The organism is Thiohalorhabdus sp., from assembly GCF_046545655.1.
In the GTDB taxonomy this organism is placed as follows: domain Bacteria; phylum Pseudomonadota; class Gammaproteobacteria; order Thiohalorhabdales; family Thiohalorhabdaceae; genus Thiohalorhabdus.
Genome location: NZ_JBKGZG010000018.1, coordinates 1 through 40,453 on the forward strand (window position 1 = coordinate 1; position 40,453 = coordinate 40,453).

Genomic DNA, 40,453 nt, shown 5'->3' on the forward strand with positions numbered 1-40,453 from the left:
GCCCAGGTAGTCGGCCTCCTCGCCGTCGCTGGCGATATCCGCCGCGTAGCCGGCCTCCCGCAGAGAATCCCGGATCCGCTCGCCCAGGACCGGGTCGTCCTCCGCCACCAGGATCCGCATCTATTCCTCGGTCTCCGAGGAGAGCAGCTTTCCGGTCCGGGCGTCGAAGTACAGCTCGCGAAAGGTGCCGCCGGCGTCGATGAGCTCCACCTCGTAGAGGTGGCGCCCGTCCTTCTGTTCCAGCTCCACCTCCACCAGCTGGGAGTCGGGATGGCGCTACCGGGCGGCGGCCAGGATGCGCTCGAAGGGCAGGATCTCCTTTTCCTCGCGGAGCTCGCGCACGTGGTCCGAATCCTCGCCGCCGGGTCCGGAATCGGCCCCCACGGCGGCGACGAGGGGTGTCAGGGCCAACAGGGCCAGCCCGGCTTTGCCGGGGAAGGCGGCCATGGGCTCAACTCCTATTCGGTGCGCTTGCGGCCGTTGATCATGGCCCGCACCAGGTTCTCGCCGTGGCGCCAGCCCGTGAACAGCACCCCGCCCACGTGCAGCCCCACCAGGGCCAGAGTCAGGTTGGCGGCCAGCTCGTGGACCTCTTCGAGGGCCTCCGCCTCGCCGCCGGAGTGCTCTTCCCCGTCCTCTCCGTGGTCGTCGGCGTAGGCGGCGGGTATCGGGGCGGGTGCCGCGGTCTCCTGGGCGTACCAGCTTCCCAGGGGGCCCCGCTGCTCTTCGGCACCGTACACCATGAGGCCGGTCACCGCCGTGAGGGCCAGGGCGCCCAGGAGCGCGACCACCATGACGCCTCCCAGGGGATTGTGCCCCAAAAAGCGCGGCTCCCGCCCGCGGACCAGTCGCCCCAGGTAGGTTTTCAGGGTGATGGGGGAGGGGACGAAGTCGGAAAACCGGGCATGGCGCGGCCCCAGGAAGCCCCAGGCCACGCGCACCAGCACCAGGGTGCCGATCAGGTAGCCGAGCCAGACGTGGAGGCCTTCGGGCTCCTCCACCAGGTAGGCGACGAAGAAGGCGGCGGCGAGAATCCAGTGGGAAATGCGGACCCAGGGGTCCCAGACCCGGGTTTCCTGCGGCGTTGGACTCCGAACGGTCATTCGGGGAGTCCTCCATGTGATGTCCCGTCACATGGTAGGAGGCCGTTCTGAATCCAGCCTGAATAGGCGGCCCCGGATCGGACGCGGCCGGGGCCCGCCGCCGGGCGAAACGATCACCCGGGCTGGGCCGCCTCCGACTCCGCCTCGCCGGCCTCGCCTTCGCCCTCGTCATGGGCAAGGAAACGCGATTTCTGGCCCTCCCAGAGGCCCTGAATTTGGAGACGGGCTGCGTCGAGCAGGTAGCGGATCCAGCCTCCGGGGGCCACTTCCGCCTTGGCCAGGAGGGGCCGGCGAGCCAGCGATTCGTCGCCCAGCTTCACCTGCAGCATGCCCACCTCATCCTGCTCCTGGACCGGGGCCCGGAGGGGGGAGTCCAGCCGCGCCCGCAGCTCCAGGTCGGAGGCGCTGTCGCGGGGGATGGTGACGTAGAGGGGCTCCGCCAGGGTCAGCTTCAGCTCCTCCGCGGCGCCCTGCCAGACGCGGGTCGTCTCCACGGTCTCGCCACTGGCGTAGAGCTTGCGGGTCTCGTAGAAGCGGAAGCCGTAGTTGAGCAGGCCCTGCATGCTCTCGAAGCGTTGCCCGGCGGAGGGGGAGCCCAGGACTACGCTAATCAGCCGCATGCCGTCGCGCTCCACCGTGCCCACCAGGTTGTAACCGGCGGCCTCGGTGTGCCCGGTCTTCAGGCCATCCGCCCCCTCCATGCGGCCCAGGAGGCGATTCCGGTTGCTCTGGGTGATGCCGTTGTGGTTGAAGGAGCGCTGCCCGAAGATCTCCAGGTACTGCGGGTATTCGTTCACAATGGCCCGGCCCAGCTTCGCCATGTCGCGGGCGGTGACCACCATGTCTTCGCCGGGAAGCCCCGCCGGATCGGTGAAGTGGGAGTTCTCCATGCCCAGGTCCCGGGCGGTGCGGTTCATCATGCGGAGGAAGGTCTCCTTGCCGCCGGCGAGGTGCTCGGCGAGGGCCAGCCCCGCGTCGTTGCCGCTCTGGACCAACAGGCCGCGCAGGAGCTTATCCACCGAGACGCGCTCGCCCACCTTGAGGAACATCTGCGAGCCCTTGAGCTCCCAGACCTCTTTGCTGATGCGGACCTCGTCCTCCAGGGAGATCCGGCCCTCCTCGATGGCCTGGAAGGTGATGTAGGCGGTCATCAGCTTGGCCAGGCTGGCGGGGGGATGTTTCTTGTCGGGATTCTGGCTGGCGAGGATCCGGCCCGATTTGGCGTCCATCAGGATGGCTGCCTCGGCGGGAGTCCCGGGAGGCTCCGGCACATAGCGGGCGTTCGCCCAGGCGGGGAGCAGGATAAAGCAGAGGCAAATCACAGCGATGAATCGGTTCATCGATCTACCGTTCGTGGAAATGATGGCCGGATCATGCATGGTCCCCCCCAAATGGCAGTCCGTTCGCCACAAAAGGTTGCCCCAGTTGGCGGAGAAGGGCAAGACCGTGAAGTGGGGAAAATTCTAACAGAGAATGGGGAGCACCCTCAGATGGGGGTCGGTTTTTCCCGTGCAAAATGCGAATAAGGCATAAGGGACGCTCCTCCCTCCCTTGGGAAATCCGGAAGGGATTCCTTAGACCACCCGGTTGCGCTCCTCTCCCCGCAGGAATGCCCGGAGGTTGGCGGCCAGCTCTTCCACCATGCGCTGGCGGGCGGCCCGGGTGGCCCAGGCTACGTGGGGGGTGACGATCAGGTTGGGGATGTCCGGGGCCAACAAAACGTGGCCGGCGGGGGGCGGCTCCCGGGTCAGCACGTCCACCCCCGCCCCGCCCAGGCGGCCCTTGCGCAGGGCTTCGGCCAGGGCGGGCTCGTCCACGATGCCGCCGCGGGCGGTGTTGATGAGCAGGGCGTCGTCGGGCATCCGCGCGAGCTCGGCGGGGCCGATGAGATTTTCCGTCTCGGGGGTCAGGGGGCAGTGGAGGCTCAGGACGTCCACCTCGGCCAGCAGCTCCTCCAGAGGGCTCCGCCCCGGACGCTCGGGACGGCCCGGGGTCTGGGCGATCCGCACCTGCATGCCGAAGGCCTCCGCCACCCTCGCCACGTTGCTGCCCAGCTCGCCGTGGCCCACCACTCCCAGGGTCCGGCCCGCCAGCTCGCGGATGGGGAAATCCAGCAGACAGAAGTGGGGGCTCTCCGACCAGCGCCCGGCGGCGACGGCGGCGGTGTAGTCCGGCAGCCGGGTGGTGAGGGCCAGGATTAAGCCGAAGACGTGCTGCACGACGGCGGGCGTGGCGTAGCCCACCACGTTGGTGACTGCGACCCCCCGCTCGCGGGCGGCCTCCAGGTCCACATTGTTGGTGCCGGTGGCGGCGATGCAGATGAGCCGGAGGTTGGGCGCGGCCCGGATGGCCTCCGCGTCCAGGGGGACCTTGTTGGTGACCACCACCTCCGCCTCCCGGATACGCTCCGGGACGGTCTCGGCCGGTGTCTCGTCGAAAAAGGACCAGTCCGTCGCGGTGGCCTCCAGGGACTTGCGATCCAGGTCCCCCCGGTCCAGGGAGGTGGTATCCAGAAAGACCGCTTGCATGGATGGGCTCCTTCCTTGGTTGGGCTCGCGATGGCACCGGCTGCGTCCCGGCTAGGCCAGCAGGACGGCCACGATGCCGGTGAGGTAGATGCCGTCGAAGGTCCCGGCGCCGCCGATGGAGGCCAGCGGCGTGCCCATCTTCCGGATGTCGCCGATGCGGAGCAGGTCCGCGCCGATCAGGACCCCGAGGGTGCCCCCGATGTAGGCCAGGGGGGCGCTCTGCGCGCCGCCCAGAAGCAGGGCCGTCAGGGCGGCCGTGATGGGGGCGACGAAGAGGGGCATGGCGATGCCCAGGCCGGGCACCGGGCGGCTGGCCAGGTAGCTGATGGCGGCCACCAGGCCCACCGTGCCGCCCACCTGCGCCGGGGAGAGGGCGTGCAGGTTCCAGAGGTAGACGGAGAAGGCCACCGGAATCAGGCAGCCTCCGAGGTTGACGGCCACCAGGGTGCGGCCCCGGAAGGGCTGCCGCGGCCGCAGCAGTCCCAGGGAAAAGGCGGGATGGACCCGCTGCTCGGGGGGTGCCTCTGCGGGCATGGAGAACAAGGGCAGGTTGACCCCACCGCCGAGCAGGGAGCCAAAGAGCAGCACCAGGAGGGCCTCCATGGGCAGGCCCAGCTTATCCACGGCGATGGTGAGGACCCCCACCTGGATGAAGGCCAGCAGGAAAGCGGCCAGGACCAGGAACAGGAGCAGGTGGAGGGGGGAGAAGGGCATGCTCAGGCCTCCCCGGGGTCGAGGGCGGGGCGCGGCTCCGGCACCCCGGCGCGTTGGAAGGCGGACCGCCGCTTCCGGCACTGGGGACAGCTCCCGCAGGGCTCCCGTCGTCCCAGGAGGCAGCTGTAGGTCCGGCCGAAGTCCACCCCCAGCCGTAGCCCCTCCCGGACCACCTCGTCCTTGCCCATCTCCTGGAAGGGCGCTTCCACCGACACGGGCCCTAGCAGGCCGGCCATGCCCCGGAAGGCGTCCAGGAAAGGGCGGGAGGCGCTCGTCGCCAAGTCCGCGTCGTCCCCCGTGGTGCCGATCAACAGGCGGTCCGCGCCGCGCTTCTCCGCCAGGCTCAGTCCCAGGGAGAGGGCCACCAGGTTCCGGTGGGGGAGGGGGATGTGGTACCGACGCTCCTGTCCCGCCTGGAAGACCGGGGTCACCCCCGCGATGTCCAGCACCTCCAGCTCCAGGCCCAGCTCCCGGCACTGCGACCGGGCGGCCCGGTGCTCCCGCTCGGATGGACGCTGCCCATAGTGGAAGAAGACGGGGGCGATCCGCCCCCCTTTCCGGGCCAGGCGGTGGAGCAGGGTGGTGCTCTCGATCCCGCCACTGGCCAGCACCACGCAGCCCCCGTCTCTCCGGGCCTCCAGTTCAACTGCCATAACGGTTCGCCTCGATTTCCGGATCTTGTCCCCGGCCTCTTGACGCATGCGACAAGAGGCACAATATCGACCATATGGACATGGAGAATCCGGTTCCCCTCCCGCGGGAGTAAACCGGCGGTTTTTTTGTCTCAATAGGGTAAGAATCGGATGACCCGATTGACACCCTCACCCACGAGGAAAAAAGGACTATGCAGGAACGACTCGAGACCATTATCCGGGAGGGACGCCTCCTGGCCCAGGAGACCGGGACCCGGGTCGCCTCCATGGCGCGCTCGGCCTACCGGGATGTCATGTATCGGCTGGGCTGGACTCCGTCGGAGGAGCATGAGGACGAGGGGCTTGGCCTGGAGGCGAAGTCCGCGGAGACCGGTCCGACAAGCCCGGAAGGCTACGCCGCGGGACAGCTGTGGCGGCCCAAGGATCCATCCAAGAAATCCCGGAAGATTTTGGAGGTTACCAAGGAAGGAGGGGACTATTATGTGATCTGGCAGAACCCCGAAGGGGGCCCCCGCAACCGGATCAAGGAGTCCAGCTTCACGAGGTGGGTACGTCGGGAGAGCTCCTACGTCCAGTAGTCGTTTCCCGTCTCTGCCCTTTGTAGGGTTGCCCGAAGGCGCTGCACCGCACTTTTTAAGCCTTCACTGACCGCCACCGGATAGGGCGACTCGGACATGCGCAGGTTGCGGAGGTTTGCCGCAAGACGCTCGCGCTCACGGGCCGCGTGCTTCCGGATCTCATCCAGCCCCCGACGGGGCGCAGTTCGTTCCCCCTCCCGCATCACCGTTTCCAGCAAGGGCTGACCCTCCATGCCCGGCTCCTCCAGGGCCGCGATGGTGTCGCCGCAGTAGAAACCATCCCCTCCGCTATGGCGGTAGACTTGCTTGCGCGCGGGCAGCGTGGTCTTGCTCGTCGCCAGCTTCATGCGTGGCTCGCGGGCGTACTCCACCAGCTTGTAGGCGCTATCCAGGTAGGGGCTGTCCTCGGAGACCCCAAGATGGGTGCCAACGCCGAAGCCGTCTATGGGGGCGCCGTCCTCCAGCAGGTCGGCGATGCCGTATTCGTCCAGGCTACCGCTGGCGAAGATGCTCACCCCATGCAGGCCGCGTGCGTCCAGGATCTCCCGAGCCCCGCGGGCCAGCCCGCCCAGATCGCCGGAATCCAGGCGGATGCCCCGCACCCGGAAGGCGTCCCCCCACCGCTCCGCCATGTCGGCCACCTTCCGTACGCCCTCCAGGGTATCGTAGGTGTCCACCAGCAGGATTGTCTCGGGATAGAGGCGGGCGAAGGCCTCGAAGGCGGCCCGCTCGTCCGGATGGGCTTCGATGTAGCTGTGGGCCATGGTGCCCGATACCGGGATGCCGTAGACCTGCCCGGCGAGCACGTTGGAGGTGGCGTCCACCCCGGCGATGTAGAAGGCGCGCGCCGCCTTCAGGGTGGCGTCGGCGCCGTGCATGCGCCGGGCGCCGAAGTCCACCACCGTGCGGCCCCGGGCCGCCTCCACCACCCGGCTGGCCTTGCTGGCCATCAGGGTCTGGAAGTGGAGCTGGTTGAGCAGGAAGGTCTCCGCCAGCTGGGCCTCGGGGAGGGGGGCGATCACCTCCAGGAGCGGCTCGTCCGGGAACACGGGGGTGCCCTCGGGGACGGCGCGCACCTCCCCGGTGAAGCGGAATCCGGCCAGGTAGTCGAGGAAGGCTTCGGAGAACTGACCCAGGGAGCGCAGGTAGTCCAGGGACTCCTCCGAAAAGTGGAGGTTCTCCAGGTAGTCCAGGGCGGTCTCCAGACCGGCGGCGAGGAGGAAGCCCCGGTTGGGAGGCAGCTTGCGCACGAACAGGTCGAACACCGCCGTGTCCCCCAGGCCCTCCCGGTGGTAGGCCTGCAGCATGGTGAGCTCGTAGAGGTCGGTGAGGAGGGCCGCGTTGTCGGAGGTGACCCAGTCCTCCGAGCTCATTTCCCGGGCTCCGCGCTGCGCTCGATCACCGCCCCCGCCTCCTGCATGTCCTCCACGGCCCGGTCGCCGTCGCCGGGGGTGGCGTCCACGGGACGGGTGGCGGGCAGGAGCAGGTGCACCTCGAAGGCCTCCCGGGCCCCGTCGATGACGCTGGCCCGGACGCAGACGTCCTGGGCCAGTCCCCCCACCCAGAGGCGCGTCACCCCGGCGTCCCGCATCCGCTCGCCCAGCTCGGTGTCGTCGAAGGCCGAGTACTGGTCACGGTCGGGATCCATTCCCTTGCTGATGATGGCGGCGTCCTCGGGGAGCTGCAGGTCAGGGTGGAAGGCCGCCCCCTGGGTCTCCTGGATGCAGTGGGGGGGCCAGGGTCCGCCCCGGTCGTGGAAGCTGATGTGGTTTGCCGGGTGCCAGTCCCGGGAGGCGTAGATGGGCACGCCCGCCTTTCGGGCCAGGGCGATCCAGCCGTTCAGGACGGGCACCACCTCGTCCCCTTCCGGCACGGCCAGGGAGCCGCCGGGGCAGAAGTCGTTCTGCACGTCGACGATGAGCAGGCCGTCTCCGTTGCCGAGCTGTTCCACCATGGCTCTCCCCCGCGTGAATGGCTGCCTGTTTCCCCTTGGACCCCTCGCGGAGGCCGCCTTTCCGGCACCCGGCAGGCTGCGGTGCCCGATCCATACCGCCGGATTTAGGCGGTCTCCGGGGCGATTACCTCGGTGCGGTAGCGGTAGACCCGCAGGCCCTCCGGGCCCCGGTCCGGGGGCAGACCGGCCTTGCGCTTGAGCTGGGTCCAGAATTGCTCCGCCTCCGGCAGGACCTCCCAGACGGTGGGCAGGAAGGTCCCCCGCCGTCCGTCCGCCTCCAGGAGCAGGCCGTCGCGGCCGGGCCGGAGCTGCGCCAGCAAGTCCGCCTCGCCGTCGAAGGAAAGCGGCTCGAAGGGGGTGAGGACTTCGACCTTCAGGGCCAGATCCGGCCGCTCCGCCGGTGTCAGGGCGGGGAAGCGGGGGTCGCGGAAGGCGGCGGCGTGGGCGTTTTCGGCCACGTCCACCGCCAGCGGCCGCCTGGGCTCCACGGAGCCGATGCACCCCCGCAGTCCGCCGTCCACGTGCAAGGAGACGAAGCAGGCCCGCCATTCTTGCAGCTCGGGCGGCTGGGCGGACGGGTCCACCTCCAGGGGCCGTCCCCGGTCCAGGCCGTGATCGATGGAGGCGCCGGCCAGCTCCAGGAGCCGGACCGCGTGGGGCCGCAGGGAGGCAGCGGCCCCGGCGGGCCTGCTTTCGGCCGTGTCCGGCATCAATGGGCCTCCTCCAGGGCGAAGGCGCCGTAACCCACCACCCGGTCCGGCGGGGCGCCCGCGTCGCCCGAGTTCCGCAGGTCCAGGGTGCGGATGCGGGCGCCCGTGTCGGCGGCGTGCCAGAGCAGGCCGCGCAGGGGGCGCACACCGCAGGCGTGCTCGGGGGTGAGCCGCTCCGCCTCCTGTTCCTCGATGGCCCGGGCGGTCTCGGCGTCCCGGTCCCGGGCGCTGGCGTCGTCGAGGAAGTGGGAGAGGTCGGAGCTGACCACCACCAGGGTCTCGGGCCCGCCCCAGAGGTCCTGCAGGATGCGGCCCACCCGCTCGTCGTCCACGTTCCCCACCACCAGGGGCACCAGCGTGAACTCCCCGAGCACTCCCTGGAGGAAGGGCAGGTGGGCCTCCAGGCTGTGCTCGCGGGCGTGGGCCAGGTCCAGGGTCTGGGTGCCGGGATGGGCGAGGGCCGTGCGGACGCCCTCGGCGTCCACCGGGACGGTGCCCAGGGGGGTGCGGAAGGCCGCGGCGCTGCTCACCGCCAGGCCGCGGAAGGGCACGAAATGGGAGGGGCCCACCAGGACCACCCGGCGGATGCGGTCGCGGGCCGAAGCCAGGCGCGCGTACGCCGTGGCCGCCACCGCGCCGGAATAGGGGTAGCCGGCGTGGGGGGCGATGAGGGCCTTGGGGGCCTCGGCGCCCTCGGCGGCGGGGGAGGCGTCGGACAGCAGCCGGGCCACCAGGGCGTCCAGCTCCGCCCCGTCGCCGGGGTAGAAGGTGCCGGCTATGGCCGGCGGTCGCTCGTTCGGCATTTCGGTTCCGCCCTCAGCAAGGTCGCCGAGCTTCATTACCAACATGGGGGTTTCGCCATGGGGGATCAACCCGATCCGGGTTTTTCCGGTATGCGCCTTCGACTCGGGCCCCTCCATGAAATTCCCGGCCGCCGCGCGCATCTAAGGAAGGGAACAGCGTTTCCCAGGAGAGCTATTGCTCCGGAGGTTTTTGGCTTGGCCGATCGCGATCCCGTGGAAGGCATTCCCACCGAATACTGGCACCGACTCGAGGACGGCCGGATCCAGTGCGACCTCTGCCCGCGCTTCTGCCGGCTCCACGAGGGCCAGCGCGGGCTGTGCTTCGTGCGCGGGCGCCGGGACGACCGGATCGTCCTGACCACCTACGGGCGTTCCTCCGGCTTCTGCGTGGACCCCATCGAGAAGAAGCCGCTCAACCACTTCCTGCCCGGCACCCCGGTGCTCTCCTTCGGTACCGCGGGCTGCAACCTGGCATGCAAGTTCTGCCAGAACTGGGACATGAGCAAGTCCCGGGAGATGGACACCCTGGCCGACCAGGCGGATCCCGAGGTGGTGGCCTACATGGCCGAGCGGGTGGGGGCTCGCAGCATCGCCTTCACCTACAACGATCCCATCATCTTCCACGAGTACGCCATCGACATCGCCCGTGCCTGCCGCGAGCGGGGCATCCGGTCGGTGGCGGTCTCCAGCGGCTACGTGACCCCTGAGCCGCGGGCGGAGTTCTACGCCCACATGGACGCTGTCAACATCGACCTGAAGGCCTTCACGGAACGCTTCTACAAGCAGCTCACCGGCTCCGAGCTCGGGCCGGTGCTGGACACCATCCGCTACATCCACCACGAGACCGACACCTGGATGGAGCTGACCACGCTCCTGATCCCCGGGGAGAACGACAGCCCCGAGGAGATCGAGCGCATGGCCGCCTGGGTCCGCGAGGAGCTGGGCCCCGAGGTGCCCATGCACTTCACCGCCTTCCACCCCGACTACAAGATGCGGGACTACTCCGCCACGCCCCCGGAGACCCTGGCCCGGGCCCGAGCCATCGCCCTGGAGAGCGGCATCCGCTACGCCTACACCGGCAACGTCCACGACAAGGCCGGTCAGAGCACCTACTGCCACCACTGCGGGGAGCTGCTGATCGGGCGGGACGGGTACCGGCTGAGCGAATGGAACCTCGACGGCGAGGGGCGCTGCACCGCCTGCGGGACGGCCTGCGCCGGGGTCTTCGAGGAACGGCCCGGCGCCTGGGGCGCGCGGCGGCTGCCCGTCCGCCCGGGGGGCTTCGCCCGGGAGCTGGAGGCGGCGGGGTGAGGGATCTCTCCGCCAACCCCTGACTGGGAGGATTCGCCATGAGCCTGACGCTGTTGAGCGGCGTGTTCCGCCACGACCACCACATCCCGGCCAAGTACACCTGCGACGGCGAGGACACCTCGCCGCCCCTGGAGTGGGCCGGGATCCCCGAGGGCACTCGGAGCCTCGCCCTGGTCTGCGACGATCCCGACGCCCCCGGCGGCACGTTCCACCACTGGGCGGTGTGGGACCTTCCGCCGGAGACCACCTTTCTGGAGGAAGGGTTCTCCAGCCCTGGCGCGCCGGGCAGGTTCCCCGAGGGCACCAACGACTTCGGCCGCCCCGCCTATGGCGGCCCCTGCCCGCCCGGCGGCCACGGGACCCACCACTACCACTTCCGCCTCCTGGCCCTGGACGTGGACCACCTGGACCTCCCCGCCGACGCCACGGTGACCCAGGTGGAGGAGGCCGCCCGCGGCCACGTGCTCGCCGAGACCGAGCTGGTGGGCCACTACGAACGGGAAGGCTGAGCCCTTTCCGGCTCTCGGCCCCGCCTTTCCTTTCCTTGCCCCTTATCGGGGCATTCTGCGTTTTGCTCCTGCCACTGGGGGGAATCCGCCTCTATGCGCTGCCACCCCAAGGGAAGGTGCGGGTCTTCTTTCGGCTGGGGGGTCGAGAAAGGCTTGCGCTAAAACTGCGGTGGGGCCAGGAGTACCTGCCCGTTCGGCCCGCCGGGCCGCCCGGGAGGCGGAGCCCCTGCCGCCCCCGCCCGCGGAGCTGGAAACTCCCCTCCCGGTGCGCTTCCGGATGGCCTTCCGACTGCGGTAGGCCCGTGGGCCGGCGCGGTCGTTTCTGCAATAATCCCAAGGAGGAAACCCGAGACGAGGAACCGAATATGCGCGTCCCAGCCCGCCGTAGGCTCGTCCCCGCCGGGATCGTGTGCGGGACCCTCCTGGTGGCGGGGTTGTCGCTGACCGCCTGTGCACCGGGTTCCGGGGGCTCGGGGGAGCGGGCCCTGCAGGGCGGGCCGGGGAACGGTACAGGGGTGGCGCGCACTCATGTGGTGGAGGCGGCCCGCACGGGCCTCGGTGCCCCCTATCGGCTCGGCGGCAATGGCGATCCGGGCTTCGATTGCAGCGGTCTCATCCAGTACGCCTATTCCCAGGTGGGAATGTCGGTGCCCCGGACGGTGGAGGAGCTGCGGGAGGAAGTCGCCGAGGTGGACCCCGAAAGCATCCAGCCGGGAGACCTGCTGTTCTTCCGGATCTCGGGCAAGCTTTCCCACGTGGGGCTCTACGCGGGGGGCGACCATTTCATCCATGCCCCCTCCGAGGGCAAGCGGGTTACCTACGGGAGTCTGGAGAGCTCCTACTGGCAGCGACACCTGGCAGCCGCGGGCAGCCTCTTCTGATCGGCATGGTGCCCAGGACGGTACCGCCGCCCCGCTCAGAACAGGGTCATTTGCGTTCCCGAAGGGGGCGGGGGCGGGGTAAAGCGGTTCGTATCAAGGGCCAGGTCGTGGCCGGCGAGGCCCAGGCGCTGGCAGGCCAGGTTGAAGCGCCGCCCGATCAGCTCGGCGTAGGCCCCGGTGCCGGTCATGCGGGTGCCGTAGCGGGGGTCGTTGGCGGCGCCGCCCCGAGTCTCCTCCACCCGGCCCATGACGTGCCCGGCCTTGAGGGGGTAGTGGGTGTCCAGCCATTCCCGGAACAGGCCCTCCACTTCGTGGGGAAGGCGGAGCAGGACGTAGCCCGCGCTGCGCGCTCCGGATTCGGCGCAGGCCTCCAGAATCCGCTCGATCTCGCCGTCGGTGAGCACGGGGATCACCGGCGCCACCAGCACACCGACGGGGATCCCCGCCGCCGTCAGGTTCTTGATGATGCGCAGCCGCCGATTGGGGGCGGCGGCTCGGGGCTCCATCCGCCGGGACAGGTCGCGGTCGAAGGTGGTCAGGGAAACGGTGACCGTGGCCAGGTTGCGCTCCGCCATGGCGGCGAGCAGATCCTGGTCCCGCTCCACCAGGGTGGATTTGGTGACGATGGAAACGGGGTGCCCGGTCCGCTCCAGGACCTCCAGGACGCGACGCGTGATGCCGTATTTTTTCTCCACGGGCTGGTAGGGGTCGGTGTTGGTGCCCAGGGCCATGGGCGCGCAGCGGTAGCCGGGATGGGCCAGCTCCTCCTCCAGGAGCCGATCCGCCTCGGGCTTGATCACCAGCCGGCTCTCGAAGTCCAGCCCCGGGGAGAGGTCCCAGTAGGCATGGCTGGGGCGCGCGTAGCAGTAGATGCAGCCGTGCTCGCAGCCGCGGTAGGGGTTCACGGAGCGGTCGAAGGGGAGGTCGGGGGAGTCGTTCCAGGTGATGGCGGTCCGGGCCGCGTCCACGGCCACCTCGGTCCGGAGGGCGGGCGGCAGGGGATCCTTGTCGCCCCAGCCGTCCTCCACGGGCTCGTGGGTGATCGGCTCGAAGCGCCCCTCGGGGTTGCTGGTGGCGCCTCGCCCCTTGGGGGGGTCGGCCCGGTTTCCGCCCGCCATGGCCCTCTTGTCCTGTCTCAGCCCGAGAGCTGCCTTTCCAGGATGTCCGCGCGCTGCCGCAGGTCCGAGAGCTCATCGAGCAGGTCCAGGGCCAGGGCCGCTCCCTGGGGATTCACGCCGAGGTCCCGCTGGAGGCGGAGGGCGGCCTGCAGGCGGAGCACCGAGCGGCCGGTGAAGCACCACCGTCCTTCCTCGCCGCCGGCGGGGTCGAGGATCCCCACCTCCACCATCTCGATGAGGTAGTCGGCCCCCAGGCCGCTGGCGCGGCCCAGCTCCGTGAGGGTGTAGACCACCGTCTCGTCCAGGACGATTCCGGACACCGGCTCCGGATGGTCCGTCATGGGCTATGCCCCGAGGTTCGCGCGCGGGTTGAAAGGCATCTTCCGGGCCATCTCCCGGTACAGGTCCTTCTGCTCCTCCGTCTCGGGCTTGGGGACCTTGATCTGCAGGATTACATATTGGTCCCCGGCGTGGTTGCCTGGCAAGCCCCGTCCCTGAAGCCGCAGCTTCTGGCCGGATTGGGCCCCCGCGGGAACGGTCAGATTCACCGTGCCGCCCAGGGTGGGAACGGCGATCCGGTCGCCCAGGGCTGCCTCCCAGGGGGTGATGGGCAGGTTCAGGTAGACGTCCTTGCCCTCCAGGCGGAAGTGAGGATGGGGCTTGATCCGGATCTCCAGGTAGAGGTCCCCCGGCGGCCCCCCGCCGAGCCCGGGGGCGCCCTGGCCGGAAAGCCGGATTTGCTGGCCGTCGCGGACCCCCGCCGGGATCCGGACATCCAGGGTATGGGGCCGCTGGATCATCCGGCCCTGGGCGTCCATCTCGGGGACGGTGGTCTGGACCTTCCGGTGGCCCCCGTGGAAGGCCTCCTCCAGGGTGATCTCCAGCCGGCCGTGCTGGTCCTCCCCGCGGCCGGTGAAGCCGCCGGCCCCGCCCCAGGTCCCGGCCCGGGAGCGGCCGAAGGGGTCCTGCTGGCGGAAGCCGCCGCCGAACAGGGTTTCGAAGAAGTCGCTGAACCCTTCCGGGCCGAAGCCCGAGAAGCCGCCACCCTGGAAATCGAAGCCGCCCTCCCAGCCCGGGGGCGGCTCGAAGCGCTGCCCCTGCTGCCAGCCCGAGCCGAGCTGGTCGTAGGCGGCGCGCTTCTCGGGGTCGGAGAGGACCTCGTAGGCCTCCTTCACCTCCTTGAACCGCTGCTCGGCATCGGGCTCCTTGCTGACATCGGGGTGGTACTTGTGCGCCAGCTTGCGGTACGCCCGCTTGATCTCGTCGGCGCTGGCCTCCCGGGAGACCCCCAGGATCTGGTAGTAGTCCTTGTATTCCATCCCGTTACCCTTGACCGCACGGTTCCCGGGGAGAAGCCCGGCCTAAAAGGAGCAGGGCCCGTTTCGTGGAGGCCGGCGGGGCCGCCCCGCCGGAGGGCATGATCCGGCCCGTCCGGGCACTCGTGCCTAGGACTCCACCTGGATCTTGCGCGGCTGGACCTCCTTCTGCTTGGGGATGACGATCTCCAGGGTGCCGTTGCGGGTCTTGGCCTTCACGTTCTCCGCGTCGGCCGTGTCCGGCAGGGTGAAGCGCCGGAAGAAGGTGCCCCGGATCCGCTCGATCCGCTTGAACGCGCCGTCCTCCCCGCTCCGGTCGTCCTTTCGCTCGCCCTGGATGGTCAGCACGCCGTTCTCCAGGGAGACGTCGATGTCCTCCGGATCCACCCCGGGCAGGTCGGCGGTGATGGTGTAGCCCGATTGGCTCTCCTGGACGTCCACCGCCGGGCGCCAGTCCGCGGCTACCATGCCGGTCTCGCCGTTCTCCTCTCCGTCCAGGCGGTTCTCGAACAGCCGGTTCATCTCGTTCTGCAGCTGGCTGATGGTCCGCCAGGGGTCATACCGCATCACTGCCATGGCCGCCTCCTTTCCGCTGATGGTACGTGTCCGTTTCCGCGTGGGGACATCACTCCCGGAAATGGGGGTGTTTCGCCGGTTTTCAAGACCCTAAGGGGGGTTCGGGGAATCCGCTACAATGGGATACGCTGAAACCCTGTCCTTGTTACTGGGGCTTGGCTTGGGGGGCCGGCCCGGGGAGGTTGGTTGATGGGCCGCACCCTGTGGCGAGCTTTGCAGTGGCTGGGGGACACCGCCCTCCCGCCGCTGCTCCTTCCTGGAGCGGCCGTGGTCCTCGCGGGCTGCGACCTGGTGGGAGGCGAGGAGCGGGGCGCCTCCACGCTGGAGCGGATCCGGGAGTCGGGCGAGCTGCGGGTGCTGACCCGCAACTCGCCCACCACCTACTACTACGGCCGAGACGGGGAAACGGGGCTGGAGTACGACCTCGCCCGCCGGTTCGCTGAGGAGCTGGGGGTGGACCTCCGCATCCGGGTGGTGGAGGACATAAGCTCGGTGTTCGAGGCCATGGAGGCGGGCGAGGGCCACCTGGGGGCCGCCGGCATTACCCGCACCCCCGAGCGCCGGGAGCGCTTCGATTTCGGGCCCGCCTACCAGCAGGTGCGCCAGCAGGTGGTCTGCAAGCGAGGGGGGGAGGTCCCCAAGGATTGGGAGGACCTCCCGGACGTGGACCTCCTGGTCCTGGCGGGGACCAGCTACGTGGAGCGGCTGCGGCAGATCCGGCAGGTGATCCACGACCTGGACTGGCGGACCACCGACGAGCTCTCCGTGGAGCAGGTGCTGCTCAAGATCCGCAAGGGCGAGGCGGACTGCACGGTGGCCGACTCCAACATTGTGGCCCTCAACCAGCGCTATTACCCCGAGCTCGTGGTGCCCTTCGCCATCAGCGAGGAGCAGGAGCTCGCCTGGGCCCTTCCCCGCGGCTCGGAGGAACTGCGCCAGCGCCTGGAGGAGTGGTTCGCCGAGCTGGAGGAGGAGGGCGTGGTTAGCGCCCTTCGTGAGCGGTACTACGGCCACGTCCGGCTTTTCGACTATGTGGACATCGCCATCTTCCAGAGACGCGTTACCGACCGCCTGCCGCAGTTCCTGGACCTCTTCCGCGAGGCCTCCAAGAGCTATCCCTTCAGCTGGCGGCTCCTGGCTGCCCAGGCCTACCAGGAGTCCCACTGGCGCCCAGACGCCCGCAGCCCCACCGGGGTGCGGGGCATGATGATGCTGACCCGCCGCACCGCCGTCGCCCTGGGCATCGGCAACCGGCTGGACCTGGAGGACAGCATCCGGGGCGGCGCTGAGTACCTGAACAAGATGTACCAGCGGCTACCCGACAGCATCGAGGAGCCGGACCGTACCTGGATCGCCCTGGCCGCCTACAACGTGGGTATGGGGCACATCCGCGACGCCCGGCGGCTGGCGGAACGCTTCGACCGCGATCCGGACAGCTGGAGTACCCTGAAGGAGATGCTGCCGCTGCTGTCCCAAGAGAAATATTACCGGGATCTCCCCTACGGGTATGCGCGCGGGCTGGAGCCCGTGCATTACGTACAGCGGATCCGCCAGTATCACGCCATCCTGGCCAAGCAGTTCGATGGGGAAGACAGGATGGCGCGCACGGAAGGGGAAAACGCCGCGGAAGGGGAGGAGCCGACGGCGGACCGTTGAGGCCAGCCAGAAGGGACCGCCCCCGTTGGGGGCGTAGGGTCCCCGGGCTAGTCCAGCTGGCGGTTGGCCTCCTCCAGGTCGGCCATGGTCAGAGTCCCGGCCGCGGACTTCAGCCGCAGCCGGGAGAGCAGGTACTGGTTGCGCGCTTGGGCGAGGTCCCGCAGGGCATCGAAGTACTCCTGCTGGGCGTCCAGGACGTCGATGCTGGTGCGTCTGCCCACCTCGAAGCCGGTCTGCACCGCCTCCAGCTGGGTCTCGGCGGAGCGCACCTGGGCCCGCAGGCTGCGTACCTCCTGCATGGTGGACTCCAGGTCGTAGAAGGCCTGGGTGGTCTGCTCGCGGACCTGTTCCTGCTGGTCGTCAAGCTGCAGGCGGGTCTGGGAGGCCTCTTCCTGGCGGATATTGGCGGTTGCCGAGACCCGGCCTCCCTGGAAGATGGGCCAGTTCACCTGCAGGCTGGCGCTGGTGGCCTCGTCGGAGGTAAAAAAGCTGCCGCCTTCGACCTTGCTGTACTGGGCCTGGGCGCTGATTTCCGGCCACCGCTCCCGCTTGGCAAGCTCCACGTTGCTCCGATCGATGTCGAGCTGCTCGCGTAGCCGGGCCAGCTCGGGGTGCTCCTCGAGGGCCCGGTCCACCCAGTCCTCGGGGTCGGGAAGCTCGGGGTCCGCCAGGGTTACCTCCTCTACCTTGTCCAGGGTGGGGGGCTGCTGGCGGATGAGCCGGCGAAGGCGCTCCTTGGCGGTCTGCAGGTTGTTGCGGGCACGGATCAGGCCGGTCCGGGACTGGTCCCGGCGGGCCTCCGCTTCCCGCACCCCGGTAATATCTCCGGTGCCCACGTCGAACTGCGCCTGGGCCCGATCAAGGTGCTCCCGGACGCGGCGCATCTCCCGCTCGGCGAGATCTTTCTCCTCCTGGGCGTCGAGCACGCCGAAGTAGGCCTCGGCCACCTGGACCATGAGCTCCTGGCGGGCGGCCGACACCTGCACCTCCGCCTGTCGTTGGGCCTGCTCGGCGATGTCTACCGCGAGCCAGGTGCGCCCGCCCATGAATAGGGGCTGGGTGAGCGTGAAGCTGTACTGGTCCTGGGTGAAGGTGGTGGTGTCGGAGTCCGCCTGAATCCCCGAAACCACTTGAGTCTCCTCGGTCCAGCTTCGGCTTGCCTGGCCGGTGAGGGAGGGGAAGAACCCGGCCTCGGCCTCATCCTCTTGATAGTCGGCGATCCGTCGTTGCCCCTGGGTCTCCTCCAGGGTGGGGCTGACCTCCTCCGCTGTCCGGTAGAGCTCAAGCAGGTCGGCCCCCTGCGCGGCGGGAACGGCGAGACCACCGGCCAGACCGATTAGCAGGCCCAGCGTCCAAGGCTTGCCGGTTTCCTTGCCCATAGAAGGTATCCTCTTGGCCTGTCCGGTGAAGGCGGGTGTTTCACCCGGAGTGACTGGAATCGGAGAAGCGCCCCCGGCTCACGCGGGACGCGGTGTCCCGGCGCGGTAGTTTGCTGACCGATCGGTCAGGGAGTCAAGGCCTACGAATACAGAGGGGCCCGAAGGGATCTTCTCGGATCGGGACACGGCCTGTCTGTTTCATCATAACAGGCGATTATCCCAAGGGGTTTTCCGGGGGGATCTCCGGATCCCAGGCTACGGGAGGCGGAGCGCCTTTTGCCTTGACATCCCCCGGATGTGGGGGGACGGTTTGTCGGGACTGACCGGCTGGTCAGAGGGAAGCGAGCCACCTGGGAAGGACCATGACGGAAGATCGGGAGTGCACGGACGGGGGGCGGAGGATCGCCGAGGTGGCGGCCCGGCTGTTCGCGCGGAACGGGTTTCAGGGCGTCTCCATGGCGGCGTTGGCCCGGGAGGCCGGGGTCAGCAAAGCCGCCATCTTCCATCATTTCCCCAGCAAGGAAGCCCTTTACTATTACGTAATCCGCGAAGCCTGCCGGGAGACCACGGAGTTCCTGCAGGGGGTGCATGGTGAGGACGGGCCGGCCGACCTGGCCCTGCGGGAGTTCGCGCGCTACCACATGGGTCACCTGTTCGAGCACGCCCAGGTGGGCCAGCTCGTCCTGCGAGAGCTCCTGGAAGGGGAGTCGGGGCGGATCCGGACCCTGGCCGAGGGGGTGTACGGGGAGAACTTCCAGCGGCTGGTAGGCCTGATCCGCAGCGGCCAGGAGGCCGGGCTCTTCGCTTCCGATCACGATCCGGCCCTGGTGGCCGTGGTGCTGGTGGGTGCCCAGGTGTTCTTCTTCCAGGCCCGGGAGATGATCGCCCACACGCCGGGCGTCGGGTTCGCGGAAGATCCAGACGGGTTCGCCGAGGGAATGATCCGGCTCCTCCTGGAGGGGCTGCGCCCGCGCTGAGTGGGGCCGTGTTACCCTTCGTCCCGCAGAACCGAAAGGGCCGAGCTTCGGAGGAAAGGAAGGTTCCCGCATGAACGAGGAGACCCGTCCCGCCGCAGGGGCCGCTCGGTGGGTATCCGCCTGGCTGGTCTGGGCGGTGGTGATCGCCCTGAGCAGCCATCTTCCCGGAGAGACCTTGCCCGCCCAGCCCTTCGAGGGCGCCGACAAGGTACTCCACATCGGGGCCTATCTGGTGCTGGGCGTCCTGGGCGTGGGGGCCGTGGCCCGCCTGCGGCCCCACTGGCCCCGCCCCGTTATCGGCAGCGTGGCGCTTCTGGTGGGTGCCCTGTTCGGGGCCCTGGACGAGTACCACCAGTCTTTCGTGGCGGGTCGGGACCGGAGCATGGAGGACTGGGTGGCGGACGTGATGGGGCTGGCGGTGGCGGTGATCGTGGCCCGTGCCGCCCGTGGCGGGCTCGCGCGGACCTGGTTCGGGGTCAGCTCACCCCCACGCGCAGATTGATCCGCCCCTCCTGGGTGGAGGCATCGGCGATGCGCAGGCGGTCCCGCAGGCTCCGGGGCACTTTGCGGCCCCACTGGTGCCGCTCGATCAGGCTGCCCAGGTCCACAAGGACCCGCTCCTCGTGGACCTGCACGCCATCCACCTCCTCCAGGGCCCCCAGGAGGGCGTTGCGAGCGAAGAAGGGGTCGGCCTTTTCCAGGACCAGGGCCAGGCTCTGGCCGGGCTCCTCGGCGGCGGGCGGTTCCAGGCGGAAGACGGCGCGGAACTCCACCCACACGCCCACCTTTTTCATGCCCGACAGCTCCACATGGTTGTCCGGAACGGGCTTCAGCTGCAGGTCCCGGACCGAAGGGTCGTCCATGCGGCGCAAGAGGTTGTCGAGCACGGACTGGGGGATGGGGACCTGGAAGCCTTCCCGGGCTGCCTTGACGGCCCACTTGGAGGCCATGAGCAGGCCCTTTTGAAGGAAGCGCCGTTGCACGTTTCCTGCCTCGCTGGATGCGCGGGATCGGTACCATAGGAGATCGCGGGCCTGGGCCCGCGCCGGACCCATTCTGCCAAACCCGGCGGGAGCCGCCTAGCTGAAGGAGTGTGCCGTTGCTCGAATTTCCCCGCATCGATCCGGTGGCCATCGAGATCGGCCCCTTTGCCGTGCACTGGTACGGGCTCATGTACGCGGCGGCCTTCCTCCTGAGCTGGTGGCTGCTGCGGGTTCGCCGACACCGCCTGGGGCTGACGCCGGAGGACATTGGCGACCTGGCCTTCGCCTGCATCCTGGGCGTGGTACTGGGGGGCCGCCTGGGCTACGTGCTGTTCTATAACCCGGGGTATTACCTCGGCCATCCCCTGGAGGTCTTCTACGTCTGGGACGGAGGGATGTCCTTCCACGGCGGCCTCCTGGGCGTAGTGGCGGCGGTGGTATGGTTCGCTCGCCGCCACGGCCAGCCCATCCTTGCCGTGGGGGACTTCCTCACCCCCGTGGTTCCCATCGGTTTGGGCCTGGGCCGCATCGGCAACTTCATCAACGGCGAGCTGTGGGGGCGCCCCGCCGATCCCGATCTCCCCTGGGCCATGGTCTTCCCCCACGTGGACCGGGTACCTCGCCACCCCTCCCAGCTCTACGAGGCCCTGCTGGAGGGGCTGATGCTGTTCCTGGTGATCTGGTTCTATGCGCGGGCGCCCCGCCGCCACGGCCGGGTCTTCGGACTGTTTTTGCTGCTGTACGGGGGGATTCGCTTCGGCGTGGAGTATTTCCGTGCCCCGGACCCCCACCTGGGGGCCGTGGCCCTTGGACTCTCCATGGGCCAATGGCTGTCGCTGCCCATGGTATTGGTAGGGACCTGGCTGGTGGCCGCACCGCCCGGGCGGCATGAGGAGCCGGCTCCGGGGCGGGATTAGCCCCCTGGGCTTTCCTGGCCCGGCCGGGGCTCTCCTAGGGCCCCCGATGGGGGGCGGGGGCCGCCCGGTGCTCCACGCGCAGGAACCGTCCCACCAGGGGCCATCCCGCGAGTGCCGAACCCCCCGTGATGGCGAAGAAGAGCAGGCCCAGGGCGACGCCGCCGCCCGGCGGATGCCCGGCCCAGGCCAGGCCGTAGAGGAACACCAGCTCCCGGGCGCCCAGGCCGCCGATGGTCACGGGGAGCAGGGCGGCGATGGCCGACAGATAGAACAACAACAGATAGAGCGTCCCCTCCAGCCCCAGGGCCTGCATCAGCGCCCAGGCGCTGGCGCCCTGAAAGGCCTGCACGCCCAGGGAGATCCCCAGGGCCGGCAGCGCCGTCCCCCGGAAGCGGGGGAATAGGCCGTTGGCCAGCGCCGGATACAGCAGCAGGCCGCCCGCCCCGGCCGCGGCCCACCCCCAGGACCCGCTCCACAGGGTCGCCAAACCCAGCGCCAGGGCCCCCAGGGCCGCCAGTCCCGCGGCCCGGTCCAGCACCAGGGCGCGAACCAGGGTCCCCAGCCGGACCCCGAAGCGCCGTTTCAGCCAGTAGGCCTTCAGCCCGTCCCCGCCGATCCCACCGGGCAGGTAGAGGTTGCAGAACATCCCGGCGTAATAGAGCCGCAGCTGCTCTTCCATGGAGGGAAGGGCCCGGAGGGGGCGCAGCAGGACCTGCAGCCGCACCGCGCTAAGGGCCTGGGAGCCGTTGAACAGGAGCAGGGCGGCGCCCAGCCAGAGGGGGTTTGCGCGGGCCAGCTCCCTGCCCAGGGCCTCGAGGTCGAGGGCGCTGACCAGAAGAGCGAATGCCCCGGCCAGGAAGAGGAGGCGCCCGAGGAGCCTAGCCGCTGCCCACAAACTCTTCCTTGACCCGGTAGGGGCGCTTGTTCTGCGATTCATAGTAGGTCCGCATCATCAGCTCCGCGAGGAAGCCGGTGGTGATCAGCTGGAAGCCCACCACGGTGAGCAGGAGGCCGAGGAAGAGCAGGGGCCGGGTGCCGATGGTCTCCCCCAGCGCCTTCAGCAGGACGAGGTAGAAGTCCACTAGCAGGCCCGCCGCCAGGACCACCAGGCCGGAGCTGCCGAATAGGTGCATGGGCCGGGAGGCGTACTTCTGCAGGAACACCATGAGGGTCAGGTCCGAAAGTACCCGCATGGCCCGCCCCAAGCCGTACTTGGACCGGCCGCTAACCCGCGGGTGGTGACGCACGTCCATCTCCGTGATCCGGGCGCCCTGCAGGTTGGCCAGGACCGGGATGAAGCGGTGCAGCTCGCCGTAGAGGCCCAGATTCTTCGCCGTCTCCGCCCGGAACACCTTCAGGGTGCAGCCATAGTCCGACAGCTGGATCCCGGTCAGGCGACCGATCAGGAGGTTGCCCGCCCGGCTGGGCAGCTTCCGCGACAGCCAGTCGTCCTGCCGCCCCTTGCGCATTCCCGCCACCACGTCCCAGCCCTCCCGCTCCATGCGCGCCACCATGCGCGGGATATCGCCCGGATCGTTCTGCAGGTCGCCGTCCAGGGTGGCGATGTAGTCCCCCCGGGCGGCGTCGATGCCGGCGGCCATGGCGGTGGTCTGCCCGTAGTTCCGGGACAGCACCAGGACCCGGGTGCGGGCATCGGCCAGATCCTTGATGGCCCCGGCGGTGCCGTCTCGGGAGCCGTCGTCCACGAAGATAATCTCGTGGTCGAGCCCCGCCAGGGCCTCCCGGAGACTCTCCAGCAGGGGCCGGATGTTGCCCTTCTCATCCATGACCGGGATAACGACGGAGAGCTTCATGGGGCTTCCTTGCACCAACGTACGTGGAGGCGGGGAACCATCCCCAGACATATCACGGCCGTGGGCTCCTGCCAGCCCGGCGGGCCCGGGCGCTGCCGGGAGCGGGGCGGGCGACCGGGCGCGGGCCGGGCGGCCCCGCCTTTCGAGTGGTGGGGCCAGGGCCGCCAGGCAGACCAGGGCCCCGGCGAGCGCTGCCAGGCCCCCCGCCCAGCGGTGGAAGGCGGGGTTCACCGCCTCCGGGGCGGGGGAGAGGGCCAGCGGGGCCGCCACCGCCAGCACGGCGCCGCCTAGGATCAGTAGGCCCCCCCGGGCGAGCCAGGGCCCCGGGCGCAGGCCGCGGGCCCGCAGGGCCCGGGCGATCCCGAGGGCGCCGAGCCCCCACAGCCACCAGCCCAGAATCCGCGCCGGGGACAGCCCGATGACGTAGCGCGCCCCCTCGGCGAAAGGGGCGAAGACCAGGCGAGCGGGACTTGGTGGGCCCAGGGAACCGGCCACCACAGGAGTGATCCGTTCGGGGTCGGGGGAGCGCAGGGCCTCCAGGACCTGGCGCTCTGGGGGCTTTCCGGTGTCCCCCGGCCCGGGACGGATCAGGGTCCAGGTGCGCCAGGTGCCGCTCCAGCCGTGCCAGTCGCTGCTGGCCACCAGGGCGAGTCCACGACGTTCGGCCTCCTCGAGAATGGTTTGCTGCGTATCCTCCGGGACGTCCGGGTGACCCAGGTTGGCGACCTCGAACCCCCCTACGCCAGCCTCCGCAAGGGCGTGCACCCCTTCGGGGCTGAGCTTCCAGCCCAGGCCCAGGGCCGCGCCTCCGTGACGCTCGCGCACCGTCGTGATGAAGGCGGTTACATCCTCGGGGGAACGAAGTCGGCCGGGAAGGGGAAGGTCCGGTTCCACCCCCAGCCCCAGCACATAACCCCGGGATGCATTCAGCTCGACGCCGGGAAGGACGCTCGGCAAATCCGGATCGCGGTCGTGGCCTGCCGCCAGGAAGGCGCCATCGGGTTTTTTGTGCTCCGTCACCGCCACCACGTCCACGCCCCGCGCGGCCAGGACCTCGAGGGCGGCACGGGGCGTCGGGAGGCCGTCGTGGGAGGCATGGGTGTGCGTGTGCAGGTCGGCCACCACCGTCCCGGGGTCGGCCGTCTCCAGGCGAAAGTGGGGGAAGGGGAGCAGCAGGTACAGCCCGACGTAGGCGAGGAAGACCGCCCCCGCCATCCCGCCGCCCACAACTGCGGCGGGGAGGGAGGGGTAACCGCGCCGGGCCGCGTATCTCCACCCCAGCAGGACGCCGCCCAGCAGGACCCATGCCAGGGTGGCGATTACCGCCTTCCGGGGGTCCGGGGCCCCCGCCAGGGCGTGGCCCACCGCGGCCACGGGCTCCACCAGGGCACCGGTCCCGGGGTATTCCAGGCTGATCCCGGCCAAGGGCTTCCCGGTGCGGGCGTCGAAGGGGCCATGAGGATCCACGGGAAGCAAGGCAACAAGGGTCAGGACCACCGCACACCCCAGACCCAGGACCTCCGCGCGAGCCCACCCCTCCACACGTTCCCGCAAATTCGCATTCTCCCGCCTGGCCCCTGCGTTCCACCTTGGCGGGGTAGGCGCGGATCGGGAACCCGGAACAGCTCCTAAGGGAATCCTTTACACGGCCCCGCGGGGCTCCGGGTCCGTCCGGCACCGGAGGTGTCCCGTCCTTCCGGGCAAAGGCTCGGTAATGTCCCTGATTGTTGGCGCATCGGGCAGCCAGCAAGGTGAAAGACGTGAAGGGGGGACAGACGGGCAGCAAAGACCGGCGGCAAGGAAGGCGGCAAGGTATTGGATACAAACAGGGTCTTCTTCGGACTTTTCCTGTCTTCCCTGGTCTTCATCGCCTTCGTGGGGGGCTCCCTGGCCACAGTGGCGGAGGTCTTCCCGGCCGAATACATCCGCAATGCCTACAGGGCGGCCCATGCCCTCGCTCTAAAGTCCACCAGCCAAGACAGCCCCTACTGGTCGGACCTGTGGATGCCCGCGAGAACATCCAAGCAGGGCTTGGTGGCCCATGACCCCGACCGGGCCCGAGAGGGCCTGACTTTGTTCACCTCCGGTCATGCCCCGAGGGCCTACCTGCTGGATATGGAAGGCGAGGTGGTCCACTCCTGGGAACGCCCCTTCAGTGAGGTCTGGGATGACACCTCCACTGTGGCCGATCCCGTTCCGGACAGCCATACCTATTTCCGGAAGGCCCGGGTCTTCCCGGACGGCGATCTGCTGGCCATCTACATCGGCGTGGGCGACACGCCGTGGGGGTATGGGATGGTGCGGCTGGACCAGAGCTCCCGGGTGATCTGGAAGAACCTCGACCGTTTTCACCATGACTTCGCGGTGGCCCAGGACGGCCGGATCTTCGGGCTTACCCACGCCTTCCGCCGGGAAAAGCTGGAGGAGGTCGACCATATCAAGCCCCCCTTCCTGGAAGACTCGCTGGCGGTGCTGTCGCCCGAGGGGGAGACCACCAAGAAAATCTCCCTGTTGGAGGCCTTCAACGCCTCCGAGAAATACCGCCGTCTGCTCTGGCGGATTCCCTACTACAGCCTCGAGGATCCCCTGCACACCAACAGCGTGGACTACCTCGACGAGGAAGCCGCGGAGCGTTTCTCCCGCAAGGTCCCCGAGGCCGCCGAGGGGCAGGTGCTTCTTTCCTTTCGGGAGCTGGCCGGCGGTGCCCTGGCCCTGCTCGATCCGGAGACGGAGAAGGTGGTCTGGGCCCTGCGTGGCCCCTGGCTGTCCCAGCACGACCCCGACATCCTGCCAAACGGCAACCTCCTGCTCTTCGACAACCGGGGGCACTTCGGGTCGGGAAACCACTCGCGGGTCGCGGAGGTGGATCCCTCTACGGGGGGCGTGGTGTGGGCCTACGCCGGAGACGAGGAGCGGCCCCTGGAGAGTCGCATCCGCGGGGCCCAGCAGCCCTTGGACAACGGCAACATTCTGATCACCGAGTCCAACGCGGGCCGCTTGCTCGAGGTTGCCCCGGACGGGGAAGTGGTGTGGGAGTACGTCAATCCCCGCCGGGGCGTTGACGAGGACGGCAAGAGCTTCATTCCCGTGGTCAGCTGGGGCCAGCGCATCACCCCGGAGTACCTGTCATCGGGCTTCCGGGACCAATTCGTGGAAAAACGGCTAGTAAAGGGACAGGGCCTGCAATGATCGGAAAAGCCGCGTACCTGCCGCTCGTGCTCATGACCGCCGGATTCAGCGAGGCGGCCTACGCCTATGTGGGGCCCGGTGCCGGGCTGAGCCTCCTCGGGGCCCTGTGGGGGTTGCTTCTGGCGTTGGGGGCCGCCTTGCTGTTCCTCGTCATGTGGCCCCTGCGCAGGATGCGGAGGCGGCGGAAGGAGCAGGCCCGGGCCGGGGAGGGGGCCTCTCCGGCCCAAGGAGAGGCAGGGCCAAGCGGAAGCGAGCAGCAAACCGGTACCGAGGAGCCCGAGTCCGTCCGGGCGCGCCAAGTGGACGAGTAGCCGTGGGGGGTAGCTTTCCGCAGGGCCCGTTCCCGGCACGCGGGTGACGGGAACGGGCATGGGAATCCTGGAGGCCCCCGCCCCCTTGTTCGCATGGCTGGATGCCCAGATGGAGGGCCTGCTGCCGCCCTGGGGGAGGCTTGTGGCCTGGGGGGCGATCGCCGCCCTGGTCTCCATGGGGCTGTATCGGTTCCTGTCGGCCCAAGGGCGGATCGCCCGGGGCAAACGGGATCTGGCCCGGGCGCGGCAGGAGCTGGATGCCTATGACGGCGAGCTCGAGGGTGCCTGGCCCCTGATCCGGGGCTTGCTCCGGGCGGCCTTCCGTCAAGTGGGCCGGGTGGGCGGTCCGGCGGTGGCGGCCTCGCTGCCGCTTCTGTCCCTGTTGATCTGGCTAAGTACCGCCTATGGCTACGCCTACCCGCCGCCGGGGACCGAGCCGGTGATCCGCTCGCAGCCGGCGGAGCTGGAGGCCCGCTGGCGTGCGGCCCGAAGCCGGGGAACGGGGGACCAGGCGGTCCCCCACGTCGTCGTTGCGGACGGCGATGGTCGGGTGCTGGCGGAGGTGGCCCTGCGGGAGCCGGTTCCCGTCCTCCACAAATGGCGGTGGTGGAATGCCCTGGTGGGCAATCCGGCTGGCTATCTGCCCGCGAATGGCGGGGTGGAGCGGCTCCGCCTGGAGCTGCCCCGCCAGGAGGTGCTTCCTCTGGGACCCTCCTGGGCCCGGGGCTGGGAGCTCAGCTTCTTCCTGGCCCTGGTCGTCGCCTCGGTGGCGCTCAAGGTGCTGTTCCGCATCGAATAATAAGGAAGGGCCAGGGCTTGGGAAGCGAAACGGCCGTCCAATCCGGCTTCGAGGTGGACCCCTGGCTGCACGTCCTGGGGCGGTGGGCCAGCGGGCATCCCCGGTTCTGGAGCCGGCTGGGGAACTTGGAGACCCGGCTGCTGCGGGAGTCGTTGGCGGACGTGGAGGTTGAGCGTCCGGTCTATATCGCCGGGCTGGCGCGTTCCGGGAGCACCCTCCTCCTGGAATTGCTGAGCGCCTTCCCCGGTGTGGCCACCCACCGCTACCGGGACTTCCCCTTCCTGCACATCCCCTTTCTGTGGAACCGTTTCCTCGACCGCGCTCCGCGCCGGGACTTCCGGCCCCGCGAGCGAAGCCACCGGGACGGCATCACCATTACCCCCGAAAGCCCAGAGGCCTTCGAGGAGATGCTGTGGATGGCCTTCTTCCCGGGGCTCCACGATCCCGCCAGCAGCGACATTCTCGACGGCTCCACGAGCCGACCGGAGTTCGAGGCCTTCTACCGCGACCACATCCGCAAGCTGCTCCTCGCCCGGTCCGGAGACCGCTACGTGTCCAAGGCCAACTACAACGTTACCCGCCTGGAGTACCTGCTGCGGGTGTTCGGGGACGCGCGCTTCCTGATCCCGGTTCGGGATCCCGTGTGGCACGTGGCCTCCCTGATGAAGCAGCAGCGACTGTTCCGCGCGGGCCAGCGGGAGCATCCCCGGGCGGTCGGGCACCTGCGGCAGGTGGGCCACTTCGAGTTCGGCCTGGACCGGCGCCCCATAAATGCGGGGAACGGGGAGGCGGTGGCGGAGATAGAGGCCCTCTGGAAGGAGGGCCGGGAGGTGGAAGGCTGGGCCCGCTACTGGGCGGAGATCCACACCTACCTGGCCGATCGTTTGGCCGGCAGCCCCGCCCTTCGGGAGGCATCCCTCGTGGTGCGCTACGAGGAGCTGTGCGCCGCACCGGAGGCCGTGCTGAGCCGGATCCTGGACCACTGCGGTTTGCCTGCCCCTGATGCGCTCCTGACCAACGTGGCCGATCGGGTGCGGTTCCCCACCTACTACCAGCCCGGTTTCAGCGCCGGGGAGCTGGAGGTTATTCACACCCTTACCTCGGCTCCGGCTGCCCGCCTGGGGCTGGAAAAGCCTCCGCAAAGCGCCGTTCCCCTGCCGGGGGATACAGGTTGATCGCAAGCCCCTAATGGGTCTCACCCATTTATGGCCCATCCGGTGTGCCGCCATCTTTGAAAGGGGTGGAAGGTTCTGGTGCCGGGCCAATCGGGAAAGCTCGGTTGGTTGGGTGCGGATTTTCGCCGGTTGGCAGGCTTCGACCGGTCTGGACCCATTCAACGGAGGCGGTGGTGCCAAGGGATCAGGTAGAGCGAAGGATTCGCGAATACTTGCACGCGTGCGGGGTGGAAAATCCTGTACGCCAAAGGAAAATCTGCCAACGAGTGCGTGCGGCCCTGGAGGCCCGCGCCGGCGACTCGATGCAAGGGGAGGGGGCGCCTCCCTTCCGCGTAATCCAACCACTGATCGACCAGACCCTGGCCGTGGAGGCCGGGCTGCCGAGCTTGGCGGAAGAGCGGGGCTCCCCTGGCTTCCAGCCCCGCCTGCTCCGGGGCAGGCGCTGCCCCCGGCCGGTATTGAGCAGCTCCCTTACCTGGGATGGGCCCACGCCCGTTCCCGTGCGGATGCACCCCCAGGATCTGAGCGCCCTCCCTGCCATGCGCCGGGTAAAAGTCCACATCCCGCGGTCGGCGGTCCCCTGGTCCTGGGTCACCATAGGGAGCCTCGCCTTCGTCATCGTCGCCTTTTGGTAAACGTTCCATGCTAAGTGGCACCCCCTGCCATCGCCATCTGCGTCGCTGGATCCTCCTGCTGCTCATCCTCGCCACCACCGCGGCCGGTACCTGGGTCTTGTACGCGGTGCTCCAGGTGCAGGGGCTGCACCCCTTCGAGAAGGGGCTTCTGGCCCTTTTCCCGATCCTCTTCGCCTGGATCGCCACGGCCTTCTGGACGGCCATGGCGGGGGTGTGGGTGCTCCTGCGGGGCCGGGATCCCTGTTGGCTGTCCAAATCCGGTGCGCCTTCCGGGGAGCCCGGTCGGGAGACTCGCATCGCCCTGGCCATGCCCATCTTCGAGGAGGATCCGCAGCAGGTCCTCGCCGGCCTGCGGGCCACCTACGAATCCCTCCAGCGGACCGGCCAGGCCCATCGCTTCGATCTGTACATCCTCAGCGATTCCCGGGACCCGGAAACCTGGATCGCGGAGGAGCTGGCCTGGAACGCCCTGTGCGAGGCCGTGGACGGCTTCGGCAGCATCTTCTACCACCGCCGACGGCACAATTGGGGCCGCAAGAGCGGCAACATCGCCGAGTTCTGCCAGACGTGGGGCATGAACTACGACCACATGGTGGTGCTCGACGCGGACAGTGTCATGGATGGGGCGACCCTGGTGGAAATGGCCGCCCTGATGGATGCCAACCCTCGAACCGCCTTGATCCAAGTCCCGCCCGCCCCAGTCAACCAGGAGACGCTCTTCGCCCGCATCCAGCAGTTCGCGGGGGCGGCCTATGGTCCCCTGTTCGCCAACGGGCTGAGCTTCTGGCAGCTGGGGGAGGGCAACTACTGGGGCCACAACGCCATCATCCGCGTGGCCCCGTTTGTACGGCACTGCGGGCTGCCCGAGCTCCCCGGCAAGCCGCCCCTGGGCGGCGAGATCCTGAGCCACGATTTCGTGGAGGCGGCCCTCCTGCGGCGGGCTGGCTGGCAGGTGTGGATGGCGCCGTGGCTGGGGGGAAGCTACGAGGAGGCTCCCCCGAATCTGGTGGAGCACCTCAAGCGGGACCGGCGCTGGTGCCAGGGCAACCTGCAGCACACCCGGCTTCTTCTGGCCCGGGGGTTGCGCCTGCCCAGCCGGATCCATCTGGGGATGGGAATCCTCACCTACCTCAGCTCGCCCCTGTGGCTGGCCTTCCTGGTCCTTGCCGGCGTAGAGGCCCTGCGGCGCAAGCACACCGATCCGGTCTACTTCCTGGAGGGAAGCCCCTTCCCGGTCTGGCCGCCCTCTTTCTTCCTGGAGGCGGCCACCCTGCTGGTGATCACCCTGGGGTTCCTGTACCTGCCCAAGCTGGCCGGTTACCTGCTGTTGCTCCGAGACCCGGGCCTGCGGGCCCGCTTCGGGGGCAGCGGGCCCGCCGGGATGAGCGTGCTGCTTGAGAGCCTGTTCTCGGCCCTTCTGGCGCCCATCCTGATGCTGTTCCAGACCCGGTTCGTGATGGCCAACCTGCTGGGGCGGGCCGTGGGGTGGACCCCGCAGAGGCGGGAGGCGGCCGGGGCCGAGCTGTGGCCGCTGCTGGCTTCGGTGGGCTGGCAGACCCCAATCGCGGCGGCGGTGGGCCTATGGGCCTACCTCAATCTGCCCACCTTCTTCCTCTGGCTGTTGCCGGTCCTGGCGGGACCGTTGCTGGTGGTCCCCATCACGCTGATCTCGGGGATGGCCTCCTGGGGCCGGGCCGCCCGGCGCCGGGGCCTGTTCCTCATACCCGCGGAGAGCGATCCGCCGGCCGTGCTGCGCAGGCTCAAGGAGCTCACCCGCAGCCCCACGCCGGTCCCCGGGGCGCCTCCCGCGGGGCGGGGCTACGTCCGCCAGGCCATCACGGACCCCTTCGTCAACGCCCTGCACGTCTCCCTGACCGGATCCGCCCACAAGCTCCTCAGCGAGCAGTATTACCTGGATTCCATGCTCACGCGGGTGCAGGAGCGGGGGCTGGAAGATCTGGGGGAGGCGGAGCTGCGGGTCCTGCTCAACGACGCGGACAGCGTGCAGCGCCTGCATGCCCTGGCCTGGGAGGAGCCGGAAGCCGGGGAGCCCAGCCTAGTCGCCCAGGGGTGAAGCGGGAGCGGGGGATACCCACGGGAACGGCGGGCAAGCCGGGGTGGCTGCCTAGGTCTGGCCCGGGCTCCACTGGTAGAGCCAGGTCTCGGAGAGGGCATCTTCTCCCAGGCGCAGGAAGCAGCGCAGATCGATGGGCTCGTCGCCCTCCCATTCCAGATCAAATTTCACCCGCCAAGCGCCCGTCTCCTCCATCCACCAAACGGCTGGATTCAGCACCTTGCCCCGCGTGGCGGAAACCACCGGCTCCACCGGCGCGTCCTCCGCCAAAAGGGGAAGGTCGCCGCCCCGGAAGTCGATGACAAATTTGTGCACCTTGCCGTCGGGGCGATCGCCGGGGGTGCCGCCCTGGCCGAGGCGGGTGGCATTTACATGGGCTACGCCCATGCGGGGCACGGGGGCCTCCGGCCCCCAGAGCAAGCGGTAGGAGAACTCCAGCTCCTTGCCGGGCTTGACGGGCTCCTTGGGGGTCCAGAAGGAGACGATGTTGTCGTGGATCTCCTCCTTGATGGGGATCTCCACCAGGTGCACGTGCCCTTCGCCCCAGTCGTTCAGGGGCTCCACCCACAGGTTGGGTCGGCGATCGTAGTAGACTCCGGCGTCCTGATAGTGGCGGAACTCCCGGTCCCGCTGGAGGAGGCCGAAGCCGCGGGGACTGGTGTCCGTGAAGCTGTTGAGGGCCAGCTCCTGGGGATTTACCAGGGGGCGCCAGACCCATTCCCAATTCCCCCGCCACATGGCCAGGCCGTCGGAATCGTGGACCTCGGGGCGGAAGTCGGGGGTGTCGGGGGCGTCGTTCTCGCCGTAAAGGTACATGCTGGTGGCCGGGGCCACCCCCAGGCGCTCGATGGCCTCCCTCGGATAGAGGGTGGACGCCACGTTCATGATGGTCGTGGACCCGGGTCGAATCTCGAAGCGGTAGGCCCCGGTGATGCTCTCGCTGTCGAGGAGGGCGTAGACGTTCATGTGGTTCTGTGCGGGCTCCGGCCGCTCCAGCCAGAAGGCCCGGAAGAAGGGGAACTCCTCCCCCTCCGACAGCCCCGTGTCGATGGCCAGGCCCCGTGCGGACAGGCCGTACTGGAGGTTCTCGCCGACGGCCCGGAAATAGCTCGCCCCCAGGAAGGAGACCATGTCAGGGGCGAAGTTCAGGAAATAGTGGAGCCGGAAGCCAGCCAGGCCGATATCCCCAAGGTCCGGATCCGGGCCGAGGGAGGTGTCCTCGTAGTTGAACATCTCCGGGGAGAAGAGGACGGGACGGACCTTGCCTTCCGCAACCTCGTAGATCTCCACGGGATGGCTGTAGTAATGCCCCATATGGAAGAACTGGGTACGGAAGGCCCGGTCCGAGTCGTACCATAGGGCCTGCTCGGGGCGAAAGCGGATGGAGGTATAGCCCTCGTAGCCCAGATCGGAGATGACCTCGGGGAGATTGGCCTGGCGGGGCTGAAAGGGCCGGTTGGAAAGTTCGTGGGCCCGTTTTTTCACCTGGTCGAAGTCGAACGGGGTGCCGGGCCCGGGGGTCTCAGGCTCCGGTGAGGAGGGTTCCTGACCGCTGACCCGGCGGCTGGAGGCCCCCATAAGACCCAGGGAGGAGAGAAGAAAGCCGCAGACAAAGAATTGACGTCGGTCCATGCCGGTTCGCCTATGTGGATCGTCGCCTGCTCCCGCGGGAGGGCGGCGCTCATCCAAAAGTATCGGAGCTGAGAATCCACATTAGGCCGGCTGGAAAACTTGGGAAAGGGGGTTATCTCTTTCCAATCAAGTGGATTAGGCGCCAAAAATGTAAAAAAAAGCAACGCTACCACCGAAAACAGGGAACGGGGCGCGAGGAGAAATGGCTTTTATCCGGTTTTGGAGGAAGAGGGGGTGGGCGGAACCTGTTACAGGTCCACTTCCCCGCTCCGAGCTGCCCGCTCCACCATGGCCACGAATTCCTCCCGCGACAGCAGTCCGTGCTGGGCTACCAGATCCGCCACCGGGGTGCCGGTGCGCTCCGACTCCTTGGCGATCTCGGCGGCCTTCTCGTAGCCGATGGCGCGGTTCAGCAGGGTGGCCAGGCCCACGCTGACCAGGGCGTACTCCCGGGCGCGCCCGCGGTCGGCCTCCATGCCGCGGATGCCCCGGTCGGTGGCCGCCGTTACCGCCGCGGCCAGCCACTCCATGGCGTCGAACAGCGCCGAGCCCATGGCCGGCATCATGACGTTCAGCTCCATCTGCCCGGCCCGGCTCATGGCCTGGATGGCCGCGTCCTGGCCCACCACCTGGTAGAGGGTCTGGTTGAGCATCTCGAACATGACCGGGTTCACCTTGCCCGGCATGATGGAGGAGCCCGGCTGGACGGCCGGCAGGCGGAGCTCGGCGAGCCCGGTGCGGGGGCCGCTGGACAGCAGGCGGATGTCGTTGCTGATGCGGGTAAGCTCGCCGGCGAGGGCGGCGATGCGGGCCGAGAAGTGGGCCAGGTCGGCCATGGACTGCATGGCCGCGGCCATGTCCGGGTGGGGGGTGATGGTCCGGCCGGTGAGCCGGGCCAGCTCCTCGGCGGCCCGCTCCCGATAGCCGCGGGGAGCGTTCAGGCCCGTCCCGGCGGCGGTGCCGCCCAGACCGATGCGCTCCAGGGCGGATCCGGCCTCCTCCAGGCGGCGGCTCTCCTCGCGCAGGGTCCAGGCGTAGGCCCCGAGCTCGCGGCCCAGCGTGGTGGGCACGGCGTCCTGGAGGTGGGTGCGGCCGCTCTTGAGCGTGTCCCGCTCCCGCTCCGCCAGCTCCTCCAGGGCCCCCGCCATGGCGTCAACCGCCCCCCGGAGCCGGGGGAGCTTGGCCAGGGCCGCCAGCCGGATGGCCGTGGGGATGGTGTCGTTGGTGCTTTGGGACTGGTTGACGTGGTCGTTGGGGTGGACCGGGTTGTAGCGGCCCACCTCGCCCCCCAGCTCCCGGTTGGCCAGGTTGGCCAGCACCTCGTTGGCGTTCATGTTGTGGCTGGTCCCGGCGCCCGCCTGGAACCGGTCCACGACGAAATGGTCCCGGAATTCGCCGCCGAGCACGCGGTCGCAGGCCGCCAGGATGGCCTCGGCGAGCCGCTTCTCCAAGGCGCCGCAGTCCCGGTTCGCCACCGCGGCGGCGCGCTTGACGCGCACCGTGGCCTCGACGAAGTCCCCGTCCGGACCGCGCCCGGAGATGGGAAAGTTGGCCAGGGCCCGTGCGGTCTGGGCCCCGTAAAGGGCGTCGGCGGGGACCTCGAAGGTCCCCAGGCTGTCGTGCTCGGTCCGGGTGGTTGCGCTCAAGCCGCTGCTCCCTTTGCGCCGGAGGTCGGGTTGGTGGAGCTCGGAAATCGAGGGTTCGGGTATTGTAGGCCCGACCGGGGGCGGCGCAAAGACGGGGAGGGGTAAGGTTGTCCGTGGCGGGAGACTGCCCTAGAATGGCCATTCTAATCAGTGTCGGATTCCTTTACAGCCGGGTCCCGGGCCCGGATCGCCCCATCGGAGGAATACCATGCGGAAAGCGATCGCGGTGCTCGGCGTCTCCATGCTCAGCGCTCCTGCCCAAGCCGACCTGAATGGCGACCCGCAGCAGGGCGAGGCGCTCTACCAGGAGCATTGCGCCGGGGCATGCCACACGGACAGTGTCCACAAGCGCGAGGACGTGCGCGCCACCAATCAGGCGGAGGTGGTTTCCTGGATCCAGCGCCAGTGCACTCAGGCCATGGCCCAGGACCTTTCCGTCCAGGATATCGAGGATCTCGCCACCTACCTGAATGACAAGTACTACCACTATGACGAATAAGCCGTGACGGGAAGCAACCGGATCTTCCGGGTCGCCACGATCCTCGTCATCCTGGGTCTGAGCGTGGGTCTTGCCGGGCTTGGTGCCTACGCTATGTCCAGGGATAAGGTCCCGGACGTGGTCCTGGAGGACTTGGAGGGGGAAAGCTTTCGTCTGTCGGACCACCGGGGGAAGCTGATTCTGGTGAACTTCTGGGCCCCGTGGTGCCCGCCCTGTCGACAGGAGATGCCCGACCTGCAGGCCTTCCACGAGGCCCACGAGGATACCGTGGTAGTGGGCCTGGCCATCAACTACCGGTCCCGGGAGAATGTCGAAAAGATGGTGGACATGATGAATATTACCTACCCGGTGGCCTACGCGAGCCCCCAGACGGCTGAGAAATTCGGTTCCTTCCGCGGGCTTCCCGCCACCTACTTGGTCTCCCCGGACGGTAGGGTCATTGGACACCATTCCGGCATCATGTCCCGCGAGGAGATGGAGGCCTACCGGGACCGGCATTTGGGGGGATCCTGATGGGCGGTCCCGTTCGCCCAATCCCGTTCCTACCAACACAGCCCGTGGGTGTACGTGCATGAAAAGTGGCGCTCGGTTCGAGGGCTCCACCGCCCTGGTTCTGGCCTGTCTGGCCTTCCTGCCGAACTGGGGATGGGCGGAGCGCTCCCCCACGCTCCCGCAGGGGGCCCTGGATCTGGACCAGGCGGTGCACATCGGCCTGGAGAATCATCCTTCCCTGATGGCCGCCCAGGCCCGCACCAAGGAGCGGGAGGCGCAGGTTCGCTCCGCCACCGCGGGCTACCGCCCGCGCCTCTATGCGGAGGGGATCTATCGCCAGGGACGGCAGATCGGAGGGCAGGACGAGGGCGAGTTCACCGACGACAGCGAGGCCCGGGTCGTTTTGGAGCAGGACCTGTACGATTTTGGGGCCCGTGAGGCGGCTGGACGAGCGGCCCGCTCTGAACGGGAGGCCGCCGAGCTGAACCTGTTCGATGCCCGGCAGCGCCGGGTGCTTGCCATCCGGCGGCAGTTCTATGATGCCCTCTTGGCCGACCGGCAGGTCCAGGTCTGGAACGAGGCCATGGCCGTGGCGTTCATACGCTGGGACTATGGACAGGGCCGGGAGGAGCTTGGGGAGATCTCCCCCGTGGAGCTGGCCCGGCTGGAGAGCCAGTTCCGCGATTTCCGGAGCAAATACCGCGGCGCCCAGTACGACGCCCGCCGGACCCGGGTGCGGCTGGCGCACGCCATGGGCTTGGAGGACGCCATCCCCCGGGATCTGGCTCAGCCGGACCTGGATCTCGATCGCGAGCTGCCGTCCGTACAGGAGCTGCGGAATCGGGCCTGGCGCACCAATCCACGCCTGGTGGCGGCCCGGCAGCGCCTGGATGCGGCCCGGGCGCGTAGCGAGCGCCGTGAGGCCCAGCGCCTGCCACGGGTGGTGGGCGAGGTGGTGGGTCAGAAGTACTCCCGCCAGTACGATTTCCGCAACGACGTGGAAGCCGCCATCCGAGTGGAGGCGCCCCTGTACGAGGGTGGACGCCTCGGGGCGCGGGTGGAGGCTTCCCGGGCGGCCGCCCAGCAGGAGCGGGCCGAATGGCTGGAGCTCCGCCAGCAGGTGGAGGAGAGCATCTACGACGCCCACCTGGACGTCCAGTCCTGGCAGGAGCGGAAGGCCTACGCTGAGACCCTGGTGCGCTATCGGGAGCTCAAGACCGATCTGGCCCGCACCGAATACGGGCTGGAATTGGAGACCGACCTGGGTGACTCCCTGACCGAGCAGACTCGGGCGGAAATGAAGCTGGCGGAGGCGGAGTTCGGGCTGGCCATGGCCTATGACCGCCTCGATGCGCTGGTCGGCGAGCCTCTCGTATCGAAAACGGAGAAACGACAATGAAACGGGCTGTACTGGCGAGCCTGGTGCTGTTGGGGTTGGGCCCGGTGGAGGCCGTAGGGGAGGAGGCGCAGAGTTCCTGGGAGGGGCGCCTGGAGGCGCGACGCGCTCTCGCCCTGGGGGCCCAGGTGAGCGGACCTGTGGCCGAGGTGCTGGTGGAAGAAGGCGACCGGGTGGAGGAGGGTGAGCTCCTGGCCCGGATCGACCCTGCCAGCTACCAAGCGGCCCTGGAGCAGGCCGAGGCCCGCTTGGAGCGGGCAGAAGCGGTGGCCAAGGAGAGTACCCGGGAGCTGGAGCGCCAGGAGCAGATCTACGACCGCGGGCTTTCCGCCCAGCACGACCTGGAGCTCGCCCAGCGGGACGCGGACCGGGACCAAGCCGCGGCCGAGGAGGCCCGGGCAGCCGTGCGCGAGGCCCGGGTCGACCTGGGCTATACGGAGATTCGGGCCCCCACGGACGGCGTGGTGGCCGAGCGCAACGTCCAACCGGGCGAAACGGTGATCGCCAACCTGCGGCCGCCGCTCCTGTTCCGGCTGTCTACCTCGGCGGAATCCCTGGACGTGGTGGTGAACGTAGGCGAGGAGCAAGTGACCGGCATGGGCGAGGGGGACGAGTTGGAGGTTACCTTCCCGGCCTTCGACCAGAAGCGCCTCCGGGGCGAGGTGGTCCGGATCGGTCAGGCCCCCGCCGACGACGAGGGGGAGGAGCCGCGCTACCCGGTCCGGGTACGGGTCCCCAATCCCGAGGGCGACCTGCGCATGGGCATGCGGGCCCGGGTCGCCGCCCCCTAGTACCGTCCGTCCACCCCGGGAAGGCCGGGCTCGGAGCCCGCACTGGCGAACGGTCCGGGCCGTCGGGCTCCTTCGGGGCCCGCTTGGGTCGCCGGCGGCTCAGGAGACGGCGGCCTCCGGGTCGAACAGGAACACCTTGCCGAAGACCCAGTCCCGGCGCAGCCGGTTGCTGCGGCAGATGCCCTCCACGATCCGCCCCTGCCAGGAGCGCGGGATCCAGCGCGTGAGGTCGAAGCGGGGCGCCTTCTGCGGGCCGTAACGCCCCGTCAGCCGCTGGGGATATTCCTCCAGGTCGGCCGCCCCGAAGCGGCCCCGCTCCAGTGCCGACCGCGCCACCGCAGCGGCGTCGCGGGCGCTCTCCACCGCCGGACGAATCCCCTCGCCCGAATAGTGCCGGGCAAGCCCCGCTGCGTCCCCCACCAGCAGGAACCGGTCCCCGTGGGCCTGGTTGGGCACCGAGTCGTAGATCTTGTAGGGATGGCCGCGGAACTTGGTGAGGTCCGCCTCCAGCTCGGGAGTGAGCCGCCCCAGGTCGCGCAGCTTTTCCATGAAGCGCGGGTGGGCGTCCCGGATGCGCGGGTCGCCCAGGCGGCCGATGCCGATGTTCAGGAAGTCGCCCTTGGTGAAGTACCAGGCGTAGCCGTTGAAGTCGGGCTCCAGGAACAGCTCCGGCACCTCGTAGTAAGGGGTGTGCTCCCGGATGCGCTCGGCCCCCACCCGCGTCTCGCTCTCCAGGGTCACCACCATGCGCTCCTCCGGAGCCTGGGCGGTGAGCTGGCGGCGGATGGGGTCCTTGGAGCCCCCGGCGCCGATGGCCAGGGGCGCCCGGTAGGTGCTGCCCTCCCGGGTGGTGACCTCGAAGCCCTCGGCCCCGGTCTCCACGGTGCGGACGTTCTCGTTGGCGAACCGCGCCCCCGCCTCCCGCGCCCGCTCCAGCAGGTAGTGGTCGAACTCCGCCCGGATGATGCCGTAGCTCACGGGGCGGCGGTAATCGGTGCGGCAGGGGGTGTCGCCCACCCACAGCACCGCCGAGGAGAAGGGACTGATGGTGTGGGGATAGGCCTCCGGATCCAGCTCCAGGGCGTCCAGGATCTGCGGGGTGATCCAGCCCGCGCAGAGCTTGACCCGGGGGAATTCGGCCCCGTCCAGGACGAGCACGTCCACGCCCTGGCGGGCCAGGTCCCAGGCGGCGGTGGAGCCGCCGGGCCCGCCGCCGATGACCAGAACTTCGGCATCGAATCCCTTGTCACTCATACAGATCCTCCCGGGTAAGCGGTACGGGGGCGAAGCGGGGCATGCGCTTGGAAGACAGCACCTGGTAGAGGAAAATCTCGCCTTCCTCGAAGTAGATGCTGCTCATGGCCAGGTAGAGGATCCAGGTGCGGTAGGTGCCCTCGTCCACGTGCTGGAGGCACCGGTCGCGGTTGCTGCGCAACCGCTCCATCCATTCGGCGCAGGTCCTGGCGTAGTGCTCGCGGAGGTTCTCCACATCCTGAACCTCGAAGCGGCTGTCCTCAAGCTGGGTGATGACCGTGGACAGGGAGGGCGGCTCCCCCTCGGGGAAGACGCGATCGCTGATCCACCGGCTGCCGGGGTTGGGGCGCCATTCCCGACAGCGGGAGATGCCGTGGTTGAGGAACAGGCCGTTGTCCTTGAGTAGGCGGTGGATGCCCTCGAAGTATCGGGCCAGGTTGCGGTGGCCCACGTGCTCGATGATACCGATGGCGCTGACGCGATCGTACTGCTCCAGGCCCACCAGATCCCGGTAGTCCCTGTACTCGACCAGGGCCTGATCCTCCAGGCCCTCGCGCCGGATCCATTCCTGGGCGTATTCGGCCTGCTGCTGGCTCAGGGTTACGCCGTGGGCGGTGACCCCGTAGTGCTTGCAGGCGTGCACCACGAAGGATCCCCAGCCACAGCCGATGTCCAGCAGGGTCTGGTAGGGCTTCAGGCGCAGCTTGCGGGCGATGTGATCGAACTTGGCCCGCTGGGCCTCCTCCAGGCTGGCCTCCTCGTGGGGAAAGTAGGCACAGGTGTAGGCCATCTGCGGGTCGAGGAAGAGCCCATAGAAGTCGTTCGACAGGTCATAATGGTAGGCGATGGACCGGCGGTCCTTGGCGCGGGTGTGGCGGAACATGGCGCTCAGATTCGCAGCAGGGTGAACAGGATCTTGAGCTTTTCGCCCAAGCGCAGGGTGGGGGCCCGTTCGATGAGGGCGTTCTTGGTCTTCAGACCGGCGATCAGGTCGCCCTCGATGTCTAGGTGCTTGTCCACGAAGGCCTCGGCTGCCCGGTACTCGTTGGGGCGGAGGATGAGGCGGCGCACGGTGCGCGGGCTGTCGAAGACGATAACGAAGCGGGGGCTGTCCGTGTAGCGCAGCTCCCGTTCGCCGACGCGGATGTTGAAATCCTTGCGGCTGCGGCGGAACAGGATGTCGGCAATGGTCCCCAAACGCCGGGCCACCTTGTCCTGCTGGGGAAGCACTTCCGCGGCGGTATAAAACATGGGCTCCTCTCGTTACCCTGCGTAGCTCCGGAAACCGAAGCTCCGGGACATGGGATGCCCCGGAGACTCTGACCCAGCTCGGGAGGCTGTCGATGCAGCGACACTATACCATCCACGGTCGGGTGCAAGGCGTCTTCTTCCGGGATTCCACCCGGCGCAAGGCCCGCGAGCTCGGGCTGGGCGGCTGGGTGCGTAACCTCCCCGACGGCTCCGTGGAGGCGGTGGTGGCGGGGGACGCGGAAGGTGTCCGGGCCTTGGAGGACTGGTTCCGGCAGGGCGGCCCGCCGGCGGCCCATGTGGAGCGGGTGGATGCGTCCGATCAGGAGGAGGAGACCTTCGGCGACTTCCGGGTCCGGTAGGAAGGGCCAAGGGCGGCGCAGGGCCTGTCCGGGCCCCCGGTCCCGCGCCCGACTTCCAAGGGGGATTTGGCTACCGGTTCTCGGCCCAGCGCCCCCGGTAGGCCTTGTGGATCTTCTCGGGGTAGATGGTGCGCCCCGTGCTGCCGTTGTAGGCGGCCAGGGCCCGCAGGATGTCTCCCCCCTCCTGCTCCAGGTAGTGGCGGAGGATGGTGCAGCCGTAGCGCAGGTTGGTGCGAGGCTCGAACAGGTTGTCTCCGGGCCGGCCGATCTCCTCGCGCCAGAAGGGCATGATCTGCATGAGGCCCCGGGCGCCGGCGTGGGACAGGGCGAAGCGCTGGAAGTTGCTCTCCACCTGGATCACCGCGAAGACCAAGCCCGGCGGGATCTCCGCCCGGCCGGCCTCCTCGAAGACCAAAGCGGCCAGGCGGCGGCGCCGGTCGGGGTCGGAGACAAAGGGCTGCAGGCGGCGC

General features: G+C 69.0%; 43 protein-coding genes and 1 pseudogene. 19 read left to right on the forward strand and 25 right to left on the reverse strand.

Annotated elements, in window-relative coordinates; genetic code table 11:
- Positions 1–120 precede the first annotated feature (120 nt).
- The 7 genes and pseudogenes from ACLFRB_RS05705 to ACLFRB_RS05735 all read right to left on the reverse strand — a co-directional run.
- Positions 121–261 (reverse strand): annotated as a pseudogene (locus ACLFRB_RS05705) (PepSY domain-containing protein); the annotation flags it as partial.
- Between the two features lie 15 nt (positions 262–276).
- Positions 277–447, reverse strand: a complete 171-nt coding sequence (locus tag ACLFRB_RS05710) for a hypothetical protein (RefSeq protein WP_411068042.1) — start codon at positions 445–447, stop codon at positions 277–279.
- A gap of 11 nt (positions 448–458) precedes the next feature.
- Positions 459–1,103, reverse strand: coding sequence for a cytochrome b/b6 domain-containing protein (locus ACLFRB_RS05715; RefSeq protein WP_411068043.1), 645 nt, complete (start codon positions 1,101–1,103; stop codon positions 459–461).
- Positions 1,104–1,216: 113 nt separating this feature from the next.
- Positions 1,217–2,443, reverse strand: coding sequence for a D-alanyl-D-alanine carboxypeptidase family protein (locus tag ACLFRB_RS05720; RefSeq protein WP_411068044.1), 1,227 nt, complete (start codon positions 2,441–2,443; stop codon positions 1,217–1,219).
- Positions 2,444–2,677: 234 nt separating this feature from the next.
- Positions 2,678–3,631, reverse strand: a complete 954-nt coding sequence (locus ACLFRB_RS05725; RefSeq protein WP_411068045.1) for a 2-hydroxyacid dehydrogenase — start codon at positions 3,629–3,631, stop codon at positions 2,678–2,680.
- 51 nt (positions 3,632–3,682) lie between these two features.
- Positions 3,683–4,345: a DUF1614 domain-containing protein gene (locus tag ACLFRB_RS05730; RefSeq protein WP_411068046.1), complete on the reverse strand. Its 663-nt coding sequence runs from the start codon at positions 4,343–4,345 to the stop codon at positions 3,683–3,685.
- A 2-nt stretch (positions 4,346–4,347) separates the two neighbouring features.
- Positions 4,348–4,998, reverse strand: a complete 651-nt coding sequence (locus ACLFRB_RS05735) for a 7-cyano-7-deazaguanine synthase (RefSeq protein ID WP_411068047.1) — start codon at positions 4,996–4,998, stop codon at positions 4,348–4,350.
- A gap of 191 nt (positions 4,999–5,189) precedes the next feature.
- Here ACLFRB_RS05735 and ACLFRB_RS05740 point away from each other — a divergent pair, with 191 nt between their 5' ends.
- Positions 5,190–5,576 carry a hypothetical protein gene (locus ACLFRB_RS05740; protein WP_411068048.1) on the forward strand — a complete coding sequence of 129 codons (387 nt, stop codon included), beginning with the start codon at positions 5,190–5,192 and terminating at the stop codon, positions 5,574–5,576.
- On the opposite strand, the gene ACLFRB_RS05745 is transcribed toward ACLFRB_RS05740, so the two are convergent.
- The 4 genes from ACLFRB_RS05745 to amrB all read right to left on the reverse strand — a co-directional run bounded on the left by ACLFRB_RS05745 (position 5,564) and on the right by amrB (position 9,043).
- A complete protein-coding gene (locus ACLFRB_RS05745) occupies positions 5,564–6,949 on the reverse strand; it encodes a nicotinate phosphoribosyltransferase (RefSeq protein WP_411068049.1) in 1,386 nt (461 codons plus the stop codon). The two genes, ACLFRB_RS05740 and ACLFRB_RS05745, sit on opposite strands and share 13 nt — an antisense overlap.
- Positions 6,946–7,530: a nicotinamidase gene (locus ACLFRB_RS05750; RefSeq protein ID WP_411068050.1), complete on the reverse strand. Its 585-nt coding sequence runs from the start codon at positions 7,528–7,530 to the stop codon at positions 6,946–6,948. Before ACLFRB_RS05750 ends, ACLFRB_RS05745 begins: the two co-directional genes overlap by 4 nt.
- Before the next feature lie 104 nt (positions 7,531–7,634).
- The gene (gene amrA / locus ACLFRB_RS05755) at positions 7,635–8,240 is read right to left on the reverse strand and encodes an AmmeMemoRadiSam system protein A (RefSeq protein ID WP_411068051.1); all 606 of its coding nucleotides are present in this window, start codon (positions 8,238–8,240) and stop codon (positions 7,635–7,637) included.
- Positions 8,240–9,043 (reverse strand): AmmeMemoRadiSam system protein B, encoded by an 804-nt coding sequence (gene amrB, locus ACLFRB_RS05760; protein WP_411068052.1) that lies wholly within the window; start codon positions 9,041–9,043, stop codon positions 8,240–8,242. Before amrB ends, amrA begins: the two co-directional genes overlap by 1 nt.
- 195 nt (positions 9,044–9,238) lie before the next feature.
- Here amrB and amrS point away from each other — a divergent pair, with 195 nt between their 5' ends.
- The 3 genes from amrS to ACLFRB_RS05775 all read left to right on the forward strand — a co-directional run bounded on the left by amrS (position 9,239) and on the right by ACLFRB_RS05775 (position 11,744).
- Positions 9,239–10,354 carry an AmmeMemoRadiSam system radical SAM enzyme gene (gene amrS / locus ACLFRB_RS05765; RefSeq protein WP_411068053.1) on the forward strand — a complete coding sequence of 372 codons (1,116 nt, stop codon included), beginning with the start codon at positions 9,239–9,241 and terminating at the stop codon, positions 10,352–10,354.
- A 38-nt stretch (positions 10,355–10,392) separates the two neighbouring features.
- On the forward strand, positions 10,393–10,863 hold the full coding sequence (locus ACLFRB_RS05770) for a YbhB/YbcL family Raf kinase inhibitor-like protein (protein WP_411068054.1): 471 nt from the start codon (positions 10,393–10,395) through the stop codon (positions 10,861–10,863).
- Between the two features lie 365 nt (positions 10,864–11,228).
- Positions 11,229–11,744 (forward strand): C40 family peptidase, encoded by a 516-nt coding sequence (locus tag ACLFRB_RS05775; protein WP_411068055.1) that lies wholly within the window; start codon positions 11,229–11,231, stop codon positions 11,742–11,744.
- A gap of 35 nt (positions 11,745–11,779) precedes the next feature.
- On the opposite strand, the gene ACLFRB_RS05780 is transcribed toward ACLFRB_RS05775, so the two are convergent.
- From ACLFRB_RS05780 to ACLFRB_RS05795, 4 genes are all read right to left on the reverse strand, one after another.
- Entirely contained in the window at positions 11,780–12,862 is a 1,083-nt protein-coding gene (locus ACLFRB_RS05780; RefSeq protein ID WP_411068056.1) for a PA0069 family radical SAM protein, read from the reverse strand.
- Between the two features lie 17 nt (positions 12,863–12,879).
- A complete protein-coding gene (locus ACLFRB_RS05785; RefSeq protein ID WP_411068057.1) occupies positions 12,880–13,203 on the reverse strand; it encodes a chaperone modulator CbpM in 324 nt (107 codons plus the stop codon).
- 3 nt (positions 13,204–13,206) lie between these two features.
- Positions 13,207–14,181 (reverse strand): DnaJ C-terminal domain-containing protein, encoded by a 975-nt coding sequence (locus ACLFRB_RS05790; RefSeq protein ID WP_411068058.1) that lies wholly within the window; start codon positions 14,179–14,181, stop codon positions 13,207–13,209.
- Between the two features lie 126 nt (positions 14,182–14,307).
- A complete protein-coding gene (locus ACLFRB_RS05795; protein WP_411068059.1) occupies positions 14,308–14,754 on the reverse strand; it encodes an Hsp20/alpha crystallin family protein in 447 nt (148 codons plus the stop codon).
- Positions 14,755–14,943: 189 nt separating this feature from the next.
- On the opposite strand from ACLFRB_RS05795, the gene mltF reads away from it, so the two are divergent.
- A complete protein-coding gene (mltF, locus tag ACLFRB_RS05800) occupies positions 14,944–16,410 on the forward strand; it encodes a membrane-bound lytic murein transglycosylase MltF (protein ID WP_411068060.1) in 1,467 nt (488 codons plus the stop codon).
- Between the two features lie 47 nt (positions 16,411–16,457).
- Here mltF and ACLFRB_RS05805 read toward each other — a convergent pair whose 3' ends face one another.
- The gene (locus tag ACLFRB_RS05805; protein ID WP_411068061.1) at positions 16,458–17,789 is read right to left on the reverse strand and encodes a TolC family outer membrane protein; all 1,332 of its coding nucleotides are present in this window, start codon (positions 17,787–17,789) and stop codon (positions 16,458–16,460) included.
- A gap of 362 nt (positions 17,790–18,151) precedes the next feature.
- Here ACLFRB_RS05805 and ACLFRB_RS05810 point away from each other — a divergent pair, with 362 nt between their 5' ends.
- Together ACLFRB_RS05810 and ACLFRB_RS05815 are read left to right on the forward strand one after the other, a co-directional pair.
- Complete coding sequence (locus tag ACLFRB_RS05810) at positions 18,152–18,766, forward strand: TetR/AcrR family transcriptional regulator (RefSeq protein ID WP_411068062.1); 615 nt, start codon at positions 18,152–18,154, stop codon at positions 18,764–18,766.
- A gap of 70 nt (positions 18,767–18,836) precedes the next feature.
- Positions 18,837–19,268, forward strand: coding sequence for a VanZ family protein (locus ACLFRB_RS05815; RefSeq protein ID WP_411068063.1), 432 nt, complete (start codon positions 18,837–18,839; stop codon positions 19,266–19,268).
- Here the strand turns inward: ACLFRB_RS05815 and ACLFRB_RS05820 are convergent.
- Positions 19,243–19,749: a hypothetical protein gene (locus ACLFRB_RS05820; protein ID WP_411068064.1), complete on the reverse strand. Its 507-nt coding sequence runs from the start codon at positions 19,747–19,749 to the stop codon at positions 19,243–19,245. The genes ACLFRB_RS05815 and ACLFRB_RS05820 overlap by 26 nt on opposite strands.
- A gap of 116 nt (positions 19,750–19,865) precedes the next feature.
- Between ACLFRB_RS05820 and lgt the strand changes: the two genes are divergently transcribed.
- Complete coding sequence (gene lgt / locus ACLFRB_RS05825; RefSeq protein ID WP_411068065.1) at positions 19,866–20,666, forward strand: prolipoprotein diacylglyceryl transferase; 801 nt, start codon at positions 19,866–19,868, stop codon at positions 20,664–20,666.
- A 34-nt stretch (positions 20,667–20,700) separates the two neighbouring features.
- On the opposite strand, the gene ACLFRB_RS05830 is transcribed toward lgt, so the two are convergent.
- Together ACLFRB_RS05830 and ACLFRB_RS05835 are read right to left on the reverse strand one after the other, a co-directional pair.
- Complete coding sequence (locus ACLFRB_RS05830; protein ID WP_411068066.1) at positions 20,701–21,561, reverse strand: lysylphosphatidylglycerol synthase transmembrane domain-containing protein; 861 nt, start codon at positions 21,559–21,561, stop codon at positions 20,701–20,703.
- Entirely contained in the window at positions 21,545–24,034 is a 2,490-nt protein-coding gene (locus tag ACLFRB_RS05835) for a glycosyltransferase (RefSeq protein ID WP_411068067.1), read from the reverse strand. The genes ACLFRB_RS05830 and ACLFRB_RS05835 overlap by 17 nt, the downstream gene beginning before the upstream one ends.
- 261 nt (positions 24,035–24,295) lie before the next feature.
- Here ACLFRB_RS05835 and ACLFRB_RS05840 point away from each other — a divergent pair, with 261 nt between their 5' ends.
- From ACLFRB_RS05840 to mdoH, 6 genes are all read left to right on the forward strand, one after another.
- Positions 24,296–25,669: an arylsulfotransferase family protein gene (locus ACLFRB_RS05840; protein ID WP_411068068.1), complete on the forward strand. Its 1,374-nt coding sequence runs from the start codon at positions 24,296–24,298 to the stop codon at positions 25,667–25,669.
- Positions 25,666–25,980 carry a hypothetical protein gene (locus tag ACLFRB_RS05845; protein ID WP_411068069.1) on the forward strand — a complete coding sequence of 105 codons (315 nt, stop codon included), beginning with the start codon at positions 25,666–25,668 and terminating at the stop codon, positions 25,978–25,980. Before ACLFRB_RS05840 ends, ACLFRB_RS05845 begins: the two co-directional genes overlap by 4 nt.
- A gap of 58 nt (positions 25,981–26,038) precedes the next feature.
- A complete protein-coding gene (locus ACLFRB_RS05850; RefSeq protein WP_411068070.1) occupies positions 26,039–26,779 on the forward strand; it encodes a hypothetical protein in 741 nt (246 codons plus the stop codon).
- A 17-nt stretch (positions 26,780–26,796) separates the two neighbouring features.
- Positions 26,797–27,954: a sulfotransferase family protein gene (locus tag ACLFRB_RS05855; RefSeq protein WP_411068071.1), complete on the forward strand. Its 1,158-nt coding sequence runs from the start codon at positions 26,797–26,799 to the stop codon at positions 27,952–27,954.
- Positions 27,955–28,220: 266 nt separating this feature from the next.
- Positions 28,221–28,589: a hypothetical protein gene (locus ACLFRB_RS05860; RefSeq protein WP_411068072.1), complete on the forward strand. Its 369-nt coding sequence runs from the start codon at positions 28,221–28,223 to the stop codon at positions 28,587–28,589.
- A 7-nt stretch (positions 28,590–28,596) separates the two neighbouring features.
- On the forward strand, positions 28,597–30,663 hold the full coding sequence (gene mdoH, locus ACLFRB_RS05865; protein ID WP_411068073.1) for a glucans biosynthesis glucosyltransferase MdoH: 2,067 nt from the start codon (positions 28,597–28,599) through the stop codon (positions 30,661–30,663).
- 51 nt (positions 30,664–30,714) lie between these two features.
- Here the strand turns inward: mdoH and ACLFRB_RS05870 are convergent, their stop codons facing one another.
- Positions 30,715–32,295: a glucan biosynthesis protein gene (locus tag ACLFRB_RS05870; protein WP_411068074.1), complete on the reverse strand. Its 1,581-nt coding sequence runs from the start codon at positions 32,293–32,295 to the stop codon at positions 30,715–30,717.
- 248 nt (positions 32,296–32,543) lie between these two features.
- Positions 32,544–33,941 carry an aspartate ammonia-lyase gene (locus ACLFRB_RS05875; RefSeq protein WP_411068075.1) on the reverse strand — a complete coding sequence of 466 codons (1,398 nt, stop codon included), beginning with the start codon at positions 33,939–33,941 and terminating at the stop codon, positions 32,544–32,546.
- Positions 33,942–34,149: 208 nt separating this feature from the next.
- Here ACLFRB_RS05875 and ACLFRB_RS05880 point away from each other — a divergent pair, with 208 nt between their 5' ends.
- Genes ACLFRB_RS05880 through ACLFRB_RS05895 form a run of 4 tightly spaced genes read left to right on the forward strand, consistent with a single transcriptional unit; the run spans position 34,150 to position 37,119 of the window.
- On the forward strand, positions 34,150–34,440 hold the full coding sequence (locus tag ACLFRB_RS05880) for a c-type cytochrome (RefSeq protein WP_411068076.1): 291 nt from the start codon (positions 34,150–34,152) through the stop codon (positions 34,438–34,440).
- 3 nt (positions 34,441–34,443) lie between these two features.
- A complete protein-coding gene (locus tag ACLFRB_RS05885) occupies positions 34,444–34,953 on the forward strand; it encodes a TlpA family protein disulfide reductase (RefSeq protein ID WP_411068077.1) in 510 nt (169 codons plus the stop codon).
- Positions 34,954–35,011: 58 nt separating this feature from the next.
- Complete coding sequence (locus ACLFRB_RS05890; RefSeq protein WP_411068078.1) at positions 35,012–36,331, forward strand: TolC family protein; 1,320 nt, start codon at positions 35,012–35,014, stop codon at positions 36,329–36,331.
- A complete protein-coding gene (locus ACLFRB_RS05895) occupies positions 36,328–37,119 on the forward strand; it encodes an efflux RND transporter periplasmic adaptor subunit (RefSeq protein WP_411068079.1) in 792 nt (263 codons plus the stop codon). The genes ACLFRB_RS05890 and ACLFRB_RS05895 overlap by 4 nt, the downstream gene beginning before the upstream one ends.
- 99 nt (positions 37,120–37,218) lie before the next feature.
- Here ACLFRB_RS05895 and ACLFRB_RS05900 read toward each other — a convergent pair whose 3' ends face one another.
- From ACLFRB_RS05900 to ACLFRB_RS05910, 3 genes are read right to left on the reverse strand one after another with little or no spacing between them, the layout of a single operon-like run.
- A complete protein-coding gene (locus ACLFRB_RS05900; RefSeq protein ID WP_411068080.1) occupies positions 37,219–38,373 on the reverse strand; it encodes an NAD(P)/FAD-dependent oxidoreductase in 1,155 nt (384 codons plus the stop codon).
- Positions 38,366–39,256 carry a class I SAM-dependent methyltransferase gene (locus ACLFRB_RS05905; protein WP_411068081.1) on the reverse strand — a complete coding sequence of 297 codons (891 nt, stop codon included), beginning with the start codon at positions 39,254–39,256 and terminating at the stop codon, positions 38,366–38,368. The genes ACLFRB_RS05900 and ACLFRB_RS05905 overlap by 8 nt, the downstream gene beginning before the upstream one ends.
- A gap of 5 nt (positions 39,257–39,261) precedes the next feature.
- Complete coding sequence (locus ACLFRB_RS05910) at positions 39,262–39,624, reverse strand: hypothetical protein (protein WP_411068082.1); 363 nt, start codon at positions 39,622–39,624, stop codon at positions 39,262–39,264.
- A 92-nt stretch (positions 39,625–39,716) separates the two neighbouring features.
- Here ACLFRB_RS05910 and ACLFRB_RS05915 point away from each other — a divergent pair, with 92 nt between their 5' ends.
- Positions 39,717–39,983: an acylphosphatase gene (locus tag ACLFRB_RS05915; RefSeq protein ID WP_411068083.1), complete on the forward strand. Its 267-nt coding sequence runs from the start codon at positions 39,717–39,719 to the stop codon at positions 39,981–39,983.
- A gap of 70 nt (positions 39,984–40,053) precedes the next feature.
- Here ACLFRB_RS05915 and ACLFRB_RS05920 read toward each other — a convergent pair.
- Positions 40,054–40,453 (reverse strand): lytic transglycosylase domain-containing protein (locus ACLFRB_RS05920; RefSeq protein WP_411068084.1); only part of this gene is annotated, 400 nt, incomplete at its 5' end.

What these genes read in the sequence shown, in the direction of transcription:
- ACLFRB_RS05710 (WP_411068042.1), bottom strand. Translation starts at nt 447, where the DNA reads ATGGCCGCCTTCCCCGGCAAAGCCGGGCTGGCCCTGTTGGCCCTGACA.
- ACLFRB_RS05715 (WP_411068043.1), bottom strand. Translation starts at nt 1,103, where the DNA reads ATGACCGTTCGGAGTCCAACGCCGCAGGAAACCCGGGTCTGGGACCCC.
- ACLFRB_RS05720 (WP_411068044.1), bottom strand. Translation starts at nt 2,443, where the DNA reads ATGAACCGATTCATCGCTGTGATTTGCCTCTGCTTTATCCTGCTCCCC.
- ACLFRB_RS05725 (WP_411068045.1), bottom strand. Translation starts at nt 3,631, where the DNA reads ATGCAAGCGGTCTTTCTGGATACCACCTCCCTGGACCGGGGGGACCTG.
- ACLFRB_RS05730 (WP_411068046.1), bottom strand. Translation starts at nt 4,345, where the DNA reads ATGCCCTTCTCCCCCCTCCACCTGCTCCTGTTCCTGGTCCTGGCCGCT.
- ACLFRB_RS05735 (WP_411068047.1), bottom strand. Translation starts at nt 4,998, where the DNA reads ATGGCAGTTGAACTGGAGGCCCGGAGAGACGGGGGCTGCGTGGTGCTG.
- ACLFRB_RS05740 (WP_411068048.1), top strand. Translation starts at nt 5,190, where the DNA reads ATGCAGGAACGACTCGAGACCATTATCCGGGAGGGACGCCTCCTGGCC.
- ACLFRB_RS05745 (WP_411068049.1), bottom strand. Translation starts at nt 6,949, where the DNA reads ATGAGCTCGGAGGACTGGGTCACCTCCGACAACGCGGCCCTCCTCACC.
- ACLFRB_RS05750 (WP_411068050.1), bottom strand. Translation starts at nt 7,530, where the DNA reads ATGGTGGAACAGCTCGGCAACGGAGACGGCCTGCTCATCGTCGACGTG.
- amrA (WP_411068051.1), bottom strand. Translation starts at nt 8,240, where the DNA reads ATGCCGGACACGGCCGAAAGCAGGCCCGCCGGGGCCGCTGCCTCCCTG.
- amrB (WP_411068052.1), bottom strand. Translation starts at nt 9,043, where the DNA reads ATGCCGAACGAGCGACCGCCGGCCATAGCCGGCACCTTCTACCCCGGC.
- ACLFRB_RS05770 (WP_411068054.1), top strand. Translation starts at nt 10,393, where the DNA reads ATGAGCCTGACGCTGTTGAGCGGCGTGTTCCGCCACGACCACCACATC.
- ACLFRB_RS05775 (WP_411068055.1), top strand. Translation starts at nt 11,229, where the DNA reads ATGCGCGTCCCAGCCCGCCGTAGGCTCGTCCCCGCCGGGATCGTGTGC.
- ACLFRB_RS05780 (WP_411068056.1), bottom strand. Translation starts at nt 12,862, where the DNA reads ATGGCGGGCGGAAACCGGGCCGACCCCCCCAAGGGGCGAGGCGCCACC.
- ACLFRB_RS05785 (WP_411068057.1), bottom strand. Translation starts at nt 13,203, where the DNA reads ATGACGGACCATCCGGAGCCGGTGTCCGGAATCGTCCTGGACGAGACG.
- ACLFRB_RS05790 (WP_411068058.1), bottom strand. Translation starts at nt 14,181, where the DNA reads ATGGAATACAAGGACTACTACCAGATCCTGGGGGTCTCCCGGGAGGCC.
- ACLFRB_RS05795 (WP_411068059.1), bottom strand. Translation starts at nt 14,754, where the DNA reads ATGGCAGTGATGCGGTATGACCCCTGGCGGACCATCAGCCAGCTGCAG.
- mltF (WP_411068060.1), top strand. Translation starts at nt 14,944, where the DNA reads ATGGGCCGCACCCTGTGGCGAGCTTTGCAGTGGCTGGGGGACACCGCC.
- ACLFRB_RS05805 (WP_411068061.1), bottom strand. Translation starts at nt 17,789, where the DNA reads ATGGGCAAGGAAACCGGCAAGCCTTGGACGCTGGGCCTGCTAATCGGT.
- ACLFRB_RS05810 (WP_411068062.1), top strand. Translation starts at nt 18,152, where the DNA reads ATGACGGAAGATCGGGAGTGCACGGACGGGGGGCGGAGGATCGCCGAG.
- ACLFRB_RS05815 (WP_411068063.1), top strand. Translation starts at nt 18,837, where the DNA reads ATGAACGAGGAGACCCGTCCCGCCGCAGGGGCCGCTCGGTGGGTATCC.
- ACLFRB_RS05845 (WP_411068069.1), top strand. Translation starts at nt 25,666, where the DNA reads ATGATCGGAAAAGCCGCGTACCTGCCGCTCGTGCTCATGACCGCCGGA.
- ACLFRB_RS05850 (WP_411068070.1), top strand. Translation starts at nt 26,039, where the DNA reads ATGGGAATCCTGGAGGCCCCCGCCCCCTTGTTCGCATGGCTGGATGCC.
- mdoH (WP_411068073.1), top strand. Translation starts at nt 28,597, where the DNA reads ATGCTAAGTGGCACCCCCTGCCATCGCCATCTGCGTCGCTGGATCCTC.
- ACLFRB_RS05870 (WP_411068074.1), bottom strand. Translation starts at nt 32,295, where the DNA reads ATGGACCGACGTCAATTCTTTGTCTGCGGCTTTCTTCTCTCCTCCCTG.
- ACLFRB_RS05880 (WP_411068076.1), top strand. Translation starts at nt 34,150, where the DNA reads ATGCGGAAAGCGATCGCGGTGCTCGGCGTCTCCATGCTCAGCGCTCCT.
- ACLFRB_RS05890 (WP_411068078.1), top strand. Translation starts at nt 35,012, where the DNA reads ATGAAAAGTGGCGCTCGGTTCGAGGGCTCCACCGCCCTGGTTCTGGCC.
- ACLFRB_RS05895 (WP_411068079.1), top strand. Translation starts at nt 36,328, where the DNA reads ATGAAACGGGCTGTACTGGCGAGCCTGGTGCTGTTGGGGTTGGGCCCG.
- ACLFRB_RS05900 (WP_411068080.1), bottom strand. Translation starts at nt 38,373, where the DNA reads ATGAGTGACAAGGGATTCGATGCCGAAGTTCTGGTCATCGGCGGCGGG.
- ACLFRB_RS05905 (WP_411068081.1), bottom strand. Translation starts at nt 39,256, where the DNA reads ATGTTCCGCCACACCCGCGCCAAGGACCGCCGGTCCATCGCCTACCAT.
- ACLFRB_RS05910 (WP_411068082.1), bottom strand. Translation starts at nt 39,624, where the DNA reads ATGTTTTATACCGCCGCGGAAGTGCTTCCCCAGCAGGACAAGGTGGCC.
- ACLFRB_RS05915 (WP_411068083.1), top strand. Translation starts at nt 39,717, where the DNA reads ATGCAGCGACACTATACCATCCACGGTCGGGTGCAAGGCGTCTTCTTC.